The following is a 57,671-nucleotide window of genomic DNA, read 5'->3' on the forward strand; positions in this document are numbered from 1 at the left end:
CAGACGCCGGCCGAGGCATGCCAGACGGCGCCATGGCCGTCGTTTCAGCCCGGAAGTCAACATTCTTTTCCGTCCCGACGTCGTTGCCGAGCGCAAACAGTTCGGGCATTGATGGTGTGGATACCCCTCCTCGGCCGCACCGAGATCGAGCATACTGCTGCCGAGGCTCGGCTTTGACACAGGAGAAGGTATTCATGGAAAGCGCTGCAATTATTGGTATCGATCTGGCTAAAACCGTATTCCAGTTACATGGAGCGGATGTTTCTGGCCGGCCGCTGTTCCGGAAAAAACTGACGAGAGAGCAGTTGCGTGTCTTTCTTGCAAGCCATCCGCCAACAATCGTGGCGATGGAGGCTTGTGGCTCAGCGCATTATTGGGGTCGCGAGATTGGTGCTTTGGGCCACGAGGTCAGGCTAATTCCGCCGATCTATGTAAAGCCCTTTGTAAAAAGACATAAGAACGACGCGGCTGACGCCGAGGCTATCAGTGAGGCCTGCGGTTCGACCGACCATGCGCTTCGTACCGGTTAAAACCACTGAGCAGCAATCAAGAGCCATGGTATTCAAAACGCGTGATCTCCTGGTTCATCAACGTAACCAGATCGTCAACGCCCTGCGCGGCCACCTGATGGAATATGGTGTTACTGTGCCTGCGGGCCTCACTTTCGTACGTAAGCTTGAGCGGGAAATTGAAGACCCCGATACAACATTGCCTTTGCTCGTCGTGGAGCTCGCACGCCTTCTCATCGACCAGCTTCAAAGCTGTAATGCAAAGATCGCCATTGTCGAGCGTCAAATGAAGGAGGAAGCGAAGCGAGACCCGGAAGCAATGCGTCTGCAAACTGCTCCGGGTATTGGCCCAGTGAGTGCCATGGCCATAAAAGCATTTGGACCGGATATGAACAGCTTTCGCCGCGGGCGTGATTTTGCAGCCTGGCTGGGACTTGTGCCGCTCCAGAAATCGACAGGCGGACGCCAGAAACTGGGTCGAACATCGAAAATGGGACAGCGGGATATCAGGCGGCTGTTGATCATTGGTGCGATGACCCGCATCCGATGGGCGATCAAAAATGGAGCGCCCAACGGATCGTGGCTTCAGCACATGCTGGAGCGCAAGCCACGATTGCTCGTTGCCATTGCACTTGCGAATAAGACAGCGCGGGCGATCTGGGCAATGATGACAAGAGGTGAAGAATATCGGGGTGTGCCTATCTCGGCCTAGTGCCGAAACAGGCACCCTCGATGGTGTGAGGAGGACGTTGGAAAGTAAGGACAAACAGATCGGCAAGATCGAGGTCAGGAAAACCAGGCATTCCCAGAGGGCTTCGCGCCCGCGCCATTGATTTGGACCTGACCTTCGCATCGCCATACCGGCCCGCGGCATGAGATGGTCGCTTGAACAGAGGCCTGACACATGACCGCACCCGATCTCACGTTCGAACGATCCAAAAAAGTCCTTGCATCGCCCGGGGTATCCACACATGGGAATGTGACCTCATGCAGTTTGGCAAGAAGTTCGGAAAGGCCAACGTGACGTCGCTGGTTGAACGCGTCAGCCGGTTTGCTGTATTCCTGCGCAACAACGACCGGCAGTCAAAACCTGTTATGGATGGGCTGATCCAGGCGCTGCAATCCCTGCCCCATCTCGCCCGCCGTTCGATCACCTTCGATCGTGGCACCGAGTTCACCGATTGGCCTTACCTGCAGGCAGGCATCGGAACGCAAACATGGTTCTGTGATCCGCAGTCGCCCTGGCAAAAAGGCACCGTCGAAAACACCAACAGACGGGCCAGGAAATGGCTGTCGAGAGAGGTTGATCCTCTGTCTCTCAGCGACCGTGATCTAACGGAAATCTGCAACAGACTGAATGCAACACCACGCAAATGCCTTGGCTATAAAACGCCAGCAGAAGTCTTCCGGCAAAAACTGCTCGCACAGACACGGCGGGCAGGCTAGCTTTCAGATATCGCAAGTCGCGCTTCAGATGGAATCTACAGCCACGTTTCGACGGTGGCTGCTGGTGCATTCGCTGTTTTGTTTGTAGGGGCATTTTCCTTTTTATTTGGGGCTGAGATCGCTAAGTCAAAAAAACAAATGTCCGCCTATGAAGCCCATATCGATCGGGGTTTTCCCGCTTGGCTGGATGCACAAGCGATCAGGGCGCGAGCAGCAACGTTGAAACCGTCGGTTCCTGTGTGAAACTAACTGTGCCTTGCATCGACCGCTAGCCTTCACCGCTTTCTGTGGTAATTTGCAGCTGTTCGCCTACTCTTGTTGGGGAACGAGATCGTCCGGTGAATTTCTGATCGCGGTAGTTGTCGTACTAGCGGTTTTCAGTCCAGGCACATGCGTGGCGAGCGACAACGCCGGCTCAGTCGCTGAGACGGTGTTCGCTCCTCGAGTTCGGGAATGAATGATGAATGCAAATGGTCGTCTAGTCTTTGTAGCCTTGCTTGCCCTGGCGGTAGAGGGATGTGTGTCGAATACTGGAATCAAGCCGAATGTCGTGACCTACAACAATCAAGGCTCGATGGCAGTCGGCGCTCCCTCACCCACTTCGTCACTTCAACAGAAGGAAGGGCAATACTTCATTGAGTTCCGCTCCCGCTATGCCCTCACCTACGGCCACACTTTCGTGATTTTTGGCCGTCTGGACGAGGCGGGCCAAATGATCGATCCCGAAGTCTCCGGCCTTGCCCCGGCTACAGATAGTGTCGTTCCCTACATTCTTGGTCATTACATACCCGTGCCGGCTGAGACCGGGGAAAGCGACGGTGATCTGGACGACAGGTACAGGTCGGCGAGCTGGCGGGTCATGTTGAGCGAAGCCGAATACAATAAAGTCGTTGCCTACATACGCAAACTGAAGGCCAGTTCGCACTTTTGGCAAGCGACCACGTATAACTGCAATGCCTTCGTGGGCGACATTGCGCGGTCCATGGGCTATAAAGTGCCCGGCCACTTGCTGCGTCCGCAGCAGTACATAACCAAGCTTCGGGAGATGAATGGGGGGCCGAATGCGATTGGTTACACCGGGCCTGAGGGTTGAGAAGAGCGGTATCTGAGCACGCCACAAGCGCAAGGTCGAATTGTTTCGACGGGTCGCTTGGTGGGGGTGTGCAGACTCCCTTGGATCCCACCTCAACATTCTCTCCACGCTCGTGATCCAATACGTGTGACACGTCCGGTGATCGTGCTCATGGATCGCTTATTGGCGGCCAACCGACAAGGGGCCAGCGGCAGGCGGCAAGAACACTTTGCTCCAGCCGCTATCGCTTCGGTTGTCGAATAGAACTATCCTGTTTGGCGCTCCGCGGCGAACGCTACAGTCTAGCTGGGTCTGGACGGTCTGGATGACGAAATGTGGGCGGACAAAGTCGTCACTTTAGAACGCCGGTTAGGCTGGGTTGCGTCGAGAAAACCTCAGAGCTGCGAACCGATAGGGAGAATCGCATAAAATCCCGCAACGAATTGATCCCAGGACGAACCCGTGGGCTCATGATAGTAGATCCGCTGCGTCCCGTCCGGCCCGGTCTCCGTCCACGAGATCCGCTTGTCCTTGTCCAGCCGTACGGCATAGGTTTCTTCTCTTAAAACGCCTCTTAGGGCATTCGACGTCTTCCTGGTAAATTCAGGCGAGTCAACCAGAATGCCCATCTCCGTATTGATATTCACCGACCGGGGGTCCCAGTTGAACGAGCCGACGAACAGGTAACGATCGTCGATGGTAAATGCCTTGGCATGCAGACCCGATCGCGATTCCCCCCAATTGACGCCGCGCCGCGCTTCTTGATCTGCGTCAGGCCGAAGTTCGTAGAGGTGGACTCCACCTTCCAGAAGGGCCCGCCGGTCCTTTGCATAATGCGCATAGACGGGTTTCACGTCGGTCGATGCCAGCGAATTGGTTACAACCAAAACCTCGACGCCCCGCGCCTCAAGTTCCCCCAACCACTCTGTGCCGCGTTTGCGTGGCACGAAATATGCAGAAACGATCTCAACCTTTGATGTCGCACGGGCGAAATACTTTGCCAGTTGAGAGGCAAGAACCGCTTCCTTGTTGTCTTCACCGGCCGCTTTTGAAGGGGGGTCCGAGTACATTTTGGCGCGAACCCACGCGAGCTTCAGCGTCGATGGCGTTAAGTTCTGCTTCGCAGCCGCACGCACGACGCTGGCATATTCCGTCTCCCGGGCTTTCCCGATGATCTCGTCGAGGCGATCGCGCGCCTGGTCCAGACTAAACCCCTTCGGTTTGCCGACGACGGCGCGCGCAGGCACTGCAAACTTGCTGTTCCAGTACTCATCAAAGTTTGTCGAGACTTCGTCGACAACGGGTCCAGCAACCAGCAGATCAAGATCCGAATAGTTCAATTCCCTCTTGGCCAGGAAATACTCATCGCCGATATTGCGGCCACCGACGATCGACATGGCGTTGTCGGCGGTCATCGACTTGTTGTGCATCCGGCGGTTGATCCGCTTGAAGTCGGTGAGTCCGGCCGCGACAAGGCTCTGATCCCGCCAGAACGGGTTAAAGAGCCGGATTTCGATGTTTTTATGCGAGTCCAGAGCCGCAGTCACGGCATCATAGCTCTTAGTGTCCATGTCATCGAGCAATAGCCGCACCCGCACACCCCGATCCGCGGCTTGCAGCAAGCTCCACGCAAAGATTTTTCCGGTAGGATCATTGTGCACAAGGTAATACTGCGCATCGATCGTTTTTTCGGCGGCCGCTGCAAGCGCCAAGCGCGCCGCCAGAGCTTCTTCTCCGTTGCCGATCAGCCTGACCCCGGAGCGACCGTCCTTTGGATCGCCAAGCCTTTGGACAAGTTGTGTCAGCCGCGTGCTTGTCGGCTGCGCGGGCGAATATGACGGTGTTTGCTCGAATGTTCGCACGGTGTGCGAACATGCGGAGAGAAGAAACAAAGAGAGCCCCGCGGCCAAGACAAATGGTTTCATACTACGCCCCCTCCAGAACGCACCACGCCAACGTCTCTTAGCGGCTCGCAAAGCTGGACTTTGGCTGTGTCGCGCACTTTGCCGCTAGTAAAGATCGCAAGCAAGACGACAAAGGCCGGAAAATTAACTGCCAACGTAGGGTAAGACCCGATCGGAGGTACGCCCCTATCGGCGCACAATCACATCGTCGGACCGTGACGCCCATCGCCGCGGTTGACGAACCCCGTACCCGCCGTTGCTTTGAACCCAGTGGCGTTTTTTTGCCAAACAAGGTCCGATAATCAATATTTAATGGCTCGGCCTGTTTTGCGTGCGTCCTGCTTGGTATGCCGCTTATCCTGACGGCATGCAGCGTTGCTTTTCTGGTTGGCGGCGCGGCAATCCTGCTTTGTTTGTCGTGCTTCTGGGCGCGCCTGCTGGCGGGTGTCACGCGCCTGCTGACGTTGCTGGCCCTGCTCCGTCGCCCACGATATTGCAGGTAAACTGGCAAGAGATATCGCGATTATCGATGCGATGAACAAAGGCTTTAAATAAGGCATTTTAGTATCCTCCCTTAAAGGGGTTGGGGCGAGCCCGCTGGGGCGGTGTCCATCGTGCTGAACACGATAAAACGTGTACGCTCAGCTTTAAGACTAGGTTTTCCAAAAGCCCCGCTGCCGCGAGGTCTGCTGACAGCGGGCTTATTTGGGGCAATCATGGAAAAGAATTGGACGCCTTTTCCATGATTGCACAATACGCCCAGTATTCAGGATGACCAAGCGATAACAGCTTCGGCACCGCGTGCAGGTGGGCGTGGCAGGGCCCTCGCGCGTCACCGGCCGGGGGGCCGAAGCTGTGCTTCTTGTCCCAGTGGCACGCGCCCGACAAGTGCGGAACGCGAACGTCCAGCCCTCGGGCATCCCCCACCCATGCCGATCTGGTAGAAGCGCCCAGCGGCCGCACTACGGGCCGCCTGCAGGTCGTCTGTGCCTAGTAGTCTCACTTCATAAACTCCCGTGACAGGCGGCAAAGATGCCGATGGCGATGATCAGCATGACGATCCGAAAAACCGGGCCCATCGGGTGCGCTGGAGGACGTGTCGTCGCCTCCTCCGTCACCCGGGGCTCGCCGTCGCGGATGGCCTTGTTGCGGACACTCAGCGCGATCAGGCCGAACAGCGGGTTGATAATGGTCCAGACGACGACCGCGCCGACGCTCAGGGGCTTGCGGGGCTCAGAGGTGGTCATGTGGATCACCTCCGGCTCGATGCCGGTCGCCTGCTTCACGCGGCGCTGGTGGCCTTCGGCGGCGATCCGCGCCTTGAAGCCCCAAACGGAGGCCTTGAAGCCCGCCGCGTTCAGCTGCTCGATCAGCGCCCTGCGCGCCGGGTCCTTGAACGTTGGTCTTGATTGCGCAGCCCCTGAAGCGCAGGTCAGATTGGATGGCTCGGGTCATTTCGTCTCCTTGAAGATTGATGGTGGGGCCGCAGCCCCCGGGTTGGTCACTCGGTGCGCTTGGCCCCGTAGGCGTCGCGGGTGGCTTCGGTGTGAAGAAGTTTTCGCGCTGGCAGCACCCCAGCGCTTGCCGTCCTTCATCTGTTGGATGTGGGCACGTAAGACAGTCGATCCCTGTCTCGACTTTAACTACTGGCAGATAGCGCCGCGGCCTACCATAAGCACCGTGATGATCGTTTCGTGCTCGCATCACCTGTTCGAAATGAAATAGAGATATCGATTGCCCCGTTCCTCAACTGGAAAGGTTGTAGCTACGGCCAAATCTGCAAGTGGGTTGGCATCAAAGCGCAAAGCATTGGCTTTAATCGACAAACGTTGGGTGCCTCTAGCTGACAGAAACCAATTTGTGCCGCCAGGCAGTGACTGAGGCAACCAATCTTTGCTTGAACTCGCGCCAATGCTCCAACGGGCATTTGCCCGTCCAGCGACGGCAGGCATGGCTGAACGAAAAGCGCACGCCATTGCGGGCAGTTGATGGACATGGTCGCCGCAAGATATCGCCGCGGTCCCTGGCCTGAAAAGACCCAGGTGTGGCTATCGGGGCACTACCCATATGTTTCGCGATCCAAACGCCTAGCGCTTAACACTATCTGTGTTAGCCTCGAGTCGTTGGCCTACTACAACTTGATGAAAAGGATCTTCGAATGAACAGAGTTCTGATCACCGTCGTTGCCGTACTAACAGTGATAAGTTTAAGCGCCTGCGGATCAATCGGCAAAGGAAAAGCTCCTCCGCCAATGGCGGAACCGGCAGCAGCACCAGTCTATAAATAAAGGCTGCTGTTTCTGTGCTGTGGGAAGGTGATTCACCTTCCCATTTCCATCGATTGCAAGACACCGGCACTCTACGTGGTATCCGGTAGTAAATATCTAGCGCCGGTTGAGCACTGCGACACCTCATAGGGTTCCGCTCCCTCTGCCCGGTCAGACTCTGGTGCTTGGTGGACATGTGGATTTTGAAGTCAGGGAGATATCTCTTGTAAGCGAACGCCTTTGGCGGAGCTCGCCGCCCCATTTGTTTTTTAGACAGGCCGACCTCTTCGGCGTATGGTGTTTAAGCTGCATGTCAGGGGATTTGAATGCACATTGCTGCAATCAGGGACTTGGCCGCCAAGGTAAGCATCCTGCTCGTCTTGAGCATCGCTTTGTTGTGGGCATCTTTCACAACTTCGCAAGCGCAGAAGGCATTTGCGCCGCCTCCGCCCGGCAAGATTGAGGAACTGATCAAACTCCTGGATGATCCGGAAATCAAAGCCTGGATTACCACGAAGAATAACCCGCCGCCCGCCGCAGAAGTACCCGACACGCCAACAGCGACCAACTTTATGGTTTGGTCAAACGCCATTCGGGCGCATCTGCGCGGTATCGTACAAGCCATTCCAGCCGTGCCAGCCGAGTTTTCCCAAGCACGCTCCACGATCATGACCGAAATCAACGGTCGACGTCCGGGGGCGATCCTAGTGCTTTTTGCTGCGTTTGCCGGACTCGGCTTCGGGGCCGAATTTGCGTTCCGGCGGATTCTCGGCCGGGGAAGACGACCAATGGCGGAGTCGCCTGAGATTGAGGGTTCGCACGCGCGTCACCGTGTCATCGGTCGTTCGATTTTCACGGCCATTGCACCTTTGGTGGTCTTTGCCTTTGTCAGTGTTGGTGTCTTCCACGCCCTCACATGGCCGCCGCTCCTGGCCATGCTTGTCCTTCCCATGCTTGTCGCCCTCATCGCATGGCGTGTCATCATGCAAATGACAGCCATACTTCTTGGAACTGACCGCAGTCGAGTGAATGACAGCGGCGAAGTCCTCGCGCGCCTCATCCCCATGGACGACACGGGGGCGGCGTTCTGGTATCGCCGCGTTGCCTTCTTTGCAGGAATATTCTTCACAGGTTGGACCGTAGCCGCCATGATGACGGCGCTCAATTTTACCCCCAACGTCAAGAGCCTGATCCTCTATATATTCGGCGTTGGGCTGCTGGCGGTTGCCTTGGAAACCGTCTGGAACCGTCCGAAAGCCCCCATCGCTTCCCGTGTCTACCGCGTCAAGGAGTGGCTGCTCACATGTTATCTTTGCCTGCTCTGGCTGTTGTGGGTCGCGGGCACGGGCGGGGCATTGTGGGTCGGCATCTATGTGCTCATCCTGCCGCCGATTTTGAGGACGACAAGCACGATCGTGAAGTCGTTCTTCTCCGGTCCTGACGATACGACGGTCAAGCCCGGGAATCCGGTCTTGGAAGTGCTCATCGAGCGGACCGCGAGGGTGGTCATTATCGCGCTCGCCGCAGCTTGGCTCGCTGCTGTCGTTCGTTTCCGGGCAATCGGATTGATGGAGGACGAGGCTGCCAGCCGTATGATCCGCGGCGTACTGGGAGGCGTAGTCATTTTGCTTGCAGCGGATCTCATCTGGCATATGGTGAAGGGCTTCATCAATCAGCGCATCGAACGTGCGCGAATCGAAGGCGGCGATGAAGCAGCACTGGCCCGCAGCGGACGGCTCATGACACTGCTGCCGATCCTGCGCAATTTCCTCGCCGTGGCGATCGCCGCCATTGCAGTCATGATGGTTCTGTCGGGGCTTGGCGTGGCAATCGGCCCATTGATCGCGGGTGCGGGCATTTTCGGCGTCGCCATCGGCTTCGGTTCGCAATCGCTGGTCAAGGACATAATCAGCGGCATTTTCTACATGACCGATGATGCATTTCGGGTCGGAGAATATATTCAGAGCGGTAGCTACATGGGGACCGTTGAATCCTTCGGCATCCGCTCGGTCAAACTGCGCCACCATCGCGGTCCGATCTTCACCATTCCGTTCGGCACGCTGGGCGCGGTGCAGAATATGAGCCGGGATTGGGTCATCGACAAGTTCTTCATTTCGGTCAACTTCGACGTCGACCTCGTCAAGATCAAAAAATTGGTGAAGGGTGTCGGTGCGGAATTGCTAGAGGATGAGGAACTCGGCCCCTATATCATCGAAACGGTGAAGATGAAGGGCGTCGAGGCCTTTAGCGACTATGGCATCAAACTGAGCTTCGCCGTGATGACTAAGCCTGGCCACCAGTCCGCCATCCGGCGTCGCGCCTACGCGATGATCCGCGAAGCATTTGCGTTGAACGGCATCGGCTTTGCTTCCCCGACCGTGCAGGTCGCAGGCGGCGAGGATCACGCGGCAGGTGCCGTAGCGGCTGCATCCGATACCATCACACGCAAGAAGGCTGCTGAGGCCAAACTGAAATTGGTGGAAGGCGAAAGCTGAGCCAACGAGGGAGATCGTGTGCGAGGTGTTGCTGAAGACGAAGCTTCTGAACCTGGAACGTTTTCAGCCAACGGGGACATCAACAGGGTCTGGGAGGATCGAAAAATGAGCGTGTTCGTGGCCGAGATTTTAGGACGAGGAATAGTCGCTTTCGACGCGGCGACCGAAGACGATGCCAAGGCGCTTCTGTCGGACGAGGCGCTACGGCGGGATCTGCATGTGTTCCAAAACCAGGGCCGTTGCCTCTGGGACGGTTTCGCGGAAATCAATTTGCGTAAGGCGCTGCCGAAGGAAACCGAAATCTGGCAGGCCAGCCGCGCGAGGGCTGGCCAGTCGGGCGAGTTTGATGGTCACGAGGACTGGCGTATCTTCCTGCTTCCGGTTGTCGACCCTTCGAGATTCGATGATGACGACGATGATGACCGGGATGACGGCGACTAAGAGTTCAGGCGCTTACAACGGGGCGAAGCCGGCCTTGCTCAGGCCAGCGCCAAGCTGGTCAATGAGCGCGGACGTATATTGGCGCGCGGTCATATTGGAGCGAAACGTCGTCCAGAACTGATCGCGCCGTTGCTTCAGACGGCTGGCAGCCTCACGGGAGGCCGTCGCATTTCCTAGTTGTCCCGCCGCGGCGAGACGCAACCATTGCCCAAGGTTGGGTTGGCCAGCTCACGGCATAGTTCGATTGCGTTTATCACCCCGTGCGCGCCGGCGAAGCGGATTGCCAGGCGCGTGACAAGACTACGGCGGATTTCGACTTCGGGCCTCTGGTCGAGGACAATCTGCTCGATGCCCGACCGCAACGATTCTCCCGTCACAGGATTGACTATTTGCCACCAGACCGAGCGGGCGGCATCGCCGTCAGCTTCACTGTGGTCTTGGTCCTATGATCCTGATGAAATGAACCAACTGAAAATATTGAAAACTATCCGGAAGCGCAGCGCGCCCGCGCATTGGCATCGGCAAAATTGCAGGTTGCGCTGCGGCTGGCAGCGCAATTTACGTCGGGCTATTTCCTCGGTAAAGATTGCGTAGTTTCCCGGCGAGCTTAGGTGGGAAGCCCGATTGTGGCCGAAAGCGGCGGCATCCAATGATGCGATTGCCGTGGCGGCGGTTGATCCATCCTCCTCAGTGTCTTTGTGATATGTTTCGGCCATGAAAGAATCGCGCAAGGCACAGATCATACTTCGGGCGACGTTCTACAACGGCTTGGCCATTACCCTGTTCGCTGTCGCCGGACTCGGTTCTTATTTCTTTTTTGCCAGGTTCAGTCACGATCGATTATGGGGCCTTGTCATCCTAGCCTCGGCGCTGCTCGTCAGCATTGTTCTGCATCAAATAGGCTACCGGCATCTGCGCAGGCTGGACGAGGATTAGATGGGCGGGACTTCCGGCTCAACCCGCTACTTACGCTGGTTGATCGCAATTACTCAATCGCGTTCCTTTGCCCGCGGTGTGGCAGGACAGTGGCTTTGCAGTGCGATGGACAATCGCCATTGTTGGAACTGCTCGTTTATCCAACAGTAACCTTAAGTCGAAATGGCTGTTGATCAGTAGCAACTCGGTTATTGATTGTCCCTTGACGTTTGTCGCAAGCGAACGTCTCGACCCAGCCCTGCAGAGTCCACAAGCCATGCGGGCTGGGTCTTTTCCTTCCCCTTCGAAAAGGAACTATTCCGGCCCGCCTCAGGGGAACTCCTGATTGTCGCCTGCCCCATCGGAGCGTAAATTATCGGGGTACTCTGGTGGAAGTTCCTGAAAAAGCCAGCCATGAAGACCACGGCCTGCTGAACTGGCCATCCTGCCTTCAGCGAAAATGGCAACCCTGTAGGGGAGTTTTAATTATGCCTAAATTAGAGCCTCTAATTACTGCAGCGGTGATTGCAATTTCCTTTTTAAGTTTTTCAGAAATATCATTCGCGGCTCAGCAAGCGCAACAGCGCCAACAAGCGCGTGACGTTCGCCAACAAGCTCGCCCCGAAGCTCGACAAACGAAGCAAGATTGTCGTGCGGCCAACCAGAAGAGCAACGCTGCGTGCCGTCAAGACAAGCAACATACTAAGCAGGACGCTCGTAAGACGGGCCGAAACATAAAGTATTGAGGTGGAGGCTCGGCATTCAGTCGAGCCTTTTTTGATAGCCGGATCACGCATTGGTCTAACAAACCATGGAGACGGGGTAGTCGTTAGCGCAGTTGACGACGACCACCATACAAATTTCAGCAATTAAACAAGGTGCAACGGGCACCCACAAAGGGGAACATTCATGCGAAACTTCCTGACACTCATCGCGGCTACGACGATAACAGTTTCGTCTGCGATAGCAGCTAACGCACAAAGCCAAAATCCCCTCCCTAAGGCGAGCGATGTGCTCGTCCGATATGGGAAGGACATCGACGGCTGGACCATCTATACAAATCAAACTCGCGGAGATTGTTTGATCGTGCGCGACTTTGGCCAAGGATCGGTGCAAATGGGCGTTACCGCAAATCAGGAGGTCGGATATCTCGGCGTGTTCACGAAGGCGGATATCGGCCTTAAGAACGGGAACACGACGGACATCTTCGTCGCTCTCGACCGCAATCTTTACAAGGGTGTCGCTACCAGCACGAGTGGTGAACTCAAAGGCGGACTTTCTGGCGGCTACATCTTGACAGACGACCCGAAGTTCAAGCGAGACGTAGCAAAGAAATATGAAATGACCGTGTTTCCCGAGACCAAGGGGACCTTCGTCGTCGATCTGAAGGGGACTTTCAAGGCAATGGCAGCGGGAAAAAAGTGTCTCAAGCATTGACCGGGCGCTCGTAGCGAGCACTGGCGCAAAAGACCCGCCGTTGGGGTTCAAGCACAACGACGGGTAGGGGTAACCAATCGGGACGGGTATGGACACGATTGGACAATTAATTATGTCGCAAAAGAGGCCTTGCCACAATCGGGACTTTCCCTAGGTAACAAGGTCACTTTGTCAACCCAAGGCCCACCTTCGTGCATTTGATTTTTCCCTGCGACAGGGCAAACCGGCCCAGTCGACTCGAAGGGCTTTAACCATTGGAAACAGCAACCCCGACCGCCGGATCCATTTGGTCCGTACTGCCTCGACAAACATAGCGTAGCAAGCTGCTCACGATGGATGTATGGTCTGTTCTGCAAGAGAACAGCCGAGTCGTTAAACCGCGCATGGGTTCGAAAGGCGATGGATGACCGAGACGTCCAGCCGAGATCGCCATGAAAACATCCCGAAGTCCCGGCACCGCCGGCTCATCAAAATGGACCCGCCTAAATGAACGCGACCATAAATACGTTCGTCCTCGTCTTGGCATCGATCTTTCCGGTGGTCAATCCGCCAGGTTCCGCACTCGTCTTCCTCGGGTTGACCCGTGGTGCAACACCTGAGATCCGCGCTGTCCTTGCGCGCCGGATCGCGTTGAACTCGTTCGTCCTCCTGGTCTGTTCGTTCTTGCTTGGCGCGCTCATCCTCCAGTTTTACGGGATTTCAATTCCCATACTTCGCGTCGCTGGCGGGTTCATTGTCGCTGTCTCAGGTTGGAAACTTCTTAATGAAGGAAGCAAGAAGGAACTGGAAGCGCCGGCAGGCGGAGTTCCGCGCACCAATCTGCTGGATCAGGCCTTCTATCCCCTGACCCTCCCACTCACGACAGGGCCAGGCTCCATGGCCGTGGTGATCAGCATCGGGCTTTCGGAGGCGACGGTTACGGGTCCTGCCGAAAGGCTCATATTCGTCATGGCAAGCGTCGTCGCCATAGCCGTTCTGGCATTGACCATCCTGCTTTGCTTCAGCTATGCGGATCGCAGCCAAAGGATTCTGGGCCCTGGCGGCACCGATATCGCCGTGCGGCTTTCGGCATTCATTCTGTTTTGCCTCGGCTTGCAGATCTTCTGGTCGGGCGGAAGCGAGTTGTTGAGATCCCTTCTCTACGCAGGTTCTCCTCCGCCGCTACCCACGCCGTAGTCGGCAACAGGGCAAGTCGAATTTAGCCGGCTATGACCCCCACGATCACCGTTCCCCAGGTTGTAAGCAGGATATGTCCAATGGGGACCGCTGGTGTATAGCCGAGCACGGCAACCGGACTCCCCGACCGGTCCTGCACAGCTGCCATGCCGGCGGTCATTGTCTGCGCTCCTGCCAGCCCGCCGAGGAGCAGTATGGGGTTCATGCCGAGCAGGTAGCGCCCAACGTAGAGTCCTACGAACATGGGCATCAGGGTAACGACCATGCCGCCGAACAGCAGGCCTACGCCCGCCTCCGCGATGGCTGAGAAGAAGATGGGGCCGGCATGGAGGCCGGTCATTGCCACGAAGGCGGCAAGACCAAGTGCCGTCATCAGCGAGACGGCTCCGTCCGGTATGCGGCCAAAGAGCGGAAAGCGCGTGCGCATATGCCCCACGACGAGCCCCGCCAGCAACGTTCCCACGCTGGTGCTCAAAGAGATTCGCATATCCCCGATAGGAAAGGTGACGAGAACGCCGACAAGCCCTCCAAGGAAGATTGCGAGGCCGAGAACGAAGAAGTCGGTCGAGGCCGTTGGTGTGATAGTGACACCTACCCGCTTGGCGGCGCGCGAGACGACAGCCTCCGGCCCCACCAACCGCAGAACGTCGCCGCGCTGCACCAAGATCCCAGGTGCAAGCGGAAGGTTCTGGCTCCCGCGCGTGATGGCTCGTAGATAGAGGCTGCGGGTCCAGTCTTCCTTGGCCGCGTCCGCGATACTCCGGCCGTCAAGGTCGCGGCTTGTTACAAGGACGTCGGCGACTGACACTGGGATATCCAGGAGTTCGCGATCCTCTACCTCGGCGGCACGCTGACCGAGCAACTCCACCAGGGTCTCTCGCCTGCCGGACACCGCGACCACATCCTCTGGGCTCAAGACGAACTCCGGGCTTGCCTCAATAACTCGCTCGCCGCGTCGCACGCGCTGGATGAACAGCCGGTGCTCCGGAAATTTAGCCTCAGCTGCAGCTACGGATAGTCCTGCGATTGGCGCGCCCTCCGCGATCCGGTAGGCGCGCAACTCGAACCTATGCCAAGCGGACGCGACCCCCGCCGCCGTCCGCGTAATGCCGAGCTCGTGCTCCAGCTTAAGCGCCTCGGCTGCCAGGTCGATGCCAAGCAATTTTGGGCCCAGCACACTGCAGAACAAAATGACGCCAACGGCGCCAAAGACGTAGCAGACCGCGTCGGCCACCGCGACATGTGCGACCAGCCGGGCACGCTCATCCTCCATAAGCGGGAGCGCGTTGATGGCTTCAGTCGCCGTGCCCATCGCCGGACTCTCTGTGAGAGCGCCCGACACGAGTCCCGCAGCAAAGCCCGGATCAAGCCCCAGGGCCTTGGCGATGACGATGGCAGTCAGCAGCCCTGTCACACACACCACCACGGCGAGCAGTACGGGCTTCAACCCGTCTCGTTTGAGGGCCTGCAGGAACTGCGGCCCGACCGAATAGCCAATGCCAAAAAGAAACAGAAGGAACAGCAACGACTTCGCCATGCCGGCAATCGGAACGTGGGCGAATTGACCGATCAAAATACCGGCGAAGAGGGAGCCGGTAACAGGCCCAAGGCCGAAGCCTCTGACCTTCACGCCACCGATCAAGTAGCCGATGCTGATCGCAAGAAACACGGCGAGCTCCGGATACTTGACTAGGAATTGCTCGAACCAAACCATAGCCCATCTCCCCGCGACGACCTTCGCGCTTGAACACGATCAGCTCAGTATCAAGGCGCCGTGGAAAACGCGTTCAACGCTTCGCTTTTGCAGCGATCGCATTCAGGTGGCATTAGTTTGAGGGCCTTGGCTTTCCCGTACCGTGGATTTCCTTCACATCAAGTTTTCGCAGTGGATCGTCTCTTGGGTCAGCACCTTGCCCGACAAAGGTTGCCGCGGCTGCTATCTCAAGGCCGATTGTCCACACCAAGCATGCGAGCCGTCGAGACAAAAAGAAAGTACGTTACAGTAACGACAAGAGGTGAGGCTCCATCATAGGTAGGCCAGGCTGTCTTTTGTTTAAGCTTCCGGTGGAATGCGGCATAGTGTGGCCCTTCAGTGACAGCAATGACAACCCTGTCGTGGTATTTCTTATCGAGGTTGGGGGATGGCTGCGAAATTCATTGAAACTGCAGTACTCGAACCTACTCGAACGTTGGCAAATAGAAGCGCCGATGGGGGACCGCATGGTTGTTCGAACTCTTCTTCTAGCCTCTGCTGGAGCAATTATTGCCGTATCGGCAGCGCATGCTGCGGATGCGGTGGTTGTGGCTGAACCCGAACCGGTCGAGTATGTCCGGGTCTGCGATGCCTATGGCGCGGGCTTCTTCTATATCCCCGGCACGGAAACCTGCCTGAAATTTGGTGGCTATCTGCGTTTTGAAGTGGCTGGTGGCGACAATGTCTACACCGGCAGTCATGTCGGCGGTGAGAACGACACGTGGTACGCCCGCACGCGTGCCGAGCTGCGTTTCGATGCGCGCTCCGAAACCGAACTCGGCACTTTGCGCTCCTACATCGATAGCCGGTTCCAATACACCAATGGCGAAGATGCCGGCGGCATCCTTCATCAGGCCTTCATCGAGCTCGGCGGTTTTCAGATCGGCGTCAATGATGTCATCTTCGGTTCTTGGCTGAACTATGCGGGCAACATCATCAGGGACGACGTCATCCAGTACGGTGCCGACAGCATGTCCAGCAACGCAATCAGCTATACGTACAAGGCCGGTAACGGATTTTCTGCCATCATTGCGGCCGAGCAAGGTTCGGAGACGAATGGTTATGACTATGTCATCGAAGACTATATGCCCCACGTTCTCGCCGGCGTGAAGTATGAACAGTCTTGGGGGAAAATCGCCGGGGTCATTGGTTATGACTCGGTGCAGGAAGACATCGGGGTCAAAGCGCGGTTGGACGTCAATTTTACCGACACGCTATCCGCCTGGATAATGGGCGGCTATCAGTCCGACTACGACGAGGACTCGTTCATCACCAATCAAAATCGCAACTGGTACGGACCATGGGAAGGCGACTGGGCCGCGTGGGGCGGGTTTGCTGCCAAGGTCACCGACAAGGCGACGATCAATGCGCAAGCTGCCTATGAGGAACAAGGGACCTGGGCGCTTGCCCTCAACGTCAATTACGAGCTCGTTCCGGGATTGATGATTAGGCCGGAAGTCAACTACACCAAGTTCGGCGGCGCACGCAAAGAGGAAGCCCTCCTCGACAGTGGAGAGGATGACGCCGTCGGGGGTATTGTGCGCTTCCAACGCAATTTCTAAGTGCAGGGCGTGGATAGGACGCCGGGATGGTGTGTTGCAACCGCCATGTCCTTTCCATCGCCCCTCCGCGTCCCGCGGCGAAAATGGCAAACGCAGACAATAAGGCCTACTGCATCGCGTGCGACAACGACGGATCTTGTTGCTCAACTGGCATAGGCAGCGTTGCTCTCGGTTCACAGCCTCCGCAATTATAAACGCCAGCGGCGCAGCGCCGAGCCACACCGACAATGTCGTCCGGCGTGAGTTGACGCCCGATCTTGGCCTCAGCTGTCGCCACGTGAGCGGATTGAGTGACCCTGCCCCAAGGCCTGAAAATATACGGACAGTTGGATGTGCCGAAGCGGTTTGGTCTTTGCCCACCGATGTTCAGCCCGAGCCTGATTGAGTTGTTCGCTTTCACCGCCTCTTAGCCAACGGCAAGCAGACATTATAGGCGTCGGACGTAACGAGTATCCCGGGATCCCAGTCCATCGCGTTTGGTCGTTTGAAGCGAAGTCAGAAGCTGATTTCTATTCATGTCCAAGCTTCCAGACAATAGACCAAGTAGTCCTCTCCTTGATTCTGCTCGACGCTCAGCCGTCACACCAAGGGGCATTTTGCATTTTGTTGCGATGGCCGGAGCCTTGACCACTCATCGCCAAAGCATCCGTATCGTCCGAAGCAAGCTGTCAAGACAAGATCATCGCGAAGTAGCCAAACACCGTGAGCAGGATCCCTGAAACCGCATAGCCGACGGGGAACCCGATCCAGGGTACATTCGATTGGATTTCAACTGCTGCCTCTCGGCAAGGCCCGCTGTGACTGCGTGCGCCGGCCACAGCGCCCATAAGGATCGCCGGGTTCATTTTGAATATGTGGAACCCGATGGCCCAGACTATGACTGGCGGAACCGAGCATGCAACGAAGCCAACGAGGAAAATCTTGAGCGCGAGCGCCCCCGTCAGCTGGGAAAGGAGCGAGTTGCCGGCATTGATACCAACGATGGCGACAAACACGACAAGGCCAAGATCCTCCAGGATATTGCGCGCTGCCGACGGTGTATTGCCGAAAAAGCGCAAACGGGATGCCAGGGACGACACGATCACGCCCGAGACCAACAGGCCGCCGGCATTGCCCAGTCCAATCGATGCCCCAAACGCCGGGAACTGGATTGCACCAATCAGCAGTCCCAAAATCATGCCGAGCGAAAGTGTCAGAAGGTCGGTCGCGGTGGAAGGCCTTATCACCCGTCCGAACAGTGCTCCGACTTTCGTGACCGCCTCCTTCAGTCCGACCACGGTCACGACGTCCATCCGCTGCAATTTGGTGTCGTTGCCGATGGGGAGCCGCACACCGCCTCGTTCGAGCCCGGTTACCTGCAGCTGATCGACGCCCGGCAGCTCTCGCCACTCACTGCGTGTCCTTTTGACAATTTCTCCGTTGGTGACGAGAATCTCCGCCGTGTCGAGAGGAATGTCTAGAGCAACTTTGTCTGCGACCTCCGGTCCGATCAAGCCCATCTTGTCGGAGAGCGTCTCCCGCCGGCCACCAAGCGCGATGACGTCGCCAAGTTGGAGTGAAAGCGTTCCCGTGAGTTCTTGAGGCGCACCGCCCCGCACCACGTTTACCACACGATACTCCGGATTCTCGTGCAGCAGGTCACGCACTGTGCGCCCTTTCCAGGCCGCGTTCTCGAGCCGATAGGCGCGCAATCCTCCGGTCGTCCACCCGGACAGCATCGGCGCGTCGCCGCTCGCCACCCCGTGCTCCGCCTCGTAGGCGCGTGCTGCGGCACGGGCATCGACGCCCCACCATTTGGGCAGATACTTGGTGATCAATATGATGCCGACCGTTCCCCAGATGTAGGTGATGCCGTAAGAGAGCGCAATCATCGCGCTCGCCTGCTCGGGTGTCGTGCCGGCCGGCAGAGCCATCGCTCCTGAAGTCACGGCTTGTTCGGCCGATCCAATCGCCGCGGACATGGTCTGAGAGCCGGCCAGCATTCCGCCTGCGGTTCCCAACGGTAGATCCAAGATAATTGCGCCGAGCACGACGATCGTCAGTCCCACGATACAACTGACGAACGCCAATACGGTGAATTTGATCCCGTCCCCGCCCAAGCTGTTCATGAACGACGGTCCGACCCGCAGTCCAACGCCGTACATGAACAGGTAGTAAAACATGCTCTTCGTAAAATTGTTCAACTCCAATTTCACGCCATAAATCGATCCGACGACGGCGAGCCCGCAGCCGACGATTATGGCAGCCGCCACCATGCCGAGCCCGTAGCCCATCACGCTCTGCCGTCCTATCCAAACCGCGAGCCCTACGGTCAGGAAGAGCAGCATGAAGGGGTTGGCATTGAGAAACTCGAAGAATGTTTGCATGTCGCTTTCCCCTTTAGCGTTTTGACTTGGCGGAGATGACATCGGGCCTCAACAGCTTCAGCCCGCGCGCTTTCTCGTAGCCGTGAATCTCCTTCACATCGAGTTTGCGCATAAATTCGATGGTCTCTTGTGTGATCACCTGGCCGGGCACCATGATCGGGAAGCCGGGTGGATAAGGAATGACGAAATTGGCGGAGACCATTTCCGGCCCTTCTCGAAGCCGGCGGTCGCATTCGCCTCCGTGCAGGGTCACGTATTCGCAACCCGCAGCGTCGTAGGCACCGTAGAAGGCGGTGCGCATGTCTCCCTCCGGCGTAGACCGTCCCGCGTCCTGACGGAACGCCTCATGGAAGTGACTGAAGTTCGGCAGGTCCGGCACATCGGTCATCAAAGACTTCACGCGGGCTGCAAAAGCGTCCTGCTCTCCGCTGCCTCCGTGGGCCAGGCGCGTCTCGATAGCGTTGCAAATCTCCAGCAGGACGCGGAGCAACTGCGCGATGTCGCTGCGCGTATTGTTGATGTTGGATTGCAAAAGGACCGAATTGCGCGAGGTTTTGTTGAGCTGGATGTCGTATGTATTGGCGAGCAACGCCTTGAACTCGGTTCCGTCGAAACCTGCCGTTCCGCATACCAACGTCATCCGGGTGGGGTCGAGGCAGAACTCGTCTTCGTGCATGCTGCGGACCTGCTCGGCCCACGTCGTGCCTGGAGCCAGGAAATCCACGAACCCGCTGTTGCGGTATTCTGCCGGAACCATGCCATCGGCACCGAGCACCTTGAAATACTTCGAGATCAAGGGATGGGAGTTGATCTCGCGCCGAATGGAGAGCGATATCTCGATCGCGTTCAGCACGAGGCCGTAGCCTTCCAGCTCCATCTGCCGCCGCGCCACGTCCAGACTGCCGATCAGTTGCTGGTTCGGACTGGTCGAGGCATGGGTGAAAACTGCCTCATGGAACTGGGATTCGACTGTGTGGAAGTCGACGTCCTTGACGAGCACCATAGAGCCTTGACGCAGCGCCGACATCGATTTGTGCGTAGAATGGGTCTGATAGACGCGAACCCGCACCTTACGCGGGTCGGGGATCAGCCGCGTCTCCAGCAACTTATCGGCCGAAGGGTCCGAACCAAGCTCGTCCTGTTGCTTCTCGTATGCCTTGATCGAGGCGGGATCGTGTATCCAAGCGCCGATGGCCGACGCTGCGCCCATCGCGGTTCTGGGACGCAATATGGGCGAAAAACGCGCAAAACCGAACCATGCCTCATCCCAGAGGAACACGAGGTCCGGCTTGATGGCGAGGCATTCCTCCATGACGCGGCGCGTGTTGTAGATGTGGCCGTCGAAGGTGCAGTTGGTCAGGTCCACCATCTTGACCCGATCGAGTCTGCCCTCCGCCTTAAGATCCAGAAGCGCTTTTTTTATGCTGGAGAGAGGCACTGCGCCGTACATCGAGTATTCGGTCATCGGAAATGCGTCGACATAGAGCGGTTGCCCGCCCGCAAGCACCAAGCCGTAGTGATGGGATTTATGGCAATTGCGGTCGAGGATGACGATGTCACCCGGGGCCACAATCGCCTGGTGCACCATTTTGTTCGACGTGCTGGTTCCGTTGGTCACAAAGAACGCGTGGTCTGCCCCGAAAGCGCGCGCGGCCATCTCCTGTGAACGTTTGATATTGCCCGTCGGCTCAAGCAGGCTGTCGAGACCGCCAGTTGTCGCACTGCTTTCTGCAAGAAACAGATTGATGCCGTAGAACTCGCCCATATCGCGGATCCAGTCGGACTTGAACACTGACTTGCCACGGGCGATGGGAAGCGCATGGAAGGTGCTGATTGGCCGCCGGGCGTATTTCTTCAAATTGTCGAAGAAAGGGGTTTCGAAGCGCCGCTGAATGCCTTCGAGCACGGATAGATGGAGTTCCAACGGCTCCTCGATGGCATAAAGCACCCGACGTATGGAAGCGGCCCGCGGATCGCCGGCCAAGCTCTCCACCCGGCGATCCGAGAGCAGATAGACGTCGAGTTCCGGCCGCAAGCGCTTCAGCGAATTGGCCAACAGCAGCGACAGATCGGCGTCTTCCCTTCTCGCTTCCTCGGGCACGAGGTTGGCCAGGACACTCCGCAGCACGGGAGCGGGGTGGCGCGAGGTATAGGTGAAGCCCTCGAAAATGGTTACGGCGGCAATATAGGGATTTATGATGGCGGCGCAGATTGCATCCTCGAAACTTTCCACCGCGACCATTTCGTAGATGAACGCGTCCTCCGGCCGGCGCAACTTCCGCATCTCCGCGATTTGATAGACGGCGTGCGTGGTGGCACCGGGTGCGACCATCAGCATCTCGAAATAGGGACGCCTTGCCTCCCTGCCGCCCAGCGTCGGCGGCAGAACGTCGGCGGGCGAGTCGGCAACGTCGTCGGCAGTACCCCACTCGGCTGCGTCATATTTGAAGTCGCGTGTGACAATGGCGGCAGAGACACGCCGCACCATCTCGGTGAAGCCAACAGCATCGCCGCCCTGCAACTTGTCGCGCAGCGCCGCCATCAGTCCGGGGCCGGGAAACGCATGGAACTCCTCGATGGGCCCCAACTCTGCAAAAGCCGCTTCAACCGCCGCCTTGTCGGACCGCCCGCTCGACCACGCCCGCGAAGCGCCCACGATATCACGCCAGCGATCCGCACGTGCTGCCGGCATTGAAAAGAAATGGTCGATTCGGTGTTCGGATGTCTTGGCTTTTATCGTCATCACCTGTCTCCTTGACTCGGGTGTCGATCTCTCGACGTCATCCAGCCGGACACCTTCATGAGGTGTCGCACAGTCGTGTAGCGAAATTCAGATTGCGATCATGGGTTCTGCCTGCGGCAATGGGCAAGTATGTTACTGTATTCAACACCCCCAACGGATGACCGATACTAATGCCAATTGCACGTCTGCAAGTCTCAGGCCCACGTATTCGTGCCGGCGGAGACGATAATACTGGCTGGGTGATGAAGACATGTTTGCGCGGAAAATGGTGAATTTTGCAACGATTTCAGCAGCTAGCCTCGAAGGGATCCGACTGCGGCTCGGCAGATTCTTCTTGTCGTGGACACCGTTTTCGGTCCCACCCCGCCCGATGGGCATTCGCAATTGCCTACATCCCACCCGGCACCTTCGCGAGGGTCTGCAACAACACCAGGCGATGTATAATACATGGTGTTACACTGTCGATTGGCAGAACGTTGCCCACGCTTCAAGGCAACAAGCGGTGAATTTATTTGCGTTTCCAAGGGAGCTCCAGTTCGTTCAGGGTGTGCGGTCAGCGACCTACCCGGAACAACGATTTTGCCCATCCATGATTGCCCATGCGGAATGCACCTTGCTTTTTATGGCGATGCAGGAGGAGCTCGAGGAGCGCCGTATCGAGCTTTGTTGAAACGAAACGCATTCGCGGTAAATTGCAAGGGAGCGGGGGAAGCGCGTCATGCACTTCAGCCCAACGATTGGCGCGCTACCCGGTGTCGTTTTGCCCCCGATTTGATCGCGTAGCGGAACTTAGAAATTGCGTTGGAAGCGAACGATACCCCCGACCGCATCGTCCTCTCCGCTTTCGAGGAGGGCTTCCTCTTTGCGTGCGCCGCCAAACTTGGTGTAGTTGATTTCCGGTCTGATTACGAAACCGGAACGAGCTCGTAATTCACGTTGAGGGCAAGCGCCCAGATCCCTTGTTCCTCATAGGCAGCTTGCGCATTGATGGTCGCCTTGTCGGTGACCTTGGCAGCAAACCCGCCCCACGCGGCCCAGTCGCCTTCCCATGGTCCGTACCAGTTGCGATTTTGATTGGTGATGAACGAGTCCTCGTCGTAGTCGGACTGATAGCCGCCCATTATCCAGGCGGATAGCGTGTCGGTAAAATTGACGTCCAACCGCGCTTTGACCCCGATGTCTTCCTGCACCGAGTCATAACCAATGACCCCGGCGATTTGGCAATCCTCAGGCCGCCACCACCATGCCCCACTCTCGACCCTCCGCCGCCCAGGCTCATTGGGGCTGGCGGGACAACTAAGTCGATGGAAAAAACAATGGGCACTGGCGTGCCGGAATTCCCGTAACATCGGGTATGCTACATGTATTCCGTCTCCAGCTGGCTACGTGGCTGGAAGGTCGTAGGTGGCGATTGTCGAACATGCCCGCACGCAACTGCCCGGATTTACCGCGGGCTTAGGTTCCGGTTTAAGCGCACCGGCCAGTGCTTTGACTGTATGTTACCGTAAGATACTCCCCAAATATGCTTGGATCTGCGATAGTCGTTGTGTCTCTCCGCTGCTCATGGAAAGGAGCCCTGTTCGATGGACGTTCGCCTGATGGCGGCCAAACTGCGCTTTCCTTCCCGAAGTCGGGCGATCGAGGAGCGGGCCGCCCGGGACGAAGAGTTTCGTGATCTTTGCACGGACTTCCGTGATGCACAGGCGGCACAGCTGCACTGGGAGCGGTCGACGGAACCGGAGCGCGATGAACGCAGCGCCGAATACCTGGCCTTGGTGGATGACCTGGCGAGGGAGATCGCAAGCGCTCTCGATAAGGCTAAAATCATTCCCTTCCATAAGCGCTGGCCAAAACCGCTCCGGTAGATCTTCCGGACCGTCTGCCAGAAAGAAACCGCTTACGCGTCCCCGGCCACGTAAAATACAGTAGTTTACATGACTTCGATGCCCTGACGTGCAAGTGATTATATCGGTGGAGCAGTAAGTGTTTCCGCAACGCTGACAGGGCGGCGTGCCGGTCATTAAATTTTGGCCGGACATGGCTGGCGCTGACGATTGGTGATCGCGCGCGGCAACAATATCGAAGGGATGAGAAAATGGCCGATACACTGCATCCGGCAGCAATCGAACATCTCCCGGGCTTCGTCACGGGACCAGGCGAAAGCGATTGGTTGTTCACCGCCGTCGCCGTGTTCCTTTTGGCCGCCGTTCTCATGATCGGAAATTTTTACTTTCAGGTTCATGCCCTGCCGGAACAAATGGCGCATCGGACCAAGAAAGTGCAAATGGAGATCGTCGCCGTCCTGGCGCTGATTTCCCTCTTCACGCACAACCACATCTTCTGGATTGCCGGCCTGTTGCTGGCATTTATCGATCTGCCGGATTTCTCCACGCCGATGAGTTCGATGGCCCAGTCGCTTGAAAGGCTGTCGGGACGAACCCCTGCCGTTGAGGATCCGGTGGTCGTCACGCTGTTGCCTAAACCTAAGCCGGATACTGTCGGTGGGGGCATCTGATCGATGTTCGAGCTTCTTCTCTGTTCCCTGCTCACGGTGTTCCCGGATTATCTCTATCGCCGCTACGCCCAGGGGAAGCGGATAGGACGCGAGATCACTCTTTTCACGGTTTGGTATGAATTGCGCTGGGGCATCACTGCGTGCTTGCTGCTGACGGTCTCGTTGATCACGCTGGTGTTTTACTACCACCCCTCGACCAAGAATGTGACCGCGATATTCCGCACCGTTACCATTCTGCCCGAGACTGTCGGCCGTGTTGCCGAAGTGTTCGTCGGCGTGAATTCCAAGGTCCGAACAGGCGACCCTCTCTTCAGGCTCGACAGTTCCGAACAGGAGGCAGCGCACGAAACGGCCCAGCGCCAAATCGACGAAACTGTTGCCGAGACCGCCGTGGCACAAACCGAACTGGCCGCAGCGGACGGGCTTATCCAACAGGCGCAAGGCGCATACCAGCAGGCGCTGGACGAACTCGCAACCAGGCAGGAGCTCTTGCGGCGCAATGCGGACGTCTCGGTTCGGGAGGTTGAGCGCTTGCAGATCACCGCCGACGGCCGGAAGGGTACGCGCGACGCCGCCGTCGCCAACAAACGGACCATCGAGACCAAGCTTTCTTCTCTACTTCCCGCCCAGAAGGCGAGTGCGGAAGCAGCTCTCAAACAAGCACAGGTCGAGCTCGACAAAACCCTCGTTCGCGCCGGCGTCGCGGGAACCGTCCAACAGTTCACGCTCCGACGCGGCGATGTCGTCAACACAATGATACGCCCCGCAGGAATCCTTGTCCCCGAAGGAGCCGGACGGGCAAGGCTGGTTGCCGGCTTCGGCCAGATCGAGGCGCAGGTGATGAAAAAAGGCATGATTGCGGAGGCCACGTGTATTGGGATGCCGTTCACCATCATTCCCATGGTCGTGACCGAAGTCCAGGACGTCATTGCGGCGGGGCAACTGCGGCCAACGGACCAGCTGCTCGATGTGGGGCAGATTGTGCAAGGAGGATCGCTCACCGTCTTCCTCGAACCTCTTTTCCCGGGTCAGCTGGACGGGTTGCCCCCAGGCAGCAGCTGCATCGCCAACGCGTACACCAACAACCATGACGCGCTCGCCGCGCAGGATATCGGCACGTCGCGCTGGGTTTTCCTGCACGTCGTCGACACCGTCGCGATCGTGCATGCGATGATCCTTCGGATGCAGGCGATAATGCTGCCGGTCCAGACGCTCGTACTCGGCGGCCACTAACACTGGTCGATATTGGAAGTCAGGAGAGCACGTCTCGTACGCAAGTTGGCCCTTATGGGATGAATGCGCATCGCTGCAATCATTCGCCCTCGACCGCTTCTCCATGGCGGACGCGGGCTGTCTACTGGCCCGAATGTCACTGCGAGCTATGTAGTGTCACCTGTAACATACCCGATGTTACAGGTTTTTCGGTTCCACAGCGCGTAGGGTAAATCAGGATTGGCGATCGCGTTCCTGATCGAAAGAAGCGTTATCAATGCGTATCCAAGGGAGTGCGGATCGGGTGGATATCCGACGCACGTGTGATAACCACGGGAGGGCAGAATTCGATGACTATCAAAGCTTGGAAATCTATACGATCCACTGCCACCGTCCTTACATCGGCCGCGCTGACGCTGATCATAGCGTCCGGGACATTCCCAGGCGCTTCGGCCGGCGAGGCCGACGCCAAGATGATACTTAAGGCGATGTCCGATTATGTGGCGGAGCAAAAGGCCATTTCATTCGCCTACGACACCAATTTCGAGGTCGTCACCAAGGACCACCAGAAGCTGCTGCTGGCAAGCTCGGGCAAAGTGGAAATAGGCCGCCCCGACAAGTTTCGCGCCACGCGTTCCGGAGGTTTTGCCAATGTCGAGACGACGTTCGACGGCAAAACCCTGACGATGCTTGCCAAAGAGGACAACATGTACGCTCAGGCCAACGTCCCCGGCACGGTCGACCATCTCATCGACGAACTGCGAAACAAATATCAAAGGCCCGTCCCCGGCGCTGATCTCCTGCTCACCAATGTCTACGACGAACTGATGCGTGACGTGGTCGACGTGAAGGATCTCGGCAGCGGCGTAATCGGCGGCACTGAATGCGACCATCTGGCGTTCCGGGCAAAAGAAGTCGACTGGCAGATATGGATCGCCCAAGGCGAGCACCCCTATCCCTGTCGATACGTCATCACTTCCACGAAAGTTGATCAGGGACCGCAGTACAGTATCCAGATCAGCGACTGGAAGACGGGCACGGATGTCGTTGCGGAGGATTTCAGCTTCAAGAACGCGACGGATGCCAAGCAAGTGGACGACCCGAAGAAACTCGTCGATATCGATGAGCTTCCGGATCAATTCGCCGTAGGAGGCACAAAATGAACGTTCCAAGGAAACTGAAAATCTTTGTGCTGACCGCCACCGTCGGGTTGTTCGGCCTGGAAGCCGGAACGGAACTTTCAATCCCGGGTGTGTCCAGTTTTGTAACGACCGCCGAGGCCAGGGTTGGCCGGCCACTCACGCCCGTCAGCGTCGCAGGCGCTGCACGGCGTACGGCAAGGCGATGCGCCGCTGGGGTCTATAACTGTTAGGCCAACGGGCCACGACAAGCACCGCGCCAAAAACTTGAAACATGTCGGCGTTCCTGACGCAATTGCCGTTGTCGCGTCGTTCAAATCACAGCAACAGGAGGAAACCATGCATTTATTCGCTCGGACTGCCTTAGCAGTTGCAGCCCTCACCGTTCCATGTACAGCCGCGGAAACCGTCACAAAATATGGCTCGGCGGCCGGTTGGGACATCTATGTCAAAAGTAGCACAGGTCCGGGCTGCATGATCATGCGGGACAATGCCGACGGCGCAACACAGGTGCAGATAGGCATCGACGCAACAGCCGCCCCGCGCGGCTATCTGGCGCTCTATTCCAAGAAACCGACAAAGATCACCCCCGGCAAAAAGATCCCCGTCGTGTTCGACGTCGATGGCGAAAAGTACACAGGTGTGGCCAAGGGACAGGGAATGGAGGGATACGAAGGCGCATTCGTTCCCTTCAACAATCTCGATTTCATCTATGATCTTGCCAAGAAAAAAGCGCTGACGATCACCTCGAAGGGACACAGAACCGTCGTGGTCGACCTGAGAGGAACCGACAATGCGTTCAAGGCATTGCGCGAATGTCAGGCAGCTCAGAAGTAATCGGTGACGGGTTGTATCGCCGGCCCGTGAACGGAATGTCAGGCAATTCAAGCTAGCCAGAACGGTGGGGTGCGTTGAAACTTGCGCCATCGGTCGCAAAGCCTGTCTGCTTCGGCAAGCTCGCTCGGTGCACATCGGGTTGGCCGTACTTTTGCGGACGACCGACATCAATTTGCGCGACGTCGCTGTATCGTTAGCTTCACCCAACCCGTCCTGCAGCCGCGACGGTAGTTTGAGATATTTATGGTGGTGCCGCTGCAGATTCTCGACGTTTCGATCGCTCGTACTGCGGCTGCAAGATCACTGCACCTTTCCTTATATTGCGCTTTCGTCAAAAAAGGACGTAGAATACTGTAGAATACAGGGACTGGTAAGTGTGCCGGGGTTGCTGTATTCGGGGGAGAACGACGTGGAGGACGTTGTTCAAGACGGGGCATCGGCACCCACACATGCCGATATGCTTGAGCAACTTGACCGTATCCGGTCGAGCAGTGAATTTGACGTCCCCGAACGTGCCCGGCAATTTTTCGCCTACGTTGTTGGCGAGACCGTTGACGGTCGCGCAAACCGAATAAAGGCCTATTCGATCGCAGTCGAGGTTTACGGCAGAAGCAGTTCGTTTGACCCACAGATCGATCCGGTGGTCCGTATCCAGGCCGGGCTGATCCGGCGGGGACTGGAGCACTACTATCTTGTTGCGGGTCAGAACGACCCCATCGTCGTGACGATGCCCAAAGGCGGCTATGTTCCAGTCTTTTCACAACGAACTGAGACACCTCCTTCTGCCCAAGGTTTTGCGGCGACGTATTCAAAGCAACTCACGGCTGCTTGGAGAGGACCACCACCTTGGATGGGGATCATCCTCGTTGTAGCGGCATTGATGGGTCTGGCCCTCTACGCAGGAGGCTTGTACCGCTATGGAGACGGTTTCGGCATCGCCGGCAGGCAGGCGGCGAGCCCCGACGTTCCAAGATTGGTGATCGAACCCTTCGAGGACCTTTCAGGCACTCCCGATTCGGCGGTCATTGCACAAGGTCTGACGGACGAAGTTATTGGTCAGCTGGCAAAATTCAAGGAGATCGTGGTGGTCGCCGGCACAGGTATCATGTTGGCCACAGGCGATTCCGAAGCGCTCTTTGCCCTGGAAGGGCGCGTCCGTCTTCACGGCGACAAGCTCCGGCTGAACGCGCGCCTCCTCGATCGAAACAGCGGATCGGTAGTCTGGACAAATAATTACGACAGCATCGTCCAGGTTCAGAATCTGCTTCAACTCGAGGCCGACATAGCTCAAGCGGTGGCGACAGCGCTGGCCCAACCCTACGGAGTAATTTTCCAGACCGATGCTGCCGATCTTGCACAGTCACCGCCTGATGATCTGGAGGCATATAAATGTACGCTGGCGTACTACCGCTACCGCTCCAACCTCAACCCCGCAACGCATGCGACCGTTCAGAGTTGCCTGCAGCGGGCAGTCCAACGTTTCCCCAACTATGCGACAGCATGGGCCCTGCTTTCCTTGACCTATCTCGACGAGCTTCGCTTTCGATACCGTTTGAATTCGACGATCCCTTCGCTTGACGTTGCAACCGACGCGGCAAGGCGGGCCGTGGAACTTGACCCACAAAACGTGCGGGCGCTGCAGGCCGAAATGCTCAGTCACTATTTCCGCGGCGAAATTACAGCGGCATTGGAAGTCGGCGCACGAGCTTATTCGATCAACCCCAATGACACCGAGCTGGCGGGTGAGTATGGATTCAGGCTTGCCTTGTCAGGACAATGGAAGCCGGGATGCAAACTGATCGCTTCGGCTGTGTCCCGCAATCCGCAGCCGTCGGGGTATTTCGAGTCTGCGCTTGCTGTCTGCGCTTATATCGACAAGGACTACATAACTGCCGAGAGATGGGCGAGACTGGCGGACGTTCGTGCCAACCCGATTTATCACCTCATACTGACGGCAATTCTCGGGCAGCTCGGCAAAACCGAGGAGGCACGCAGCGAACGGCAATGGCTCGCAGTCCACGCACCCACCTTCGTCGACAATATTCGCCATGAAGTCGCCGTCCGGGTCATTCGCCGCGAGGATCAGTTGCATTTGCTCGACGGGTTCAAGAAAGCGGGGCTTTCCATCCCCGACGAGTGACCCACCTGGCCGTGCGAGCCTGCGCAGCCACACGTACCTTCGTCCTGCACTCTATGTATATTACACGATGTTACGGGTTCTCCCCGGCAGTGCAGACTATACTTTTCCAGTTGAAACTTGACGCGGTCTTGCTGCCAATGAGCAGTCGGATCAGCAGCGTTTCGTGGAGCACTGATGATGATAGTCGCCGCAAGCCAGAGGAGCCTGAGGGGACATCGAGCCAGTTGGCTACCGAGTGATATATCGGCCGCGATAAGAACCCAAATCCCAGACGCCGGGAGGATAATGTCATGAACAATCAAAACAACACGTTGCGCGAAGGGGATCCGGTCCAACATGTCGAGCACAAGAAGCTTGGCAAGGACCGCTACAACAAGCAAATGAAAAAGCTTCAGATCGAGCTCGCGCATTTGCAGGCGTGGGTGAAGAAATCCGGCGCACGGGTCATCATCCTGTTCGAGGGCCGCGATGCAGCCGGGAAAGGCGGCATGATCAAACGGATCACGGAGCGGGTAAGCCCGCGCGTGTTCCGCGTCATTGCGCTTCCTTCGCCAAGCGACCGGGAGAAATCGCAGATCTTCATGCAGCGCTACGTTCAACATTTTCCCGCGGCGGGCGAGATCGTCATCTTCGACAGGAGTTGGTACAACCGGGCAGGTGTTGAGCGAGTCATGGGATTCAGTTCTGACAAGGCGGCCCGACGCTTTCTTGAACTAACCCCGCTCTTTGAGTCAGCGATTGTTGAAAGCGGCATCATATTGCTCAAATATTTCCTGACCGTCGGCGAAGAAGAGCAGGAGCGCCGGTTCCGCCGTCGCATCGACGATCCCTTGCGCCAATGGAAACTCAGTCCGATGGATGTCACGTCGTATCAACGCTGGTGGGACTATTCACGCGCTTACGACGAAATGCTGAGGATGACGGACAGCCGCGATGCTCCGTGGTGGCTTGTGCCATCCGACGACAAGGAGCGCGCGCGCATCAACTGCATTTCGCACATCCTCAAGTCGATCCCTTACGAACGGGTCAAGTTTGACGCGCCGAATCTCGGCAAGCGGCAAAAGCGGCCCAACGACTATATCGCGCCAGAGGCTACCCCCGCCGTGGTCCCCGACGTGCTTTGAAGACGATATCCGTCAAACAACGTCATTCACGAAAGGATCAAGCAGATGCCAGAGAAAAAAGAACATCTAGATATGAACGCGATGCCTCCAAGCGCAGAGGAAATTCGCAAGGAAGTCATACGGCGTGCAAGGGAGGAAGACGAAAAGCAGGCGAAAGCAAAGGCAGTACAGGAGAAGAAGGCTACCGACTTCGCCGAAGATTTCCTCAAGAACCATGTCAGCGAGGCAGACGTTCTGGCGGTTCGCCGGCTTGTGGCAAATGCTGTCCAGGCCGGGAAATTCGAGGCCATGGTCTATAGCTTCTCATCGGATCTTTGTTCGGACAGCGGTCGCGCAATAAACAGCGGCAGCAAAGACTGGCCGGAGACGCTGCAAGGCAAGGCAAAGGAGTTTTATGAACGCTATCAGCAATTTGCCAAGCCGCAGGGTTTCAAGCTCAAGGCAATGGTCATCAGCTTCCCCAACGGAATGCCCGGCGATGTCGGCTTTTTCCTGAACTGGGGTTCGGATCGTGTTTGAGGTTGGCGCCGGATAAATCTGGGGGAAGGAGCCCGCCATGAGGGTATGGGCTTTGTTAATGGTTAGCTTCGCCGCGCAGCCAGTCCATGAGATAACCGCTGCAGACCTAATAGGTGCGGAACAACGCTTTGCGACAGGGTACATATTCGGAGCCATCGAATATCAAATAGGCATACCAGTTAACGACAATTTCGCCGACCGCCGTAAAGAAATCCGGAAGTGTTTGCTCGACGGCAAATTCATGTCGGACGCCCTCTATGCCAAGGTGATCACTTCATTCAAAGTCATCCCGCAACACTCCCAAAGAGCGCGGTCGGAGCGATAATGCAGGCAGTGAACGATCTTTGCCCAGAAGCCGGGAGGTAAGAAATGCTGACGGCGGCGCATACGAAGAAGGTCAAGGGTGAGAGTTCCAATAAAACGGTCCGTTCGGATGCATTCCCGGCGGGCAGAATTTCTACAAAGAGCCTGCTCATTCGAATAATCGCTTTGACCCTCCTCCTCGTCGCGAGTTTCGGCAACCTTGCGCTCGCAGAAGAGCCGACTTTCGCCAAACTTCAGGCAATGTGCAGAGACAGGCAAGATGAGCTGGACCACGGTTTTTGCATCGGGTTCGTTGAAGCTATCGCGGTGCGTATAGCCAACGAGAACAAACATTGTCAACTTCTTCAGAAGTACATTGACAGCCCCAACGCAAATCTGGCGTTTCCCGAGTTGATCGTCGATCTCGACCCGCAGGAATATTCCGGTAGCGCCCTCAAATCCGTGGAAAAATTTTTGCTCAACAGGGGGTGCAATTAAGTGGTCCGAGATTTGAAGATACTCGTTTGAATGTCCGTATTGCGCAGATACTAACGAATCGGCACGGTTCCAATTGACGGATTGGAGGGGCAGTTTTACCGAACCTGTGTGCTGGTTCGGTAGCTGCATCCACGGACGAACAGGAGCGTTGCGCAATGCCACCCCACGGCACGGACAATCCATCTCGCCATACTGACCAGGGTCTGCGGCCCGACCTGGTGGCGGGGCTCACGGCGGCGGCGGTTGTGCTGCCCAAAGCCATGGCCTATGCGACGGTTGCTGGCCTGCCAGTCAGCGTAGGGCTTTACACTGCCTTTGTTCCGATGATCGTCTATGCCCTTTTGGGTACGTCACGGGTCCTGAGCACCAGCTCAACTACGACCCTGGCGATACTTACCGCCGCAGAGCTGGGTATGGCGGTGCCGGACGGAGACCCCGCAAAGCTGATCACTGCGACTGCGACCCTGACCGCCCTGACCGGAGCCCTGCTTGTTCTGGCTTCCGTGTTACGTCTCGGGTTCGTGGCAAACCTGATTTCAACGCCGGTACTGACCGGCTTCAAGGCGGGCATCGGTCTTGTGATTATACTTGATCAAGTGCCGAAGCTTTTCGGCATCCACATAACGAAAGAGGGCTTTCTCCGCGACGTGCTTAGCCTCGTCCAGCATCTTCCCGAGAGTTCCCTCCTCACGCTAGCGCTCGGGGCCACGGCGCTGGTCATGCTCCTGATTACGGAGCGCATCTGGCCACACTCGCCGGCACCGCTGGTGGTGGTCGCCGCAGGCATCGCCGTTTCCTGGTTCGGCGGTCTGAGCGGTGCCGGTGTGGCAACGGTCGGCCTCATTCCCCAGGCTTTGCCCTCCATAACGCTGCCAACCCCGGACCTCGTTATTATGCTGCTTCCCGGGGCCATCGGCATAGCGCTAATGAGCTTTACAGAGACGATCGCCGCCGGCAGGGCCTTTGCTGTCCGTTCGGATCCGCCGATCAGGGCGAACCGGGAACTTCTCGCCGTCGGCGCGGCCAACCTGTCTGGCGCTTTCTTCGGAGCCATGCCGGCCGGCGGCGGGACATCGCAGACGGCGGTGGTGCGCTCCGTCGGAGGGCGGACGCAGAAGGCATCTCTCGTCACGGCTGCTGCCTCTGCGGCAACCATGCTGGCTCTGGCCCCGCTGTTGGGGCTTCTGCCGCAGGCGGTGCTCGCGGCGATCGTGATCGTGTATTCAATTGGACTGATACAGCCGCTCGAATTCCTATCGATCCGCAAGGTGCGAACAATGGAGTTCCGATGGGCGCTCGCGGCATTCCTCGGCGTGCTCGCTTTCGGTACGCTTCAGGGCATCATCGTTGCGATCGTGCTGTCGCTGATTGGCCTCTCCAGTCAGGCGGCGCGACCGCGCATCCACGTGATCGGCCGCAAACGGGGGGAAGACCTGCTGCGCCCAATATCGCTAGAGCACCCGGATGACGAAACCTTCGAAGGTCTTCTGATCGTGCGTCCCGAAGGAAGGCTATTCTTCGCCAACGCCCAGCAGGTCGGCGACCGGATCCGGGAACTCGTTACCAAAGACAAACCAGGCGTCCTGATGCTCGACTTCAGCCGGGTCTTCGATATCGAATACTCTGCGCTGCAAATGATGATCGATGGCGAACGTCGCTTTGCGGAAGAAGGAGTCGCGATATGGCTGGCCGGCCTCAATCCGGATGTGCTTGACTACGTCCGAAGGTCCGGCTTCGCCAACCATGTCGGTAACGATCGTATGTTTCCCACCGCCGAAGCCGGCCTTCTGCGATATCTCACTTCCTCCCGGCCCATTTCCGGCGATGATTGATGCTCGGACTGCTCGCATGCATTGCAAGGCGGAGGCGAAAGAAAGGAAAACAGAAAAAATGCCGGCCCAGCGATCGCGCCTATGTTATTTTCCGGCGCATGACGCCAGTTGAGCTTGACCCGGTGCAAACTATCGCGGGCTGCGTCAGTTTAACAGATTTTCTGGGAGGAAGAGGCCGTGGAACACGGCTTGGGATTAAGGATGCCTGATAATGAGGTGACGCCATGAGAGAACGCAAGGAGTCTTATGTTCCGTATCATGTCCGATACGAAATAAAGCCGCCCAAGGAGGACGGCCCCTATCTTCGGCGCGGCGCTGAATGTGCGGACGCGATCGAGGAGATGTTCAAGGATCAGATTGCCCTTCCTTTCAACCACCTCACCTACATCCGGGTGCATGAGAAGGCCAGGGAAGCCGGTTGGCAGGATCAGGAGATCCGTAAGGCCATCCTCTTTTGGACCGACCAGATGATGCTTAGCCAGGTAGCAGGATCTGACGGCGAGGTCATCGACTATCTGGACGAGTTCTGGCGCTGAAAAATGAGACCAGAACTGGATTTCTGATTGTCCCACCGGCTAGCACAATCGCCAGGTGGTCGTGCTTCGCCCCAACTGGGCGGCATGGATCTACCTGACGAAGTCCGAGACAGAACTGCTGCGGCCGCTCCCAGAAGGTCGCTGACCGTGGAGACCGTGCGGCCGGAAACGGACTGATCTTAACGCGCCCTACCCGACTTTCGACCGAGCCCCATGGTCTTGGCCAGACGGGAGCGAGCCTCGGCGTAGTTCGGGGCGACCATCGGATAGGAAGGATCAAGACTCCATCTCTTGCGGTATTCTTCCGGCGTGAGATCAAAGGAATTCTTCAAGTGCCGCTTCAGCGATTTGAACTTCTTGCCGTCTTCGAGACAAATTATGTAATCGGGTGTAACCGACTTTTTGCGGTTCACTGCAGGTACGGGGCTCGGCGAGGCAATTGCCGTCTCTTTGTTTCCAATCGCTGCCCTCGATAAAGCAGCATGCACGGTGTTGAGCAACATCGGCAAATCCGCGGCAGGTATTGCGTTATTGCGGACGTAAGCCGCCACCAACTTGGCCGTCAGATCGACCAGCTTGCCCTTGTTCGACGCGGTATCGACTTCTTGGATAGTGATCAATCAATCCCCACAAATCAAATATCTAAATCTATTGGTATGATCTTGAACACCAGTTGTTCTAATAATACAAATGCGGCAAACAGGAAATGGTATCGGGTGGTTGCCGATTGAATGGTCACCAATGGAACAATGCATAAGGAGACTGGCCGAGGACAAGGACGGCAAACCCACATCACAATGACCCCGCTGATGTGCCGCCGTTACATCGACGGAGCCACGCCATCCAATACCGATAGCCAGACTTATCGGGCATCCGTCAGCGTGTTATCGTTGAAAGAGTGTGGGAACGCCGCCGGAGGTTGAAATGGAAGCAAGAACTGCCACACCTAAACATCTCAGCCACGTTTTTGATCATCTCGCCGACCGATTGAGCCATGAGTATGCGACCGCTGGTGAAACCGAAAACAAAGCGAAAGAAAATCTGCTGATGGACCTTCGCGAAGGACGCGGGCACGCCTTGATGGATGGCGACGAGACCTTGGCGGTAATTACTTGGCATGACGAAGGCGGCATCGCGAACACGTCATTTGCAGCGAATGAAGAATTCTTCACTGCGAAGACTGTCCGCTTCTGCAAGCGCCACATCAAGAAAATCCAAAAGCTTTGCGGCAACGTCCCCATCCGGTCTATGAGCCAGAGTGATCGCCCTGACGTTGAACGATGGTTTGCTTTGATCGGTTTTGAAAAGGTCGAGCAGCACGAAAATAGCGCTACGTTCGAGTTGCCTTCCAACCGAGCTTAGTTCTTCCTTTGCCTTTAATCCTGTCCGTCATCAAATATCAAGCCGCATTCGACCCGAACCCCATCGCCGGCCTCCTAACGAAACTTAATTTGCTTAGAGGTCTTCATTTGCATTTGTGCAACATCCAGACGCACAAACACGTATTTGGCAGCTAATTGACCATCTCAGGCATTTGGTAGGTGCCGGTTAGAACTGCGTCGCTCGGTTGATACATGCGCAGTATGACGTAGAAATCGCCCTTTTGGCGAACGACGCGCGATGATGTCCGCCGGGTGGTCAGCCTCTGCGATTCGCCAAAGTGAAGGTGGTAACCGATCGGCGCGTCAGCCGCCGGCACGCGTTCAACCAAGACTGCGCTTGTGCCGAGGCCAAAGCAACGTTGTCATGAAGATCGCATAGGCGATGGCTACCAGTATATAGGTTATCACGAGCCCCAAGGCGGCGCGCGTGCTGGCCGCGACGTCGAATTGGGACAGCAGTGACACGATTATTATCGGAATGACGATCGCGTAGCCAGCCCTTCGCGTGTCAGACAGGCAACCACCGCGATCAGCAGTATGGCGGTGTTGGCCGCAGCGTAGCGTGCCGCACGCGGATACGTCGTTTTCCTCGCGGCCTGAAGAGCGGAACTGCCTCTGTCTGGAATCAAGGCATGGGCCCCCCACATCAAAAGCATTCCGGTCACCACACCCTGAACCAGGATCATAAGAATGGTGTCGCCGAGGTCTTCGTTCAGAATTGTGGAGCGGCACCATAACCGCAATGACCAGCACCAGAAAAGATTGTGAGGCCGCCCTTACCGTTGGCCTGGTAGTAGAAACATCCAAAGTAAATCAGTCCCAGCAGGAGCAAGAGAACGGGCGGCCTGTCGCCGGTCAGAACCGTTATAAATTGCAAATATGCTCCTACGACAAGAATTTGCACTATGACTGCCAACGCCTTTTGCAACGGCATGGGGCGGGAACTCGAGATCAGAAACTGTGCCGCAAACAATGGCCCAAGGAAGGGGATGATAGCCCCCGAATAGACCGACCAGGAAAAGCCGACCGCAACGGCAAGCGCTATGCGCAGACCCTTGCGCTTTACATTGACGCGGTCCTCCTCGTGCCAAAGAAGCGTATCAGCTGACATAGGTCAGGACCGAAAGAATCCGGATCCAGATGCTGCCGAGCGCATTGGTGACCGGATGGTCTCCGGTGTAGATGAAACATTGGCCTGCGAACCGTATCGCACGCCCTTGGGCCGCCCTTCGTCGAGAACCAGGCGGATGGGAAAGCTCTGCGGTGCTCGCACCCATCCAGTGTCCGTGGAAATCTTCGGCAGGCGTGTCGCGGGGTCGACACTTCCCTGGGCCACCCCCATCCCGATGCCTTCAACCGTGGCGGCGAAAATCTTACCCGGGAGAACATCGAAAAGCACCTCAGCACGGTCGCCCGCGGCAACGATCTCGAGGCTGTTTTCCTTGAACGCAGCCGTGATCCAGATCGTGCCAGTATCGATGAAGGTCATTGCACTCTCCCCAGCGCTGAGCATACCTCCGACGGAGAGCTGGAGATTGGTGACGACGCCTTCCGCCGGGGCTGAAACCGCCGTGCGCAGCAGATCAAGCTGGGCTTTTTCAAGCGCCGCGAGCGCCTCCTGCAATTGCGGATTGTCTTTTCCTGCGGGTCCAAGCTCCTCCCGGGCTCGCGCGAGGTCGGCTTCGGCTGCATCCACACCGGCATCTGCCTGATCCAGCGCCGCCGCGGCCTCATCATGTTTCGCCTGGGCGTAGATACCGCGCTTGACAAGTTCCCCGGCGCGAGTGGCTTGATCCTGCACATTGACCCGGACTGCCTTCGACTCCAACACCTTGGCCTGGGCGACATCGACGGCCGCGGTCGAAGCGCCGATCGTCTGACCTACCCCCGCCAGGCGTGCTTCCGCCTCTGCCACTGCAATCCGGTAGTGTTCCGGATCCAGCCGAAACAGCATCTGGCCGGGCGTTCACGGCACTGTTGTCAGTACGCCAACTTCAATAAACCGCCCGGTAACCTCGGGCGCTACGCCAACGACATAGCCACTGACGGTCGCCTGCGAGGAAGAAGGCATGCGCCGCTCCATGAAAACCGTCACGACGAACAGAAGTAACGCCACCACGAGCACGGTAATTGCGACCGTGCGCTGCGGGTTTTGCTCTTTCAGAGGCGCGCCCATAGTATTTGGAGCATCATCACGAGGGCCCCAGCTGCATCCGACGCCATGTCGTTTGCCCCCAAGATCACGCGGCCGTCGCGTTGGAACGGCAATTTAGTCCTAAGCTGCCGCCATCGCAACGGGCACCGATGCGATGGCGGCCAAGGAACCCGCCCACATGACTGCGCCGGGCTGAGGCTGCATTGGGCCTCTCAATGGCTTGTTCAATGCGCGTCTGCCTTGCGGAAAGGCCGAAACAGGTAAATAGTTGGTTGGAGGACCGAGCTATCTGAAATCCAGATTGCCTCGGAAGGGGGCAGCAAAATGCAGCCGAACGTCACAATCCCTGAGCGTGCGCCGTCGCTTTTGAGAATGCTCGATTCAGTGCTTCAGATCGGCCTCGTGGGCCTGCTAATCTTTGCCTGTAGCCGCATCATATTGCCGTTTACCGGCATCTTGCTCTGGTCGGTGATCCTCGCGGTCATGCTCTATCCGCTGCACCGACGCTTGGTCGCCCGGGTCGGAAATCGCTGGTCGGCGACGTTGATCGGGCTGGTCAGCGTTGCGCTGATGCTGGTCCCGTTGGTCATGGTGGTGACGTCGCTCGCGACTTCCACACTGGAGTTGGTCTCGGGCTTGCAGGACAGCAGGCTGACGGTGCCTGCGCCGCCGCTATGGCTTGCCGACCTGCCGCTGGTCGGCCAGAAATTGACCGACACATGGGTGCTTGTCGAGACAAACATGCCGGCGGCGCTTGCCAAGTACAGCAAAATGCTCGGTGGAGCTGCATCATGGCTGGCGTCGTTCGCGGGCGGTTTGGCCGCCGGTCAGCTGTCGTTCGTACTTTCGTTCGCAGTCGCTGCCGTGCTCATCGCCTATGGCGAAGGCTGCACCGAGTTTGCCAGTCGCCTGTTGGAACGTATCACCGGCAGTAATGCGCAAGGCCCCCGACTGGTTGCGATGACTGCCGCTACAATCCGAGGTGTGGCGGTCGGCGTCGTCGGCGTAGCGGTCATCCAGTCGTTGCTGATCGGGATAGGCTTTTTCGCTATAGGTCTTTCGTCAGCTAGCATCTTGACGCTCGTGGTGCTGTTGTTTGCCATCGTGCAGGTGCCGGCGTTGCTGCTAACACTACCTGTCATCGCCTATGTTCTTGCGACGGAAGCGACCACGCCGGCGATCATCTTTTCAATCTGGACCGTTATTGCCGGCCTCAGCGACAACCTCCTCAAGCCACTGATGCTCGGCCGCGGACTTGAAGTTCCGATGCCGATCATTCTCATTGGTGTGATTGGCGGCATGATCGCCGACGGTCTTCTCGGCCTGTTTGTGGGCCCGGTTCTCCTGGCCGTTGGCTACGTCCTGCTTATGGAGTGGCTCCGGTACAAACCCGTTGAGGGCGGGCCGCCGACGGAAGGTCCGCCATGATCGTGGTTATTGCTCTCGGCTTGCTGGTCATGTTGGCATGCCTTGCATTTCAGGTGCTGGCATCGGTGATCGCCGCGCGTTACTTTGCCCGGACCTCCCGACAACCGTTCGGTGCTAAGCCGCTGCGTGGGATTTTCGTTCAATTCTCGATTCTGATGCTGGTGCTAATGATCGGCAACATCGTCCAGGTTGTGTTTTGGGCGTTGCTGTACAGACTGCTCGGTGCATTTGCGGACTTTGAAACGGCCATGTATTTTTCGGGCGTGACCTTCACTTCGCTCGGCTATGGTGACGTTTTGCTGCAAGGCCGAATGCGGCTGCTCGGGCCGCTCCAGGCTGCCAACGGTCTGATGATGTTCGGGGTCACCACGGCACTCTTCATCTCCGTTATCCAGCAGGTCACCGCCAAATGGATCGCCGTTCAGTCAGGCCGAACGTAGAACGTTTATCGAACGATCCTGGTGTCGATTTCAAGCCAGCATCGGGATCCAGAATGACCGCTCGGGGCGACCTGCGGGTTCAAGCGACACGTGATGTGCGCTTCAGTTGATCGCGCGTTCGTTATCAGGTCATCTTGATACCGAACTTGCCCTCCCATGAATCGGCGTCGCCAGCAAAGCTGGTTTCATAGTTGGCGTTGCCATATATGGTCGTGGCCTCGGCGACCGGCATGGCCGCGCCGATTCCGAGCTTGCCCCAGTAAAAGCTTCAATGAGAATGCGGCATCAACTAAAAGTGGGGAATGACCAGCTCGACGCGGCATGGGCCGCTCAACTGTTCAATGGATCTGTTCTATGGCTTTGCAGAAATGACTTCGTCGAAAACGTTTCGCCATTTCTTCCCCTCATCGAGGACGATTTTTGAATCGATCACGCTGAGCTTGAGATTCTCTGGCAAAGGAAACAGCGATATGTTTGTCGGAGTGAAGCCGCGCTTCGCCAAGATCGATTGAGCATCGGTCAGTTCAAACTCATAAAAAAGGAGCGCCGCATGCGGATGGGTCGAGTGACGTGAAACCCCGATGCCATTGACGCGAGCCGGAATGGGCGCAATCCCGAACCATTCTATCGGGGCGCCGTCCTGTTTCAGTTGCTGCGCTTTGTACTGGTAGACGGTCATTGACATAGGCACTTCGCCGGACGCTGTAAGATTGGTCAGCAAAGTATGACCCTTGCGTACCGAAAGACCATTGGTGGCGGCAAGTTTCTTGAAGAAATCGATCCCCTCGGCTTCCGAAGGAAAGTTTTTCACCACGGCAGCGAGCCAGTCGAAGTCCTCGGCCTCAATGCCCAGCTTGCCCTTGAATGCAGGGTTCAGGAAATCGGTCCACGTCTTCGGTACATCGGCCGCCTGCACCAGATTGGTATTGTACGCTGACGTGATGACGTTGAGCCGCGTTCCGATCCAGCTTCGATGCTCGAAGAGGGCGGAGGGTAATATCTGGTTGAACGTCGGTGAGGAGACCGGCTGCAATATGTTCTCGCGCGTCAAGGCCTCGAGCTCCGGGCCATTGGTTTCGAGGATATCGGCGGTATAACGACCCGCGCGGGTCTCCGCGACGCCGCGCTGAAGAACGTCTTCGGAACTGCCGCGCCAGACCTCGACCTTTACACCGTATTTCTCGGTGAAAGCGCTGGTGAGCGCTGTCATGTCATCGACGGGCGCGGACGTGTAGATGGTCAGCGTGCCTTCCTGTTTCGCGCCGTCGATCAGTTTTTGCATGCGATCCGCACCGTCGTATGCGGCAAGCTCCGCGATGCTGGTCTGCGCCACGACGGGCGTTGTGACCAGAAGCAACGTCAGTAACGTTGTGGCGAATCCCAACAGTATCTGACGCCGGGATATCGTTTGGCCCTCACAAGAATGCTTTTTCATGATTGTTCCTCCCTATTGGTTTTCTGAGTCTTCTGTCGTGGGTGTCTACCTCGGCGGCAAATCCGCAAGCTCGGTCTCGTAGGCAGATTCCATTCGTGGCGACAGGCCGTTTTTAGCCAGCGATTCGGCAAACATCGTCCGCACCAATTCGCTCTCGTCGGCATAGTCGATCTGATCCCCGCCAAGACGCCGGCTGATCCATGCTTTTGGAACACCTTGCGCATTGCGTATGGAAACCACCTCGTGCTTGAAAGCGAGGTAGCGCGCCGGTGTCTTGCCCGTGTTGAAATGCTGATGGAACCACATGTTCGGCGGAACGATCAGCGTGCCCACCTCCCATTCGTAGCGCCTCGGTTCCTCGCCCTCCGGCCACATCAAGGAGTAGCCTTCACCACTGAGAATGATGACATACGCACCGGGGCCATGGGCATGCCCCTTCTTGTAGGTCCCGACCGGAAACTGCGAAATGTGGCTGTTCATCGAGCCCTTCGCCATATTGAAGCGGATGTGACCGCCCCCGGCGCCGCGTTCCTTGGCACTGATCAATGGCAGGCTCACTGCATCCGCAACGAAGTTAGTTTCGAGCAGCAGACCCTTTTGCTCGCCCTTGTTACTGAAATAATTCGGTTCGCCAGAGAAACGATTGGGAAAGTCGTGTTTTGAATTGAAGACGAAATCGAGGTCTTCATAGAGATTGATGATAGGAGGCGCATTCGTAACGCCAATGTAGCGCGCAGGCTGCTGACCCGAACCGTTGAAATGTTGGTGCAGCGTATTGAGAGGAATGGCAAAGAGCGAGCCTGCCTGCCACTCGAAGCTGATGGTTTTGCCGGCGTCGTTCCATACGGTGGTCGATCCACGTCCCTCAAGCACGAGGATCATTTCCTCGTAAAGCTGGCGATGCGGCGCAAGTGATTTGCCCGCAGGGATCTCCATCACATAGCTGTCGTTGGAGGTGCGCGATGCATCATGATTGACGAAGACGGCGTTGCCGCCACGTCGCGCCCAGGGCTTCAGGGGTACAGTCCTGAGATTTCGTACGTAGAGCGCAGGGATGATATCAAGCCCCTCATCTCTTATCCAGCGCGTATAAGGCGTTTCCTTTTCGGTGGCGAACTTGTTTGCCATGTCCTCGGAAACGAGCGCGTCTTTCGCCATCTGGCTTTCCTTTCTTGATGGTACTGCAGGGGTCTACCGGCTTTCTTTCGTTGCCACGTCCGTCCGCAATTCGGATGGCGTGCTGTGAGAATGGCCGTGATGGTGATCGTGATTGGAGTCATGATCATGATGGTCAGAACCATGATGGTGATGATGCGTCGCATGCGAATGGGAATGGGGGGGACTGACCACCCTTTCGCGGTGGTGCAGGCGCTGAGGCTTGCCCGGATTTGAGGCACTTTCATTGAACACAAGGGATTTCACCGTCACTGGCACCGTCCTCGATGGGAGCCGGAGACGGCCAAGATCGACAAAATCGAAATCCCGTAATGCAAGGCCGTCCAGCACGAGAACTTCGCCAGGCACACCAAGTTCCTCTTTGAGGATCGCACCGAGCGTCATGGCAATGTCACCATCGAGCATCACAAATAACGGTTGACCCGCATCGATCAGTACACGAAGGCCGGTTTCGACGGCCTCTGCGAAGGCGCGGATACGCGCATATTCAGGTGTACCGCCCCATTCGAAGGCGAGCGCAACGTTGGGGCTGGTAGCAACGACATCGAACAGTTGAAGATGCCGCTGGATCGTCTGCCCGATCCCGACCGCATCGATTTCTTTGGAGAGATCGACGGGCGGACGCAGGACCTGAAGGTTCCGCTGCGGCAAGAGAGTGCCGGGGTCCGACAAGAAACAGGTGTTACCGCTGAGCTGGATGCTATATTCGGAAGCGCCGAGCGCGGTAGCGCGAATGCACTCGCCCGCCTCAACAAGCGGCCAGGGTATCGCGCCGTTGTCCAGCCGATAACGCAAGGCTAGGCCAAGCCGAGAGCCGAGATCGCCGAAATCCCGTGTTTCCCGGCCATAGACGAATTCGCCAACACCTCCAGAGAAAACTACCCCGTCGAGGTCGCCGAGTTCCGGCAGGCGATCCGTAAGAAAGAGATGAGTCACATCCTCGCCCGGGTCCCGACTGACAATGGCTGCGGTCAGCGTATCAGCCATGATGGACGCGACGCGATCGAGATCACCGACGTCGATCCGGTCACCCTCTGACCAATCGAAGCCTGCCCGCTGTGCGTGGTGCCGGCCCGCCGGATCGAGCCGTATGATCCGCCCGCCCTCATCCACGACCTGAAGACGACCACCGACGTGATAGGCCGCCGTCGCCAAGATCTGGCCATGATCCACCAGCGCGAGCTTTGTCGTGCCGCCGCCAATGTCGATATTAAGGAGCCGCGTCCCTTGGTCGAAACTGCGCCGCGCGGCACCAGATCCATAGGCGGCGAGCATCGCTTCCATATGATGGCCGGCCGCGGCACAAACGAACTGGCCACCCTGTGCTGCCAGGATCGAAGCGATCGCATTGGCATTCTCTCGGCGAAGTGCTTCTCCCGTTAGGATGACTGCGCCAGTGTCGATGGCATCTGGAGAAAGTCTCGCGGCGGCATAGGCGTCGTCGATAATTTCTCCCAACGCCCGGGCATCGATCAGCGCTTCGCTTTCGTAGGGTGTAAACCGTACCGGGGACTGGTAGAGTGTTTCGCGCGAAACGATGATGTACCGGCTCGTCAGGTCTTCACCACTGCGTCGAAGATGAATCTTCGAAAAAATCACCTGTGTTCCGGACGAACCAATGTCGATGCCCACGCTTGCCAGAAAAACATTGTCCTGAATCCAGATGGGATTGCTCGAAAGCGGCTCGGGCGGACCGTAGTCATCGTGATCGTGATCGGCATCGGGTCCGTGTTCATGTGCGAGTGTGTCGTCATACAGGTGATCGTTCAGGGTGTGTCCGCCCTCAGCGCCTTGTTTGTCGCGGTCGATCATCGGTTCTCCTCCCAAAGCTACCCGGAAACACCTCGCCGACCCCCGGCTTCCGCCGGCCAGTCGCCACGCCTCCGCCGTACGCGAAAGCTTCAACCTTCGTTCCTGTGGATCGACTGCTTCGACGAACCCGCGAGCGGTTTCCTCGTCCTCCGGCTCGATGTATGTTCCTCTATATGGAACGTCGGTCCACATCTAGAAACGTATTTTCGTTTTGAGGTTCTGTCAACGTCCTGAACGCTACTATCTATATTTTGGGGAACGGTCGTCGCGCGCCGTCGCGGGGATGGCGTTGTCATTTTGGGAAATGTAGTTGAGGACAAATGTCCAATCCTGATTTGAGGGCGGCCTGCTGGACTCGATCAACAGGATGGTGACATTGGAGATATATGGAGCTGGCACCCGTATGGCAGGACTCTTGGATATGAGTTGGGCATACGCATGGCTTTGGCGCGCGGAGTGACAACCGCGTCTTTGAGGCACCGACGGTGATTGTTGCTTCGTGATGAGAAAACTGCTCCTTGCAAATCACCGCTTAGGTATTCACACGGTAAGCCGCTTCTCCTCCTCGATAAGTTCAAACATTTTCAAGACTCGAACATCGCCCCTGATAGCGTTTAAATCGGAATCATTCTTGAACCACATAGTCTGATAGTACGAACTTTTGGGAAGGACACTCTGCAGCAATCGGATAGCTTTCTCGATCTCACCTATGATCGAGTACACGCAGGCAACGTTGTACTGCGCTACCATATCATCTGGATCGATAGCCAATGCCCGGTCAGCCCACTCCCGGGCTCGTTGAGGGTCACCAAGGTGCGCCCAAGCCAATGCACCACGATGGGCTGGTCCGGAGTTTTCCGGATTTTTGGCCAGGGCCTGTTCCGCCCGCCATACTCCAACACGAGCCCAGCTCTCGGTTTCCGCCACTTTACCAAGAGAGCTATATGCGCTCATTAAATGGATGGGCGAGAGATAATCATCCGGCTTCAACTCGGCAGCTTGTCTAAAATAGTGCACGGCAGACTCGAAGTTACCGCGCATGTAAAAGAAGCGAGCATAGTGGAAATTGGCTTCGTGAAGTCCCTGGTCGATCGCGAGTGCTCGCTCGAAAGAGGCCGCGGCCTCTTCATCATGACCGGCCTGATGTAGAGCCAGTCCCCGGGATGCGTGCGCTTCGGCTAAATTTGGATCCAGATCGAGCGCTTTAGCGGCCATAGCTGAAATTCTTTCCAGCGGGAAGTCGTCCGGTTGCCAGTCGCGCAATGCTGCCTCGCAGTCAGCAATGCCTGCGTAGGCCCGGGCATAATCTGGATCCAATTCCACTGCCTTGCAGAACATGCGTCGCGCCAAATGAAGATATGATTTGGTCCAGGCATGCGAAAACTGCCGTCCCCGCAAATAATAGGTATAAGCTTCGACATTCCCGGTTGGCTCAGTGTCGATTGCTTCCAGCTCTTCCGGCAAGAGCTTGATTTTCAGCTGGCTGACGATCGCGTGGGTTATTTCATCCTGTATGGCGAAAATGTCGGTCAGATCCCGGTCATATCGTTCGGCCCACATGTGGCCACCATACAGCGCGTCGATCAGCTGCCCGGTTATCCGGACACGCTCTCCGACCTTGCGCACACTGCCTTCCAAAACATAACGGACGCCAAGATCCTGCCCGACCTGTTTAATCTTCACGGACCTGCCCTTGTAAGTGAACACAGTATTGCGTGCCACGACGTGAAGGCTGGAAATCTTTGATAAATCCGTGATGATGTCCTCAGTGATACCATCAGAAAAATACTCTTGTTCGGGATCGCGGCTCATGTTGGTGAATGGCAAGACGGCTATGGTTTTTTGTAGCTGATCAAGCGGGCCAACTATCGTCTGCGTGGTGGCTTCTATGCCGGATGGACTGCCAAAACCGATTGTATAAACACGGATATTTTGCTTGATGTTCTTAAGTGCATGTTCGCCTTTGTCTATGAACTTCAAATTTAACCGGGAGCCCACTTGATCGCGTACTGATGCTGCCACCGCGATACAACCGGCGTCGGCAATGCCTTCCAGACGGGCTGCAACGTTGACACCGTCTCCAAATATGTCGCCGTCCTCGACGATTATGTCACCTAGATTGATTCCTATTCGCAAATCGATGCGGTGGTCCTTAGGCACGCCCTGGTTACGTTCTGCCATGCCACGCTGGATATCGGCGGCGCAGGCGACAGCGTTGATCACGCTGGCGAACTCAACCAGCATGCCATCTCCGGTCAGCTTAAAGGTTCGACCTCTATGGTCATTGATCAAGGGGTCAATCAGTTCACTGCGATGGCACTTGAACCTGTTCAACGTACCTTCTTCATCAATGCCCATGAGATGACTGTAGCCCACGATGTCAGCAGCGAATATAGCGCTCAGCCGGCGTTCCAAATGACCCCCAAATTGTGATTTAAATGCAAGAACGCCGGACTGTAACCGCTTCATCGCTTTAAGTCGCGTCCATCTTTCGATTGACGACAAGGAGTGACGATATCGATTCCGGCGTCCCATCCACCGCATTCTTACGTTTGGATGCCAAGCGACAATTACACCGCGAGATCGGCAACCTTGCGCTTCAGATCAGCGACATAATTAGCAACTGACAGTGGCGAACCGGTCGCCTGCTGCAGCAATTCGCCCGGTGTCCGCGACCGCCCATATTGATGAACATTCTCGTTCAGCCAAGTCTTCAAAGGAGTGTAGTCGCCCGTATCCAACCCCTCTTTCACCGCAGGAACAGCCTTCGCACTGGCGAAGAATTGCGAGGACATGATGTTGCCGATCGTATAGGTCGGGAACGATCCCACCATACCCGATGACCAATGCACGTCCTGAAGTACGCCAAGCGTATCGTTTGGAACATCCAAACCAAGATAGGACTGCATCTTGTCCCGCCAGATGGCCGGCAAATCACCCACCCGGATTTCTCCGGTGATTAGCCCCGCCTCTATCTCCGACCGCAGCATGATGTGGAGATCATAGGTGAGTTCATCTGCCTCGACCCGAATCAGGCTGGGACGCGGTGCGTTGACGACCCGCCAAAAATCCTCGACCGAAACATCGGCGAGTTGTTCGGGAAAGAAGCTGCGCAGTTCATCGAAATGAATCTCCCAGAACCGGCGAGAGCGGCCAACGCGATTTTCCCAAAGGCGCGACTGTGACTCGTGAGTGCCGAAGCTGCTGCCGCCCACAGCATAAAGGTTGATGAAGTCGGTTGTGAATGCCGAGCGGCTAAAGCGCGCCTCTACCCCTTGCTCATACATTCCGTGACCAGCTTCATGCCAGACCGCAAAAAGGCCGCCCGGGAGCCAATCTTCGCGAAACCGGCCGGTGATACGAACATCCGCGCTGGTGAAGGAGATCTCGAACGGATGAACCGTATCATCCAGACGACCCCTGTTGAAATCGTAGCCGAAACGCTCGGAAATCATACTGGAAAATGCTCGCTGACTTTCGATCGGGTAGGCGCGATCGAGAATCTCTGTTCTTACTGGCCGCACCTGCTTTGCCTCGGCGAGCAGCGGGACGAGCGATTTTTGCAGGTCGCCGTAGAGTTCGCGCAATTTCGCCCAGGTCATTTCCGGCTCGTAAGTCGAAACCAGTGCGTCATAAGGATGCGCATCATAGCCAATCGCCGCCGCGATCTCGCGCTGCATCTCCATGGTGCGTTCGAGCCACGGCGCGAAGGCCGCGAAATCATCGACGCTGCGCGCCTGTTTCCATGCCGCCTGTGCATTCGTCTTGAGCTCGGCGGCCGCCGAGACAAGTTTTGCCGGGATGCGCGACAGCACACCTATTGATGCCGCTGCCTGCTCGACGGCAGCGCGCTGCAAGGGATCGCCATCTGTATCGGCGCGGGCGCTTTCAATTGCTTTCATCATTCGGTCGCCGGTCGCGATATCGCGGGCAAGACCGACAAGCGTCGCGATCTGCTTGCCGCGTGCATCAACACCTCCAGGCGGCATCATCGTGCGTGAATCCCAGGTCAACAGGTTAACCGCGCACAGGATATCGTTGACCTTGGCGACTTCGCTTTCAAAGGTGGTAAAGCTCATCCGGGGTTCCTCAAGTTCGACAATGCATCAGCGGCAATCAGACCGCATCCGCCAGTGCCGATGGCATGGCGCCAAAATCGACAAGATGGCAGGCGGCGCTGTGTTCTGAAGCTCGCTTGGTCAGTGCCGGCCTTTCGACCCGGCAGCGGTCGAATACATGCGAACAGCGACTGGCGAACGGGCAACCTGGCGGAACATCCAGAGGGCTCGGCAATTCACCACGTGCCGCAACGACCCTCGACCGTTGCGTCGGGTCAAGTTCGGGCGCCGCATCGAGCAGTGCTTTCGAATACGGATGGCGCGGCGAGGCAAACAGACTTTCCGACGGCCCTATTTCCATAATCTGTCCGAGATACATGACCGCGACGCGATGCGAAATATGACGCACCAGCCGCAAATCATGTGCGACGAAAATCAGCGTGAGGTGCAACTCCTCCTGCAGCCGCAACAGCAGATTGATAACCTGCGCCTGAACGGACACATCGAGTGCCGAGACGAGTTCGTCAGCCACAATGACATCGGGTTCCACCGCGAGCGCTCGGGCAATGCCGATGCGCTGACGCTGACCTCCGGAAAACTCATGCGGATAGCGGGATGCCGCATCGTGCGGCAGCCGCACGAGATCGAGAAGTTCGGTAATGCGGGCCGGAATATCCCCTTTAGGACGCATGCGATGCACCGACAGAGCTTCGTTCAGGACTTGGCTGACGGTCATCCGTGGATTGAGCGAGCCGTACGGGTCCTGGAATATCATTTGCACGCGTTTGTTAAAGGCGCGGCGCTCGGCAGATCGCAAGGTCGAGATGTCCCTGCCCTCGAAGCGGATAGCGCCGCCGTCCGGATCCAGCAAACGCACCAGGCACCGTGCCAAGGTGGATTTGCCGCAACCGGATTCGCCGACGATACCAAGCGTCTCACCGCGATGCACCTCGAAGCTGACATTGTTCAGCGCATGAACCGCCAATGGCGGCTCGCCAGCCAGGCGCCGCATCAGCGAATACGAAGCGCCAAATTGCTTGGAGACTCCATCGACGGATATGATTGGGACAGCGTTCAAAGGATCGCCTCCGCGGCTGCGACGCGATCATGATGGAAACAGGCCGCCTTCCGGTCATTACCAAGCGACAGCAACGGCGGCCGCTCCTGCCTGCATATATCGGTTGCAAAGCTGCAACGCGGGTGGAATGCGCATCCTGCCGGAAGATCCGTCAGGCTGGGCGGCGTCCCCTCGATCGATGAAAGCATGGTTCGGACGGCGCCAGCACGCGGCACAGACCCGAGCAAACCGCGCGTATACGGGTGGCGAGGCTGTCGGAACACGTCAATCACCGTTCCCATCTCAACGATGCGCCCGGCATACATCACCGCCATACGATCGCACGTCCCGGCAATGACACCGAGATCGTGGGTGACGAGCACGACACTCATCGCCAGTCTGTCGCGCAGATCAAGCAGCAATTTGAGGATCTGGTCCTGGATGGTGACGTCGAGAGCGGTGGTCGGTTCGTCAGCGAGAAGCAGCTTTGGCGAACAGGCCAGCGCGATGGCGATCATGGCGCGTTGACGCATACCGCCGGAAAACTGATGCGGATATTCATTAAGCCGCCGTTCCGCCGCCGGTATGCCGACGGTATTCATCAACTGCAGCGCCCTCGCCCGTCGTTCGCGCGCATTCAGCCGCGTATGGGCCACGAGATTTTCCTCAAGTTGCAGCCCAACAGGCAGCACCGGATTGAGCGCGGTCATCGGTTCCTGAAAAATCATCGCGATTTCACTGCCGCGGATCCGCCGGAGCTCTTCGGCCGGCATGGCAACCAGATCACGTCCCCCCCATTCAACTTTGCCCGTAACATGACCTGGCGTCTGGATGAGCCCCATGATCGAGCGCAGAGTCACGCTTTTGCCTGAACCGGATTCGCCGACCAGCCCGACCATTTCTCCTGGCGCAACGTCGAGATCGACATCAGCAACGGCAAGCGCCATGCCGCGAGGCGTGTTAAAAAGCGCTGTCAGACCACGAACGGTAAGGCCAAGACCAGTATCGATTGCCACGCTCATCTGCGTACCCTCAGAAGCTGGGCCAGCCCGTCGCCGAGGAGGCTGAAACCGAGACCGATTATGACAATGGCAATGCCGGGAAAGACGGAAATCCACCATGCCGTGCTCATGAAGTTCTTGCCATCGGCGATCTGCACGCCCCATTCGGCAGCGGGCGGCTGGGCGCCAAGCCCGAGGTAGCCAAGACTTGATCCCAAAAGGATCGCCAGCGCCATATCCGTCATCCAGTAGACGATAGCAGGCGTGATTGCATTGGGCAGGAGATGGCGAAAGACAATCCGCATCGGCGTATATCCCATGACCCGTCCTGCATCGGCGTAGTCCAGACGTTTCTGCACCTTGACTTCGGCCGCGACGAGACGGGCATAGAATACCCAGCCGACAATGCCGACAGCAACGTACATATTGCCGAGGCCGGGCCCCAGAACCGAGACGATCGCGATAACGAGAACCAGAAACGGGAATGTGATGACTGCATCGACGACGCGGCCGAAAATCGCCTCCGCCAAGCCGCCCGCATAGCCGACATAGGCTCCAACAATCGTGCCAAAGATGAACGGCCCGACCGTTGCGAACACGGCGATCTGCATATCGATCGTATAGGCATGGATCACACGCGACAGGACATCGCGGCCAAAACTATCGGTTCCGAACGGATGCGCCAATGTCGGCCCTTTGAGGAGTGCCTTGTAGTCGAAAGCAATGGGATCATAGGGGGCAAACAGCGCTGGAAAGAATGCGATGAGCAAACTCACACCAATGATTATCGTGCCGGAAATCAACGTACGTGGCAATGCAAGCCGCCGGAGTCTTGGGTACAGCCCAATTTTCTCAACAGCAACGCTCATCGGGCAACCCGCGGGTCAAGCCAGGCTTGAAAAATGTCGGTTGCCAGAAATGTCAGCGATACCAGAACCGCGAGCGCAATCGTCAATCCTTGCAGCACAGGGTAATCGCGGCCGTAAATACTGTCGATCATGAGACGGCCGGCGCCAGGCACGGCAAAAACCGTCTCGGTAATGACCGCGCCACCAAAGAGCGTGCCGATCTGCAGTCCAAACAAAGTGACCGTCGATATCAGAGCGTTGCGCAGCACATGTCTGGTCATGATAATGCGGGGTCGCAGCCCTTTGGCCCGGGCGAAATCGACATATTCAGCGTTGATGACGCCTATGATCGAGGACCGCAAATTGCGCATCAACACGGCAGAAAAGCTGAACGCCAGTGTCAAAGCCGGCAGAAACAGGTGATAGAGCCTGTCGGCAAACGTGTCGCCATAGCCACCGACCGGGAACCACTTCAATGTTGCGCCGAAGACTGTCAACATCAGGATACCAACATAAAACACAGGCATCGACAATCCGACCTGGAATGTGCCTCGAATGACCGCGTCGGCGGTCTGTTCCCGCCTCAGTGCGGCAAGGAACGCCAGTGGCACGGCGAGAACGAGGGCCAGCAACGCTGCCATCAAGGTCAGCATCAGTGTCACCGGCAAGCGTTGCATGATGATGGTGGTCACAGGCAGCTTCAGTGCGATTGACGTGCCAAGATCGCCGGTGAAGACGTTCTTGACGAAATACAGGAACTGAACGGGGATCGGCTTGTCCAGCCCAAGGCTGGCATTGATACGCTCAACGTCGGCATCGATAGCGCGGTCGCCGAGCATGGCGCTGGCGGGATCACCAGGCAGAAGCCTCACCAGGACGAAGGTGACGACGAGGATAAATACCACCGTCGGGATCATTTGAAGAATGCGGCGCAGAACGAAACTGAAAAGTGGCAATGAGCCGCTCCCGATGTTTTGCATGAGTATCCAGAGTGAGCGCGGGTGACCTGTCAACCACTCGCGATATGCACCTGAACTCCAGTTACTTATCCAGCCAAGCGCGACCGAAGAAATTGTTGCCAAGCGGTATCTGCAGGAAGCCATGAACCTTCTTGCTTAGCGCCACGGGATAGGGTGTCTCGTAGAGCGGCACGATCGGTCCTTGAGCGTTATAGATCTCCTGGATGCGAGCATATTGAGCCGCGCGCTTGGTAGCATCGATCTCTTTCTGCGACGCATCGAAGAGCTTGTCCGCTTCCTCGTTCTTCCAACCCGTGTGCAAAGCATCGATGGTCGGCGAATAGACGAAATACGATGTGATCTCGTTTGGATCCGCAATATCGTCGGTCCATGCAGCCTCACGCATTGTGAAAACGCCATCGCGATATTGCTGGGTACGGGTGGCATTGTCCACCTGCTGCAGCTCAAGTTTGATGCCGAGTTCCGCCCACATCTGCTGTAGCGCGGTCGCAATGCCGATTTCGTCCTGATTACCCGCAAGGACGAGGATGCTCGTATCGAAACCCTTTTCGAATCCGGCCTCCTTCATCAGGCTCTTCGCCTTTTCGATATCATAGGCATACAGTGGCTTGTCGCCCGTATGCATCGGCGTGGCCGAAGACATGTAAGACGTCAGAGGCTTGCCGACGCCGTGCGTTACGATCGCAATGATTGCGTCCTTGTTGACGGCGTAGTTCATTGCCTGACGCACTTTTGGATTGGATAGCGGATTGTCCTTGCCCTTGATCTGCGGCCGTGCATTCATCGTGACATACTGCACGCGGGTCGAAGGGAACAGCTCCATATTGAGGTTGCCGGCGGACTTCAATTCTTCGACGCGCGAATAGGGAATGAATTCCGCCCCGTCGATCTCGCCGGAATTCAACTTCAAAATGCGCGTGGCATCATCCGGCAGGACTTCGAAGGTAACGCCGTCAAGATAAGGCAAAGGCTTACCGTCTTCCCCCTTCCCCCAGTAGTGCTCGTTGCGAACAAGCTTCATCGTTGATCCACGATCCCACGATTGCAGCACGAATGGGCCGGAACTGACCGGATGCTCGGCAAATACCTTTGCTTTGTCCGCGTCGGTGGCACCGGCAGCAGCCTCGAATACCTTCTGAGGCAAGATCGCGGTGTTGAACACGGTCAATGCAGCAAGGATGGCCGGGTCAGGATGCTTCAACTTGAGGACGATCGTTTTGTCGCCATCAGTCGTTACATCGTCGATGGAACTTACGAGGAAGTTCCAAATGCCGTTGTCCTTGTTGGCGGCACGCTTCAGCGACCAGGCCACGTCGGCCGGTGTGATGGGTGAGCCGTCGGAAAATTGGATGCCGTCACGCAATGTGAGATTGACGCTCATCCCGTCGTCGGAAACCTTCCATTCGGTGGCGAGTCCAGCCTGAACCCCTTTGCCATCATCTGTGGGAAGGAGTAGGGTGTCGTAGAGGTTGGACAGGATCCAGATGTCGACGTTGGCGTCGTTGAGCACCGGATCAAGAAAGAGGCTGTCGGCGTAACGCCCATAGGTCATGACACCACCCCTTTCCACCGCAACGGCGGAAAGGCTCGTACCGACGAGCAATACGGCGGCAAGAGCCGCCTTGGCGATCTTTTTCATTCGTATTCCCCTTTGTTGTGAACTACCTAAGTGTTCTTATTGGGTATAACGATTTCACTTACCTTCGGCGCTGTCAACAGTTTATAATTTGCTGACTTGGCTCGCTCTGGCCTTGCGATTAGGACGCGCCCGGTATAATCGTAATAGTCTATTAGAACAGCCAAAGACTGGGTTCATGGAATTCTTCATCGACCGCGATTTGCCGGTTCCGCTGCGAACACAACTCCATGGGCTCATAGAGTACGGCATCGCCTGTGGGGAATTGCTTCCGGGCGAAGCTCTTCCTTCCGTGCGCGAGCTTGCGGAGAAGATCGGCGTGGCGCCGATGACGGTCAGCCAGGTCTATGCTGATTTGAAAGCCGAAGGATTGATCGACGCACGTCCAGGTTCAGGTACATTTGTCAGCGACAGTTTGCAGGCAAGGCTCGCCGGCCGTTCGGACCAAACCAGTTTGCATCGCAACATCGATGCATTGATCGAGGAGAGTCGCGCCCTTGGCATTCGCTCTGCCGAGTTTGTCTCATTGGTCAGCTCAAGAGTCTTCTACCGCGAAAGCCTTGGCCAACGCATGCGCATCGTCATGATCGGGCTATTTCCGGAAGCGACCGCCAGTTATGCGCGTTTCATCGCTGCCCGCCTCGGAAAAGGCGTAGCGGTGGAACCCTTGACGATCTCGGCAATCGAGCGTGAACCGGAAACGAGGGCGCGCGCAAATTCGGCTGACCTCGCGATAACCTTTGCCAACAGGCACCGGGAAGTGGCAGCTCTGGTGCCGAACACCAAGGTGGTCACCATCAGTTTCACCCCATCCGAAGAGACGCGAATGGCATTGGCCTCGCTGGATTCGCTGGCTTCCATCGCTGTTGTCTCGCGGTTCCCAGACTTCCTGCCGATCATGAAAGCGGGCGTTCAAAGGTTTGCGCCGCATGTCCACGAGATTGCGGGAGCGACGCTGGAAACCGCGGGGCTCGACGAAATTATCGCGCATGCCAGCGTTGTCATCTTCGCCTCGGGTGCCGAGGAGGTCACAAGCCGGCTGCGCCCCGGTGCTCAAGCGATTGAATACCGCCACGCTCCTGACGTCGCCGATATCGAAAAAGTGATCTTGCCCATCATCCGGGCAGCAGGCGGACTTCCGCCACCGGCAACTGAAAATGCGTTGCGCGTGGCCAGCATGGACAAATAAAGAAGGGAACCATCGTGAAAGTATCACAGGCAAACTGGCAGCAAATCGAAGAGTATTTACGCAGCGACGACCGCGCTATTCTCCCCCTGGGAAGCACCGAACAACACGCCCAGTTATCGCTCTCAGTCGACTCCATTCTGTCAGAAAAAGTCGCAACGGATGCAGCAGAACCACTCGGCATACCGGTATTTCCGGTCATTGCCTACGGTCTCACTCCCTACTTCATGGCCTATCCTGGCACGATCAGTCTTCGCCTCGAGACATATGTGCGCATCGTTCGCGATATATTGGACGGGCTGAAGGCACAAGGATTTCGCCGCATCCTGATCGTCAACGGCCATGGCGGTAATCAGCCAGCGGGAAGTCTGGCCATCGAATGGATGGCAGACAATCCGGGGACAGCGGTCAAGTTTCACAATTGGTGGAACGCTCCGGCGACCTTTGCCAAGGTGCAGGAAATCGACAAGGTGGCCTCCCACGCCTCGTGGATGGAGAATTTTGCTTGGACACGGCTGCCGGGCATCCAGATGCCAACACAGCAGAAGCCAATGATTGACCTTGCGCGCTTGCGCGTCATGGATCCGGAAGGCGTCAGAGCTTATCTCGGTGACGGCAATTTTGGCGGCTACTATGAGCGTCCAGATGAAGAGATGCAGGCAATTTGGGATGTCGCCGTGGCAGAGACACGGGCCCTGCTGGAAGGAGCATGGGCATGAGCGGCCCAATCCTCATCTGGGGCGCTGGCGCAATAGGCGGCACCCTTGGAGCGGCATTCATCCGGGCGGGACATGAGGTGATTTTCGTCGACAACGCGGCCGATCATGTCGCTGCAATAAATGCCAACGGCCTAAGGATCGAGGGGCCGATCTTTCAGGACACCGTCAAAGCCAAGGCCTTTACCCCGGAGGGTCTGCAGGGCAAGTTCGAGCGCATTTTCCTGTGCGTGAAGGCCCACCACACTGAAGCTGCGGCGAAAGCTCTGCTGCCGCATGTGGCTGAAGACGGTTATGTCGTGTCGGCACAAAACGGCCTCAACGAAATGGTCATCAGCAAGGTTATAGGCGAGCATCGGGTCATCGGTTGTTTCGTCAACTTCGGCGCAGACTATCTCGAACCCGGCGTCGTGCATTATAGCGGCCACGGCGCGGTGGTTGTTGGGGAACTGGACGGTAAGCGTACAGCGCGTATCGAGAAAATTTATGCGTTGATGCAGGCGTTCGAGCCGAAGGCCATCCTCACCGACAATATCTGGGGTTATCTTTGGGGCAAGCTCATTTACGGTACGCTGCTTTTCGGTACCGCGCTCACCAACGACAGTATCGCGGATGTACTTGCCAATGAGCATTACAGGCCAATCCTGACGAAACTTGCGCTTGAAGTCGGCGCGGTCGCCAACGCCAACGACGTGGTACCTGAGGCGTTCGACGGGTTCGATCCGGCAGCATTCGCCCCTACCGCATCGGCCGCGGACACCGCACGTTCCTTCGACGAAATGGTGACCCATAACCGCCGCTCGGCGAAATCGCATTCCGGCATCTGGCGTGATCTTGCCATCCGCAAGCGCAAGACCGAGGTCGATGCGCAGGTCGGGCCTGTCGTCGCAATCGGGCGATCACTTGGTGTACCGACCCCGCTCGCGGCGAAGGTCGTCGAATTGATCCATCAGATCGAGGCCGGAACCCGCTCGCTTGAGCTTGCCAATCTCGATCTGCTTGCGCGAACGGAGGCCGGCACATGAACATCGAGTTCAGCGGCAAAACCGTTATCGTTACGGGTGCCGCGCACGGCTTTGGCCGTGCAATCGCGCAGGCATTCGCCAGCCGTGGCGCACGCGTGCATGTCTGCGACGTCAATGAAGCCGGGCTCGCGGAAACCGTTGCACTTTGCGGAGTGGCATCGTCGATCGCGCATGTTCTGGATGTAAGCGACAGAAGCGCGGTTCAGGCTACCGTTGCAAAAATCGAGGCTGCCGATGGCAGCGCAGATATTCTGGTCAACAATGCCGGCGGTGTACGCGGACAGGTGGGTCGACCCATTGAGGAAATTTCCGAGAGCGACTGGCAGACAATTTTCGACGCCAATCTGTCCGGCGCTTTCTTCATGACGCAGGCCGTCGCCCCGAGCATGAAAAAACAGAAATTCGGCCGGGTCATCAATATTTCCAGCGGTGCCGGCCTTGGCATTTCACTGACAGGAATACAGGCCTATGCAAGTGCGAAGGCCGGTCAGATCGGACTGACGCGCCAGCTCGCGCATGAACTCGGTCCCTGGAACATCACAGTCAACAATGTCGCGCCCGGCTTCGTGCTGTCGAACCCGACAACCGAAAGGCAG

The 57,671-nt window shown here is 57.2% G+C and carries 50 protein-coding genes and 4 pseudogenes (1 of these 54 running past the window's edge); 31 read left to right on the forward strand and 23 right to left on the reverse strand.

The features are described from left to right. From PHA01_RS05600 to PHA01_RS05615, 4 genes and pseudogenes are all read left to right on the forward strand, one after another. A pseudogene (locus PHA01_RS05600) lies at positions 1 to 109 on the forward strand (IS30 family transposase); the annotation flags it as partial. An 85-nt stretch (positions 110 to 194) separates the two neighbouring features. After that, positions 195 to 1,221: pseudogene (locus tag PHA01_RS05605) on the forward strand (IS110 family RNA-guided transposase). A 260-nt stretch (positions 1,222 to 1,481) separates the two neighbouring features. Then, a pseudogene (locus PHA01_RS05610) lies at positions 1,482 to 1,955 on the forward strand (IS30 family transposase); the annotation flags it as partial. Between the two features lie 574 nt (positions 1,956 to 2,529). Continuing rightward, positions 2,530 to 3,048, forward strand: coding sequence for a hypothetical protein (locus tag PHA01_RS05615; protein ID WP_417020926.1), 519 nt, complete (start codon positions 2,530 to 2,532; stop codon positions 3,046 to 3,048). A 374-nt stretch (positions 3,049 to 3,422) separates the two neighbouring features. Here PHA01_RS05615 and PHA01_RS05620 read toward each other — a convergent pair whose 3' ends face one another. From PHA01_RS05620 to PHA01_RS05630, 3 genes are all read right to left on the reverse strand, one after another. Continuing rightward, entirely contained in the window at positions 3,423 to 4,952 is a 1,530-nt protein-coding gene (locus PHA01_RS05620; RefSeq protein ID WP_271893947.1) for a phospholipase D family protein, read from the reverse strand. Between the two features lie 281 nt (positions 4,953 to 5,233). Beyond that, entirely contained in the window at positions 5,234 to 5,491 is a 258-nt protein-coding gene (locus PHA01_RS05625; RefSeq protein ID WP_271893948.1) for a hypothetical protein, read from the reverse strand. Between the two features lie 444 nt (positions 5,492 to 5,935). Then, entirely contained in the window at positions 5,936 to 6,178 is a 243-nt protein-coding gene (locus PHA01_RS05630; protein ID WP_271893950.1) for a hypothetical protein, read from the reverse strand. Here PHA01_RS05630 and PHA01_RS05635 point away from each other — a divergent pair, their 5' ends adjacent. The 4 genes from PHA01_RS05635 to PHA01_RS05650 all read left to right on the forward strand — a co-directional run bounded on the left by PHA01_RS05635 (position 6,179) and on the right by PHA01_RS05650 (position 10,133). Continuing rightward, the gene (locus PHA01_RS05635) at positions 6,179 to 6,340 is read left to right on the forward strand and encodes a hypothetical protein (protein WP_271893951.1); all 162 of its coding nucleotides are present in this window, start codon (positions 6,179 to 6,181) and stop codon (positions 6,338 to 6,340) included. A gap of 749 nt (positions 6,341 to 7,089) precedes the next feature. Continuing rightward, complete coding sequence (locus PHA01_RS05640) at positions 7,090 to 7,218, forward strand: ABC transporter (protein WP_271893952.1); 129 nt, start codon at positions 7,090 to 7,092, stop codon at positions 7,216 to 7,218. Between the two features lie 305 nt (positions 7,219 to 7,523). Next, the gene (locus PHA01_RS05645) at positions 7,524 to 9,692 is read left to right on the forward strand and encodes a mechanosensitive ion channel family protein (RefSeq protein WP_271893953.1); all 2,169 of its coding nucleotides are present in this window, start codon (positions 7,524 to 7,526) and stop codon (positions 9,690 to 9,692) included. A 105-nt stretch (positions 9,693 to 9,797) separates the two neighbouring features. Further along, positions 9,798 to 10,133 (forward strand): hypothetical protein, encoded by a 336-nt coding sequence (locus PHA01_RS05650; protein WP_271893954.1) that lies wholly within the window; start codon positions 9,798 to 9,800, stop codon positions 10,131 to 10,133. 173 nt (positions 10,134 to 10,306) lie between these two features. Here the strand turns inward: PHA01_RS05650 and PHA01_RS05655 are convergent, their stop codons facing one another. After that, a complete protein-coding gene (locus PHA01_RS05655) occupies positions 10,307 to 10,495 on the reverse strand; it encodes a hypothetical protein (RefSeq protein ID WP_271893955.1) in 189 nt (62 codons plus the stop codon). Positions 10,496 to 10,847: 352 nt separating this feature from the next. On the opposite strand from PHA01_RS05655, the gene PHA01_RS05660 reads away from it, so the two are divergent. The 4 genes from PHA01_RS05660 to PHA01_RS05675 all read left to right on the forward strand — a co-directional run bounded on the left by PHA01_RS05660 (position 10,848) and on the right by PHA01_RS05675 (position 13,661). After that, positions 10,848 to 11,069, forward strand: coding sequence for a hypothetical protein (locus PHA01_RS05660; protein ID WP_112526712.1), 222 nt, complete (start codon positions 10,848 to 10,850; stop codon positions 11,067 to 11,069). A gap of 368 nt (positions 11,070 to 11,437) precedes the next feature. Further along, entirely contained in the window at positions 11,438 to 11,794 is a 357-nt protein-coding gene (locus PHA01_RS05665; RefSeq protein ID WP_271893956.1) for a hypothetical protein, read from the forward strand. A 163-nt stretch (positions 11,795 to 11,957) separates the two neighbouring features. After that, positions 11,958 to 12,485 carry a hypothetical protein gene (locus PHA01_RS05670; RefSeq protein ID WP_271893957.1) on the forward strand — a complete coding sequence of 176 codons (528 nt, stop codon included), beginning with the start codon at positions 11,958 to 11,960 and terminating at the stop codon, positions 12,483 to 12,485. Between the two features lie 486 nt (positions 12,486 to 12,971). Continuing rightward, a complete protein-coding gene (locus PHA01_RS05675; protein WP_271893958.1) occupies positions 12,972 to 13,661 on the forward strand; it encodes a MarC family protein in 690 nt (229 codons plus the stop codon). Between the two features lie 22 nt (positions 13,662 to 13,683). Here the strand turns inward: PHA01_RS05675 and aspT are convergent, their stop codons facing one another. Beyond that, complete coding sequence (aspT, locus tag PHA01_RS05680) at positions 13,684 to 15,375, reverse strand: aspartate-alanine antiporter (RefSeq protein WP_271893959.1); 1,692 nt, start codon at positions 15,373 to 15,375, stop codon at positions 13,684 to 13,686. A 506-nt stretch (positions 15,376 to 15,881) separates the two neighbouring features. Between aspT and PHA01_RS05685 the strand changes: the two genes are divergently transcribed. Next, entirely contained in the window at positions 15,882 to 16,976 is a 1,095-nt protein-coding gene (locus PHA01_RS05685) for a porin (RefSeq protein WP_271893960.1), read from the forward strand. Positions 16,977 to 17,644: 668 nt separating this feature from the next. Here PHA01_RS05685 and PHA01_RS05690 read toward each other — a convergent pair. The 3 genes from PHA01_RS05690 to PHA01_RS05700 form a co-directional block, all read right to left on the reverse strand. Beyond that, positions 17,645 to 19,342, reverse strand: a complete 1,698-nt coding sequence (locus tag PHA01_RS05690) for an aspartate:alanine exchanger family transporter (protein ID WP_271893961.1) — start codon at positions 19,340 to 19,342, stop codon at positions 17,645 to 17,647. Between the two features lie 13 nt (positions 19,343 to 19,355). After that, positions 19,356 to 22,085: an aminotransferase class I/II-fold pyridoxal phosphate-dependent enzyme gene (locus tag PHA01_RS05695; protein WP_271893962.1), complete on the reverse strand. Its 2,730-nt coding sequence runs from the start codon at positions 22,083 to 22,085 to the stop codon at positions 19,356 to 19,358. A gap of 905 nt (positions 22,086 to 22,990) precedes the next feature. Further along, the gene (locus tag PHA01_RS05700) at positions 22,991 to 23,275 is read right to left on the reverse strand and encodes a porin (RefSeq protein ID WP_271893963.1); all 285 of its coding nucleotides are present in this window, start codon (positions 23,273 to 23,275) and stop codon (positions 22,991 to 22,993) included. Positions 23,276 to 23,668: 393 nt separating this feature from the next. Between PHA01_RS05700 and PHA01_RS05705 the strand changes: the two genes are divergently transcribed. The 9 genes from PHA01_RS05705 (at position 23,669) to PHA01_RS05745 (ending at position 31,571) form a co-directional block, all read left to right on the forward strand. After that, positions 23,669 to 23,950 (forward strand): hypothetical protein, encoded by a 282-nt coding sequence (locus PHA01_RS05705; RefSeq protein ID WP_271893964.1) that lies wholly within the window; start codon positions 23,669 to 23,671, stop codon positions 23,948 to 23,950. Positions 23,951 to 24,180: 230 nt separating this feature from the next. Further along, complete coding sequence (locus PHA01_RS05710; RefSeq protein ID WP_271893965.1) at positions 24,181 to 24,600, forward strand: hypothetical protein; 420 nt, start codon at positions 24,181 to 24,183, stop codon at positions 24,598 to 24,600. A 3-nt stretch (positions 24,601 to 24,603) separates the two neighbouring features. Continuing rightward, positions 24,604 to 25,833, forward strand: coding sequence for an HlyD family secretion protein (locus PHA01_RS05715; RefSeq protein WP_271893966.1), 1,230 nt, complete (start codon positions 24,604 to 24,606; stop codon positions 25,831 to 25,833). 329 nt (positions 25,834 to 26,162) lie between these two features. Beyond that, the gene (locus PHA01_RS05720) at positions 26,163 to 26,975 is read left to right on the forward strand and encodes a DUF2092 domain-containing protein (protein ID WP_271893967.1); all 813 of its coding nucleotides are present in this window, start codon (positions 26,163 to 26,165) and stop codon (positions 26,973 to 26,975) included. After that, complete coding sequence (locus PHA01_RS05725) at positions 26,972 to 27,184, forward strand: hypothetical protein (protein ID WP_271893968.1); 213 nt, start codon at positions 26,972 to 26,974, stop codon at positions 27,182 to 27,184. The genes PHA01_RS05720 and PHA01_RS05725 overlap by 4 nt, the downstream gene beginning before the upstream one ends. 106 nt (positions 27,185 to 27,290) lie before the next feature. Next, positions 27,291 to 27,788 carry a hypothetical protein gene (locus PHA01_RS05730; RefSeq protein ID WP_271893969.1) on the forward strand — a complete coding sequence of 166 codons (498 nt, stop codon included), beginning with the start codon at positions 27,291 to 27,293 and terminating at the stop codon, positions 27,786 to 27,788. Positions 27,789 to 28,245: 457 nt separating this feature from the next. Beyond that, the gene (locus PHA01_RS05735; RefSeq protein WP_271894415.1) at positions 28,246 to 29,928 is read left to right on the forward strand and encodes a hypothetical protein; all 1,683 of its coding nucleotides are present in this window, start codon (positions 28,246 to 28,248) and stop codon (positions 29,926 to 29,928) included. A 290-nt stretch (positions 29,929 to 30,218) separates the two neighbouring features. Then, on the forward strand, positions 30,219 to 31,052 hold the full coding sequence (gene ppk2 / locus PHA01_RS05740) for a polyphosphate kinase 2 (protein ID WP_271893970.1): 834 nt from the start codon (positions 30,219 to 30,221) through the stop codon (positions 31,050 to 31,052). A 45-nt stretch (positions 31,053 to 31,097) separates the two neighbouring features. After that, a complete protein-coding gene (locus PHA01_RS05745) occupies positions 31,098 to 31,571 on the forward strand; it encodes a histidine kinase (RefSeq protein ID WP_271893971.1) in 474 nt (157 codons plus the stop codon). A 255-nt stretch (positions 31,572 to 31,826) separates the two neighbouring features. Here the strand turns inward: PHA01_RS05745 and PHA01_RS05750 are convergent, their stop codons facing one another. Next, the gene (locus PHA01_RS05750) at positions 31,827 to 32,534 is read right to left on the reverse strand and encodes a hypothetical protein (RefSeq protein ID WP_271893972.1); all 708 of its coding nucleotides are present in this window, start codon (positions 32,532 to 32,534) and stop codon (positions 31,827 to 31,829) included. On the opposite strand from PHA01_RS05750, the gene PHA01_RS05755 reads away from it, so the two are divergent. Then, positions 32,528 to 34,204, forward strand: a complete 1,677-nt coding sequence (locus PHA01_RS05755; protein ID WP_271893973.1) for a SulP family inorganic anion transporter — start codon at positions 32,528 to 32,530, stop codon at positions 34,202 to 34,204. The genes PHA01_RS05750 and PHA01_RS05755 overlap by 7 nt on opposite strands. Before the next feature lie 224 nt (positions 34,205 to 34,428). Then, positions 34,429 to 34,740 carry a hypothetical protein gene (locus PHA01_RS05760; protein ID WP_271893974.1) on the forward strand — a complete coding sequence of 104 codons (312 nt, stop codon included), beginning with the start codon at positions 34,429 to 34,431 and terminating at the stop codon, positions 34,738 to 34,740. 179 nt (positions 34,741 to 34,919) lie between these two features. Here PHA01_RS05760 and PHA01_RS05770 read toward each other — a convergent pair whose 3' ends face one another. Beyond that, complete coding sequence (locus PHA01_RS05770) at positions 34,920 to 35,351, reverse strand: Ros/MucR family transcriptional regulator (protein WP_271894417.1); 432 nt, start codon at positions 35,349 to 35,351, stop codon at positions 34,920 to 34,922. A gap of 289 nt (positions 35,352 to 35,640) precedes the next feature. Between PHA01_RS05770 and PHA01_RS05775 the strand changes: the two genes are divergently transcribed. Then, positions 35,641 to 36,102 carry a hypothetical protein gene (locus PHA01_RS05775; RefSeq protein WP_271893975.1) on the forward strand — a complete coding sequence of 154 codons (462 nt, stop codon included), beginning with the start codon at positions 35,641 to 35,643 and terminating at the stop codon, positions 36,100 to 36,102. Between the two features lie 341 nt (positions 36,103 to 36,443). On the opposite strand, the gene PHA01_RS05780 is transcribed toward PHA01_RS05775, so the two are convergent. From PHA01_RS05780 to PHA01_RS05790, 3 genes and pseudogenes are all read right to left on the reverse strand, one after another. Beyond that, entirely contained in the window at positions 36,444 to 36,587 is a 144-nt protein-coding gene (locus tag PHA01_RS05780) for a hypothetical protein (protein WP_271893977.1), read from the reverse strand. Between the two features lie 247 nt (positions 36,588 to 36,834). Continuing rightward, positions 36,835 to 37,233: a DUF2955 domain-containing protein gene (locus tag PHA01_RS05785; protein ID WP_271893978.1), complete on the reverse strand. Its 399-nt coding sequence runs from the start codon at positions 37,231 to 37,233 to the stop codon at positions 36,835 to 36,837. Then, positions 37,223 to 38,298 (reverse strand): annotated as a pseudogene (locus PHA01_RS05790) (HlyD family secretion protein). The gene PHA01_RS05785 and the pseudogene PHA01_RS05790 overlap by 11 nt, the downstream one beginning before the upstream one ends. A gap of 303 nt (positions 38,299 to 38,601) precedes the next feature. Between PHA01_RS05790 and PHA01_RS05800 the strand changes: the two are divergent. Further along, positions 38,602 to 39,705 carry an AI-2E family transporter gene (locus PHA01_RS05800; protein WP_271893981.1) on the forward strand — a complete coding sequence of 368 codons (1,104 nt, stop codon included), beginning with the start codon at positions 38,602 to 38,604 and terminating at the stop codon, positions 39,703 to 39,705. Continuing rightward, the gene (locus tag PHA01_RS05805; RefSeq protein WP_271893982.1) at positions 39,702 to 40,145 is read left to right on the forward strand and encodes an ion channel; all 444 of its coding nucleotides are present in this window, start codon (positions 39,702 to 39,704) and stop codon (positions 40,143 to 40,145) included. Before PHA01_RS05800 ends, PHA01_RS05805 begins: the two co-directional genes overlap by 4 nt. A 352-nt stretch (positions 40,146 to 40,497) precedes the next feature. On the opposite strand, the gene PHA01_RS05810 is transcribed toward PHA01_RS05805, so the two are convergent. The 10 genes from PHA01_RS05810 to PHA01_RS05855 all read right to left on the reverse strand — a co-directional run bounded on the left by PHA01_RS05810 (position 40,498) and on the right by PHA01_RS05855 (position 54,151). Continuing rightward, complete coding sequence (locus PHA01_RS05810) at positions 40,498 to 41,580, reverse strand: ABC transporter substrate-binding protein (RefSeq protein ID WP_271893984.1); 1,083 nt, start codon at positions 41,578 to 41,580, stop codon at positions 40,498 to 40,500. Between the two features lie 45 nt (positions 41,581 to 41,625). Then, positions 41,626 to 42,738 carry a cupin domain-containing protein gene (locus PHA01_RS05815; RefSeq protein ID WP_224509968.1) on the reverse strand — a complete coding sequence of 371 codons (1,113 nt, stop codon included), beginning with the start codon at positions 42,736 to 42,738 and terminating at the stop codon, positions 41,626 to 41,628. A gap of 33 nt (positions 42,739 to 42,771) precedes the next feature. Next, positions 42,772 to 44,568 carry an ethanolamine ammonia-lyase reactivating factor EutA gene (locus PHA01_RS05820; RefSeq protein ID WP_271893986.1) on the reverse strand — a complete coding sequence of 599 codons (1,797 nt, stop codon included), beginning with the start codon at positions 44,566 to 44,568 and terminating at the stop codon, positions 42,772 to 42,774. 540 nt (positions 44,569 to 45,108) lie between these two features. Continuing rightward, positions 45,109 to 46,983 carry a TPR end-of-group domain-containing protein gene (locus PHA01_RS05825; protein ID WP_271894418.1) on the reverse strand — a complete coding sequence of 625 codons (1,875 nt, stop codon included), beginning with the start codon at positions 46,981 to 46,983 and terminating at the stop codon, positions 45,109 to 45,111. A gap of 155 nt (positions 46,984 to 47,138) precedes the next feature. Beyond that, entirely contained in the window at positions 47,139 to 48,647 is a 1,509-nt protein-coding gene (locus tag PHA01_RS05830) for a gluzincin family metallopeptidase (RefSeq protein ID WP_271893988.1), read from the reverse strand. A 37-nt stretch (positions 48,648 to 48,684) separates the two neighbouring features. After that, positions 48,685 to 49,704 carry an ABC transporter ATP-binding protein gene (locus PHA01_RS05835; RefSeq protein ID WP_271893989.1) on the reverse strand — a complete coding sequence of 340 codons (1,020 nt, stop codon included), beginning with the start codon at positions 49,702 to 49,704 and terminating at the stop codon, positions 48,685 to 48,687. Continuing rightward, complete coding sequence (locus PHA01_RS05840; RefSeq protein WP_271893990.1) at positions 49,701 to 50,705, reverse strand: ABC transporter ATP-binding protein; 1,005 nt, start codon at positions 50,703 to 50,705, stop codon at positions 49,701 to 49,703. Before PHA01_RS05840 ends, PHA01_RS05835 begins: the two co-directional genes overlap by 4 nt. After that, the gene (locus PHA01_RS05845) at positions 50,702 to 51,553 is read right to left on the reverse strand and encodes an ABC transporter permease (RefSeq protein WP_271893991.1); all 852 of its coding nucleotides are present in this window, start codon (positions 51,551 to 51,553) and stop codon (positions 50,702 to 50,704) included. The genes PHA01_RS05840 and PHA01_RS05845 overlap by 4 nt, the downstream gene beginning before the upstream one ends. Next, positions 51,550 to 52,488: an ABC transporter permease gene (locus tag PHA01_RS05850; protein WP_271893992.1), complete on the reverse strand. Its 939-nt coding sequence runs from the start codon at positions 52,486 to 52,488 to the stop codon at positions 51,550 to 51,552. The genes PHA01_RS05845 and PHA01_RS05850 overlap by 4 nt, the downstream gene beginning before the upstream one ends. Positions 52,489 to 52,573: 85 nt before the next feature. Beyond that, a complete protein-coding gene (locus PHA01_RS05855; RefSeq protein WP_271893994.1) occupies positions 52,574 to 54,151 on the reverse strand; it encodes an ABC transporter substrate-binding protein in 1,578 nt (525 codons plus the stop codon). A 175-nt stretch (positions 54,152 to 54,326) separates the two neighbouring features. Between PHA01_RS05855 and PHA01_RS05860 the strand changes: the two genes are divergently transcribed. The 4 genes in view from PHA01_RS05860 to PHA01_RS05875 are tightly spaced (at most 14 nt apart) and all read left to right on the forward strand, a layout consistent with a single transcriptional unit that may run on beyond the window. Beyond that, entirely contained in the window at positions 54,327 to 55,337 is a 1,011-nt protein-coding gene (locus PHA01_RS05860) for a GntR family transcriptional regulator (RefSeq protein ID WP_271893995.1), read from the forward strand. A gap of 14 nt (positions 55,338 to 55,351) precedes the next feature. Then, the gene (locus PHA01_RS05865; RefSeq protein WP_271893996.1) at positions 55,352 to 56,053 is read left to right on the forward strand and encodes a creatininase family protein; all 702 of its coding nucleotides are present in this window, start codon (positions 55,352 to 55,354) and stop codon (positions 56,051 to 56,053) included. Then, positions 56,050 to 57,075, forward strand: a complete 1,026-nt coding sequence (locus PHA01_RS05870) for a ketopantoate reductase family protein (protein ID WP_271893998.1) — start codon at positions 56,050 to 56,052, stop codon at positions 57,073 to 57,075. The genes PHA01_RS05865 and PHA01_RS05870 overlap by 4 nt, the downstream gene beginning before the upstream one ends. Then, positions 57,072 to 57,671 carry the 5' portion of an SDR family NAD(P)-dependent oxidoreductase gene (locus tag PHA01_RS05875; protein ID WP_271893999.1) on the forward strand. Its footprint extends 162 nt past the window's final position, so the window shows 600 of its 762 coding nt (coding positions 1–600); it begins with the start codon at positions 57,072 to 57,074; the stop codon falls past the right edge of the window. The genes PHA01_RS05870 and PHA01_RS05875 overlap by 4 nt, the downstream gene beginning before the upstream one ends.

The sequence above is a fragment of the Candidatus Phyllobacterium onerii genome, assembly GCF_028331445.1.
In the GTDB taxonomy this organism is placed as follows: Bacteria; Pseudomonadota; Alphaproteobacteria; order Rhizobiales; family Rhizobiaceae; genus Phyllobacterium; species Phyllobacterium onerii.

Bases quoted from the DNA above. Each gene is read 5' to 3' on its own strand.
- PHA01_RS05615 (WP_417020926.1), top strand. From the start codon at position 2,530: ATGGCAGTCGGCGCTCCCTCACCCACTTCGTCACTTCAACAGAAGGAA.
- PHA01_RS05620 (WP_271893947.1), bottom strand. From the start codon at position 4,952: ATGAAACCATTTGTCTTGGCCGCGGGGCTCTCTTTGTTTCTTCTCTCC.
- PHA01_RS05625 (WP_271893948.1), bottom strand. From the start codon at position 5,491: ATGCCTTATTTAAAGCCTTTGTTCATCGCATCGATAATCGCGATATCT.
- PHA01_RS05630 (WP_271893950.1), bottom strand. From the start codon at position 6,178: ATGACCACCTCTGAGCCCCGCAAGCCCCTGAGCGTCGGCGCGGTCGTC.
- PHA01_RS05640 (WP_271893952.1), top strand. From the start codon at position 7,090: ATGAACAGAGTTCTGATCACCGTCGTTGCCGTACTAACAGTGATAAGT.
- PHA01_RS05645 (WP_271893953.1), top strand. From the start codon at position 7,524: ATGCACATTGCTGCAATCAGGGACTTGGCCGCCAAGGTAAGCATCCTG.
- PHA01_RS05650 (WP_271893954.1), top strand. From the start codon at position 9,798: ATGAGCGTGTTCGTGGCCGAGATTTTAGGACGAGGAATAGTCGCTTTC.
- PHA01_RS05660 (WP_112526712.1), top strand. From the start codon at position 10,848: ATGAAAGAATCGCGCAAGGCACAGATCATACTTCGGGCGACGTTCTAC.
- PHA01_RS05670 (WP_271893957.1), top strand. From the start codon at position 11,958: ATGCGAAACTTCCTGACACTCATCGCGGCTACGACGATAACAGTTTCG.
- PHA01_RS05675 (WP_271893958.1), top strand. From the start codon at position 12,972: ATGAACGCGACCATAAATACGTTCGTCCTCGTCTTGGCATCGATCTTT.
- aspT (WP_271893959.1), bottom strand. From the start codon at position 15,375: ATGGTTTGGTTCGAGCAATTCCTAGTCAAGTATCCGGAGCTCGCCGTG.
- PHA01_RS05685 (WP_271893960.1), top strand. From the start codon at position 15,882: ATGGTTGTTCGAACTCTTCTTCTAGCCTCTGCTGGAGCAATTATTGCC.
- PHA01_RS05690 (WP_271893961.1), bottom strand. From the start codon at position 19,342: ATGCAAACATTCTTCGAGTTTCTCAATGCCAACCCCTTCATGCTGCTC.
- PHA01_RS05695 (WP_271893962.1), bottom strand. From the start codon at position 22,085: ATGACGATAAAAGCCAAGACATCCGAACACCGAATCGACCATTTCTTT.
- PHA01_RS05705 (WP_271893964.1), top strand. From the start codon at position 23,669: ATGGACGTTCGCCTGATGGCGGCCAAACTGCGCTTTCCTTCCCGAAGT.
- PHA01_RS05710 (WP_271893965.1), top strand. From the start codon at position 24,181: ATGGCCGATACACTGCATCCGGCAGCAATCGAACATCTCCCGGGCTTC.
- PHA01_RS05715 (WP_271893966.1), top strand. From the start codon at position 24,604: ATGTTCGAGCTTCTTCTCTGTTCCCTGCTCACGGTGTTCCCGGATTAT.
- PHA01_RS05720 (WP_271893967.1), top strand. From the start codon at position 26,163: ATGACTATCAAAGCTTGGAAATCTATACGATCCACTGCCACCGTCCTT.
- PHA01_RS05725 (WP_271893968.1), top strand. From the start codon at position 26,972: ATGAACGTTCCAAGGAAACTGAAAATCTTTGTGCTGACCGCCACCGTC.
- PHA01_RS05730 (WP_271893969.1), top strand. From the start codon at position 27,291: ATGCATTTATTCGCTCGGACTGCCTTAGCAGTTGCAGCCCTCACCGTT.
- PHA01_RS05735 (WP_271894415.1), top strand. From the start codon at position 28,246: ATGCTTGAGCAACTTGACCGTATCCGGTCGAGCAGTGAATTTGACGTC.
- ppk2 (WP_271893970.1), top strand. From the start codon at position 30,219: ATGAACAATCAAAACAACACGTTGCGCGAAGGGGATCCGGTCCAACAT.
- PHA01_RS05745 (WP_271893971.1), top strand. From the start codon at position 31,098: ATGCCAGAGAAAAAAGAACATCTAGATATGAACGCGATGCCTCCAAGC.
- PHA01_RS05755 (WP_271893973.1), top strand. From the start codon at position 32,528: ATGCCACCCCACGGCACGGACAATCCATCTCGCCATACTGACCAGGGT.
- PHA01_RS05760 (WP_271893974.1), top strand. From the start codon at position 34,429: ATGAGAGAACGCAAGGAGTCTTATGTTCCGTATCATGTCCGATACGAA.
- PHA01_RS05785 (WP_271893978.1), bottom strand. From the start codon at position 37,233: ATGTCAGCTGATACGCTTCTTTGGCACGAGGAGGACCGCGTCAATGTA.
- PHA01_RS05800 (WP_271893981.1), top strand. From the start codon at position 38,602: ATGCAGCCGAACGTCACAATCCCTGAGCGTGCGCCGTCGCTTTTGAGA.
- PHA01_RS05805 (WP_271893982.1), top strand. From the start codon at position 39,702: ATGATCGTGGTTATTGCTCTCGGCTTGCTGGTCATGTTGGCATGCCTT.
- PHA01_RS05810 (WP_271893984.1), bottom strand. From the start codon at position 41,580: ATGAAAAAGCATTCTTGTGAGGGCCAAACGATATCCCGGCGTCAGATA.
- PHA01_RS05815 (WP_224509968.1), bottom strand. From the start codon at position 42,738: ATGGCGAAAGACGCGCTCGTTTCCGAGGACATGGCAAACAAGTTCGCC.
- PHA01_RS05820 (WP_271893986.1), bottom strand. From the start codon at position 44,568: ATGATCGACCGCGACAAACAAGGCGCTGAGGGCGGACACACCCTGAAC.
- PHA01_RS05830 (WP_271893988.1), bottom strand. From the start codon at position 48,647: ATGAGCTTTACCACCTTTGAAAGCGAAGTCGCCAAGGTCAACGATATC.
- PHA01_RS05840 (WP_271893990.1), bottom strand. From the start codon at position 50,705: ATGAGCGTGGCAATCGATACTGGTCTTGGCCTTACCGTTCGTGGTCTG.
- PHA01_RS05845 (WP_271893991.1), bottom strand. From the start codon at position 51,553: ATGAGCGTTGCTGTTGAGAAAATTGGGCTGTACCCAAGACTCCGGCGG.
- PHA01_RS05855 (WP_271893994.1), bottom strand. From the start codon at position 54,151: ATGAAAAAGATCGCCAAGGCGGCTCTTGCCGCCGTATTGCTCGTCGGT.
- PHA01_RS05860 (WP_271893995.1), top strand. From the start codon at position 54,327: ATGGAATTCTTCATCGACCGCGATTTGCCGGTTCCGCTGCGAACACAA.
- PHA01_RS05870 (WP_271893998.1), top strand. From the start codon at position 56,050: ATGAGCGGCCCAATCCTCATCTGGGGCGCTGGCGCAATAGGCGGCACC.